The organism is Hyphomonas sp., from assembly GCF_041398465.1.
In the GTDB taxonomy this organism is placed as follows: Bacteria; Pseudomonadota; Alphaproteobacteria; order Caulobacterales; family Hyphomonadaceae; genus Hyphomonas.
Window position 1 is genome coordinate 283,362 of sequence record NZ_JAWKUS010000005.1, and the last position, 56,237, is coordinate 339,598.

Here is a 56,237-nt window from a genome sequence, read left to right on the forward strand (position 1 = left end):
CGTTGCCGAGGCCCATACGCCGCTGATCGAGGTTGCGCCGACCGACTTGCCGGACACGTTCAAACAGATAGCAGTCAATATCGCTGGCCTCGTGAACAATCGTGACACATTGCAATTTGGTATCGGAAATGTGCAACAAGCTGTGCTCGAACAACTTGGTAGTCATCGCAATCTGTCGATCCATGCGGGGATGATTTCCGATGCCATCCTGCCGCTTTTGGAAAACGACGTGATCAACCGCATCACCACCGGTGTCGCGATCGGAACCCGGCCGCTTTATCAGCAAGTTGCCCACGACGGTCGTATCGCTTTTCGCCCCGTTTCGCTCACGCACGCGATCTCGACCCTATGTGCTATACCCCAACTCAAGGCGATCAATTCAATTCTCGAAGTCGACCTGTTCGGGCAGGCAAATGCAGAGTTTATTGGCGCTAAACAGGTTTCCGGCACAGGGGGGCTCGTTGATTTCCTGCGCGGGGCCGCTATTGCCAAAGCCGGCATGGCGATCACCGCGCTGCCCTCGACCGCGCACAAAGGCAGCCTCAGCCGTATCGTCGCACGCCTTCCGGCCGATGCAACCAGCATAGCCCGCGCCGATATGGGCCTGGTTGTTACCGAACATGGGATTGCCGACCTACGCGGAAAATCACTCGATGCGCGCGCCGATGCGCTAATCGCCATTGCGGATCCCGCCTTTCGCGCTAGCTTGTCTGCTGAATGGGACAGGATGAGGAAATCGATGTGAGCAAGCCTGCTTTGCCGCGCTACCGGATACTTGCAAATGCGCTGCGTGCAGAAATCACGTCCGGCCGGTTGAAACCCGGTGATCAGTTAAAGACTGAGCTGGAATTGTGCGAAATACACAACATTTCGCGCCATACCGCACGCGAAGCCATGCGACTTCTCACCGATGACAAGCTGATCGAGCGAAAGCGCGGTTCCGGTACTGTCGTCGCGCAGATTTCAGCCCCTACCTTCGAACAGCCTATCGGAGACTTTGAAGCGATCCTGCAATATGCCCGTAACGCACATTTTGTACTGACCAGTTCGGCTCCCGCTGATCAGGAGGCGCTCGATCGCACCGGTCTAACAGGAAAATACCAACAATACATCGGCTTACGGACGGTCGACGGGAAGCCACCCATTGCGATCACTGCGATCTATATTCCCAAAAAGCTGGCGCCCACCGACGACATCATCCATGGACTCGAAACATCAGTGTCGGAATGGATCGAACAGACCCATGGCGTCGCGGTTGCCCGCGTGGTTCAACGCATGGAAGCTGTCGCACTTGATGCCAGTCAGGCAAAGCGACTTGGAGTCAATACCGGGTTCCCGGCCTTGCGCACGATCCGTCGCTACCGTGACGCAAGCGAACGCATCATTCTCTTGTCTGAAAGCCTTCACCCGGCCGGTAGGTTCGCTTACGAAATGCGGCTCGACCGATCACGTTAGCCAATCCGCGTCTCGTCGCAAAGCGTGCGCCGATATAACTTGCCGTCGCGAAACCAGTGCCAAGTCCGAGCGCGATGCTTGCCGCCGGCCCCCATTGCAATAATCTCGAAAAAGCTCGCGCCGGGCTCATCCTTGCGGTCAAGATTGAGTAAGAGTAAACCGTCTTTTGTTTCCCAGCTTTTGCCATGGAAGGTCGGCGTATCATACCAGAGCGCATCGCCTGATGGCACACCTTCGAACATATCTTCACGAACTCGACCATCTGCCCAGGTGAATGTGATTCCCTGACGATAATAGACTTCGCTACCATCATCAGGGAATGAGCAGATAACGCGGGAGGCATGCTGGTCTTCAATCTGCGCCAGCGCATCGAGATGCGTGTACGTGCCTTCCCACACGCCTTCATGCGCGCGCGTTGCTGGAAACAGATCTTTCGGATAATGGCTCAAATTGCGCCTTTCGCGATGAGCGTCGCAATCGCCTCGACATCAAGCCCTGCCTCAGCCGCAATCTCAGCGCTGTCCTCGCCATAAGTGGGCACGCGCGGCTCAGGCTCGGGAGGCTCATCTCGAAACCGAATTGGCGGGCCAACATGACGATTGCCGCTCGCATCCGTAAACACCATTCCGCGCTCGGCCGTGAACGGATCGTCAAATGTCTCCTTGAGACTACGCGCCCAGCTCCAGCAGCAATCGACCTGCGACAAAAAGCTTTGCCAATATGCCAGAGATTGACCGGCAAATGTCTCTTCGAAGAATGCGCGCAGCGGCGCTTGTTCCGGTCCCGGTGGAACTCTGGCATATTGCAGCAGGTCTGGTCGACCGAGCGCATTGAGGAGGTTGGCTGCAAATTTCGCTTCCGACCCACCAAGAATGAGATGTGCCGCATCTGATGTTTCGTAGAGATTATACATAGCGCTGCCGCCGAAACTGCGCATGTCCTTCGGCGTTGGCGCGCGGTCCTCCGCGAAAGTAGGACCGAGCACATTTGGAGTCCAGGCGATTGCGGCGTCGAACATCGCCAAATCAATATAATCTCCTTTACCCGTCTCGTGGCGGCGGTAAAGCGCCATCAGGATCGCCGACAATGCCATCATGGAGGCCGCAGCGTCCGCAAAAGGAATGCTTGGCAATGAAGGTTTGTTGTCAGTCAGACCACGGTTCAAGTCGACAAGTCCCGCCATCCCCTGCACGGTCAGGTCATGGGCTGGTTTGTGCGCCAAAGAACTCTCCTGCCCAAAGGCAGAGATCGAGCAGTAAACCACGCGTGGATTGATGGCGGAAATGGTTTCATAATCGACCCCAAGTCGCTTCACAACGCCGGGCCGGAACGCCTCAACCATGACGTCCGCGCTCTCCACCAGTCTCAGGAACAATGCTCTTCCATCTTGATCTTTCAAATCCAGTTTTAGGCTGCGCTTGCCACGCGAGACATTGCGCAACCAGACTGAGACGCCGTCAGATGTCTTCTCACCAATCTCGCGGACCGGCTCGCCCAATCCGTTCGCGGGCTCGATCATAATCACATCGGCGCCATGATCGGCCATCATCATCGTCATATGCGGACCCGGCAGGAACGCCGACAGATCTAAGACTTTCAGGCCCTGCAGTTTCATTTCACGAGGTCGCCGGTGTGTTCGCCGAGCTTCGGGGCGCGTGTCTGGGTGGGGCGTTCACCATCGAGACGGAAGGGAGAGGACAGGACGCGAACGCCTTGTTTTGCGTCCGGATGATCGACCCGCTGCGTCATTTCAACATGAGCGACATAGCTGGAGTCGAGCGCGGTCTTGATGTCCAGAACCGGCGCAAAGGGAACGTGGCCGCCAAGACGTTTCATCCAATTGTCCGTCGTGTCCTTAGACATCACCGCGTCAACCGCATCAGTGAGTGCCGCGAGGTGTTCGCGACGGGACGGAATATCCTCGAACCGCTTATCTTTTGCCAGGTGTTCGGCCCCGGCAATGTCACACCAAAGCGTCCAGAACTTTGGTGTCTGACACATCAGCAAACCCCACCCGTCCCTGGTCTTCACAAGCTGCGACGGTGTAATTGTCGGATGGCTGCCGCGGGGAAGTCGCCCAGTGACATGGCCCTGGTTGAGGTACCACGTCGCCGGATACGAAAGCTGATGCAGCGCAGTGTCAAACAGGCAGACATCCACGTCACACCCCTCCCCCGTGCGCTGCGCGCCGAGCACTGCGGCTACAAGACCGAGCGCCATCTGGCTTCCAGTGTGAAAATCGACCATCGACAGGCCAAATCGCACTGGTGGACCATCCGGCTCGCCTGTCATTGACATGAACCCGGCTTCAGCTTGCATCAGATAATCATAACCCGGCCAGTCGGCGCGCTCGGATTTGCGGCCATAAGCAGACAGGTGTGCGCAGACGATTTTCGGGTTGACAGCTTTCAGATCATCATAGGTGAGTTGCAGTTTACCTGGTTGGTCGCCGCGAAGATTGTTGGCAACCGCATCGGCGGATTTGACCAGTTTCTCGAACGCGGAGCGACCATCCACCGATTTCAGATCGAGCGCGACCGACTTCTTGCCAAGGCTGAAGGTTTGAAAAAACTCGCTATCAGCCTTGCCGAGCATGTACGGACCAACCGAACGCGAGATATCGCCGCCGCGCGCCGGGTCTTCGATCTTGATCACTTCTGCGCCGAGATGGGCCAGAAGCATCGTGCCGTAGGGTCCTGCTCCGTACTGTTCGATCGACAGTACGCGCAGACCCGCGAGCGGAAGATTAGGTTTGATTGCCAAGAAAGAAGTCCTCTTCCTGAGTGAAGCTTTGCAGTCGCCGATTTGTCGAGCGCGTCAGACCGGGTTGCGCTTGACCAATTGCTTGGCAATGATGATGCGTTGCATTTCATTGGTGCCTTCGCCGATGCACATCAGCGGCGCATCGCGGTACAGCCGTTCGATTACATACTCTTTTGAATAACCATATCCGCCATGAATACGCATCGCTTCAGTGGCCACTTCGAGCGCAGTTTCAGAGGCGAAATATTTCGCCATGCCAGCTTCCAGGTCGATGCGAGAACCCGTGTCATAGGCGCGAGCGGCGTCTTCCACGAGCAGTTCAGCTGCTCGGGTCTTCGCTGCCATCTCGCCAAGCTTGAGTTGGATGGCCTGATGTTCACAGATCGGCTTGCCCATCGTCTTGCGAGTTTGCGAATAAGCAACTGACTCTCTCAACGCACGGCGGGCGATACCAACCGAACGGGCAGCGATATTGATGCGACCGATCTCAAGACCGCCAGTGGCCATAAAGAAGCCCTCACCTTCCTTGCCCCCAATCAGGCAAAGCTCGGCGTCACACTCATACCCAGTGTAGACCAGCTCACCGCTGTCGATGCCCTTGTAGCCGAGTTTTTCCAGCTTATTGCCATTACTTACACCGGCAAAGTCTTCCCGCGTTTTCGGATTTTTTGTCTGTGTAATGAGGATTGACATACCCTTGTAGCGCGGGGTGACGCTCGTATCGGTCTTGCACAGCAGTGCGACGCAATGCCCTTCAATTGCGTTTGAAATCCAGGTTTTTGCGCCCTCGACCACATATTTGTCGCCCTTGCGGGTGGCTTTGGTAGTAAGTGCCTGAAGATCAGTGCCAGCGTTTGGTTCGGTCAGCGCGAGACCGCCGCGGATCTCCCCAGTCGCGAACTTCGGCAGCCAATATTCTTTTTGCTTTTGAGTCCCAAAGCGTTGGACAATCTGCGCCATCATCAGATGTGAGTTAAAGATACCGGTCAGGCTCATCCACTCTTCGGCGATGCGGATCACGATCTTAGCATACGTGCTGGCTGTCAGCCCAAGGCCGCCAAACTCTTCATCGATCAACGCGCCGAACAGACCCATTTCCTTCATATCCTCCACGAGGGCATGGGGATATTCATTGTCATGCTCCAATTGCATGGCGACCGGCCTGACCTTCTGCTCGATCCATTTGTCGATGGCATCAAGCATGATGACTTCTTGCTCAGCTGCTTCGGCCTTCATATGTGCTGTATCTGGCATTTTCAGTGCTCCTAGTAGAAATCAACCTTGTCTTCGACAGCGTGGCCTTTGGCCGGAATAAGCATGTTACGCTTGAAGGTGCAGATCATCTCGCCGTTTTGATTAAAACCACGCGTCACAATGGTGACGATGCCCTGACCGGGGCGCGATTTGCTCTCGCGTTTGGCGAGCACTTCGCTCTCGCCATAAATCGTGTCGCCGGCAAACACCGGCGCAGTAAACTTCACTTCATCCATACCGAGATTGGCAATCGCCTTCTGGCTCGTATCCGTGACGCTCATGCCGATAAGCAATGCCAGAGTGTAAGGCGACACGACCAAGTTCTTCTTGAATTCGCTCGCCTTGGCGAATTCTGCATCGAAGTGCATCGGATGGGTGTTCAGAGTCAGAAGCGTGAATAGATGATTGTCATATTCTGTGACGGTTTTGCCAGGGCGATGCTCATAGATATCGCCTTCGTGAAAATCCTCGAAATAGCGTCCGAACGTCTCGCGATAGCGGTTCGGACCAATTTCTTTCCAATTCTGAACCATGTCTATTTCTCCTGTTTGCCGGCCTTAGCCAGTGTTCTTTGCGCCGCCAGGATAACCGGGCGATCGACGAGTTTCCCCTTGTGAAGCACGGCGCCGCCACCAGAATCTGCCAGCGATTTGATGATCGCGCGCGCGTCTTCGAATTCGGCTTCGCTCGGCGAGAAGACACCGTTAACCGGATCCACTTGGGAGGGATGAATGCAGGCCCGACCGGAAAATCCCATCAGCTTTGCGCGTCCTGTTGAAACGATCAGACCGGCTTCGTCCTTGACGTCCAGAAACGGCACATCATAGGCAGGCACGCCGGCCGCAGCACAAGCCGCAGCGATGGTGCCGCGTGCCGTCAGCATTGCATCCCAATTCGCAAGGTCTGCGCCAAGGCTCGCCGAAAAATCAGCACCGCCAAACAACACACCGCCATCAGCCTTTCCTGCAACATCGTACGCATTGCCAAGCGCACGACCGCTTTCAATGACCGCCATCAATGGTAGCGACAAGCCAAGCGCTTCGCGGACGATTTCCATGTCAATGCTGGTTTCGGCTTTCGGAACCATGATGAAATCCGGCAACACGCCGCCTGCTGCGAGCGCAGCGATATCGGCGCAACCGTCGGCGGAGCGCGGTGAATTGATGCGCAGGCCCGCAATCGCTCCGGCTTTGCGCGCACCTAACCAGCTGAGGGCCGCAGCACGCGCGGTATCCTTTTGGTCCGGAAGAACAGCATCTTCAAGATCAATAATGATCGTGTCAGCATCGGTACCGACGGCTTTGTCAAACCGTTCCGGGCGTGCGCCCGGAACAAACAGAAGAGATCGAAATATCTGAATCATTGCGCACCCGAATTTGTCCGGACATTTAGCATGGGTCAGACAATGACGTCAACGCGCGGGTCAGGTCTGTCATGGCATTTTCTGCGAGAAAATGAGCGACCGACCATTTTCGATTTGAGATTATTTTCGCGGATCGGATAGGAGCTGATTGAGTTCAATCGTGTGGCCGTCATTGTCAGTCAGCATGGACACCCGCACCACGATATCTCCCTGGGGTGACGGATAGCGGCGCTCATGAGGCTGTTCGAATGCGGTGACGCCGGGCACGGCGGCAGCTCGGCTGAACGTTGAGTCAAGGTTCTTTGAATTAAACAAGAGGACGATTTGGCCAGGGGTAAAATCCGCTTTGTGCGGTGAGGCCTTGTCGGCTGCAGTCTGGTCGAGGAACTGCCAAAGCCCGAGCATACCAATAAAGTCATTGTTCGCTTTGAGCAGCACCAGTCGGGACCGATTCTGGCCGTCGTCGCCCGCACGATCTGACAACCCCGGCGAGGTCAGCTCTTGATCATAGGCGACTGTCATGCCGAGTGCATCGCGGTAAAGCGCCAATGATTTGTCAATATCACGCACCACCAAGGTCGTTCGGCGCAAATCGATCGGATTGGCGGCTGACAGTTGTACTTCAGGCGACCGAGCGGTCGGCGTGGCGCATGCTGATAGCGCCAGCACTGCCAGGGCTGAAAGAATGAAATGTTTCAATAAAAATCTCCTTCGTGTGCTATTGCCGCGCGCTTTCAAGCGGGTGGCTTCACGTGCTCGGCGAAATAGGCAGCGATGTCTTCGCGCGTTGCCACCCAGATATCCTTGTGTGAACCGAGCAAGTTCAGGAAATCGGAAAAGGCGGCGATTCGTCCCGGACGACCGATGATGCGCAGGTGCAGACCGAGCGACATCATGCGCGCACCCTCTGTCTGCGACTCCTCGAGTAGCCAAAGGAACGTACGGCGCGCGTAGTCGAACCACATGTCGGGCGTGAAAGCGGGGGCCAGCCAAAACTTCATGTCATTGGAATCGATGGCGTAAGGCATGATCACCATTGGCTTGGTGCTGCCGTCTCTCATGTCGACCTTGTCCCAATATGGAAAATCGTTCGAATAGTCGTCCATATGATAAGAATAGCCCTGCTCGACCAGCAGGCGACGGGTGCTGTCGGTGTGCAGGTAACGCGACAGCCAGCCGCTAGGGCGGCGCCCGCAGGTCGCCTCAATGCTGGCAGTGCCGCGCGCGATGAACTCTCGCTCCTGAGCCTCGTCCATGAAAGCAGAGAAAAGCCATTTATATCCATGATTGCAGGGTTCGTCGCCGCGCGCGACAATGGCCTTTGCCAGCCAAGGTGCCTTCTCTAGCGCTTGTCCGCAGACCGTCCAGGTGGCAGGCATGCCCGCCGCGTCCAAAAGCTTGAGGACGCGCGGAGCGCCGCGATTGATGCCGTACTGGTAATTGGTCTCGTTGCCATGCACACGGATTGGCTTGCCTGGAACAGCTCCGAGCTCGTCGACCGGTTCCGGTCTCTTATCTCCTTCGTCGATCCGGCGCTCGGCACCCTCCTCGACATTGACAACGATCGACACAGCAAGCTTTGCGCCGCCCGGCCAGGTGAAGTTCTTGGGTGCAGGTTCATTCAGGCTCAATGTGGCTCCTCCCCGCCCGAGACGTTCAGGCTCTCAGCTGTGATATAGGCGGCCTCGTCAGAGCACAGCCAGGCGACGGCGTTGGCGGTGTCTTCCGGAAGGCCCGGGCGGCCCATCGGAATGCGCGCCGCCATCGCTTTGAGATAAACCTCAACGGAATCGGCGCCGGTGACTTTCGCAAAATACTCGTTCTGCCAGGCACCGAGTCCGGTCGTGACATGGTTGGGGCATACATTGTTGACGGTAATGCCTTGGCTGCCAAGCTCTATGGCAGCCGACCGTGCCAGCCCCACCAGCCCGTGCTTGGACGAAGTATAAGCCTGCGCGTGCGGAAAGCCGGACTTGGCCGCCTGCGAAGCAATATTGATGATACGTCCGCCCTTGCCCTGCTTCACCATTGTCTCAGCCGCCGCCTTCACCCCGAAGAAGGAGCCCGTGAGATTGACATCGATAACAGCGCGCCAGTCATCTTCCGTCACCTCTAGCAGCGGCTTCATGATATAGCCGATCCCCGCATTGTTTACCCAGATATCGAGACTACCATGCGTATCGGTCGCATGCTTCGCCAGCGCCCGGACATCATCGAGACTGCGAACATCGCATACACAGGTCGATGATTTGACGTCGACCGAGCGCATATCCTGTGCAATCGTCTCCATTTCATCGGAACTGCCGATATGGTCAGCACCAGTCGCCTTGTCACGCGGCGCGCCGACATCAGAAATCACGATATTGGCACCGTCTGCAGCCAGCCGTTTCGCAATTGCCTCGCCAAGCCCGCCACGCCGCCCTGAACCAGTAATGACTGCCGTTTTGCCTTGAAACCGTTTCGTCATATCTTGCGCCTAGCCGATCTTGTCTGTCAGGATAAAAATAAGATCGGCCGCCATTGCTTGGAACTCGCCCGCGATGCGCTGCATGGTTTCCGAGCCAACTTCACCGCCGAAAACATCCATGTCGTTGACATCGATGATCTCGATGTAGGCGTAAGGCGGCTTACCATCTGATCCCAACAGGCCAGTGGATTTGTACACGGCAAACTCATCGACTGATTTCAGTCCATTGACCGTCGGAATATCCTTCGATTTCGCCCAGGCCTCATAGTCAGAAGCGCTGATACCGGGTTTAAGGTTGAACAGTGCGACAATCTTGGTGTTCATTTAAGTAGACTCCCCTATGGATGATCTCTGTAAATGGTATATCATTTGAAATCAATAGAAACCCCTCGCTTGGAAACCACATTGCAAGCGAGGTCGCCTGACCTGCAGACCGGAGGAAAATTCCATGCCCGATACACCTCATAATGCGCCTGACTTGCCGGCCTATGACGGCCCGCCCGATTACCGTGTTGTCGGCCGCCATGGCGTCTATCCTGAGACAAGCCATGACGAAATCGCGCGGTTTAATTTCCTCGCACAGATGAACCGCCATCTGTCGACCCAGGTCATGCCGGGTGTCGGTGAGGCCTTCGAGCAACGTGTGGCTCCCGCTTTTCAAAAATCGCACGACCGCACGTTCAAGGATCGGCATGAGATTCGCCAAGCACTGACCAAGGACCCGATGTGGCAATGGTGGTCGGCGATGCGCCGGTCAACGATGGAGTCGCGCCAACAAGCGGGTCGCTGGGTCACCCTCCGCCAGGCAGAGGCTTTGAACGCCAAGGTCGGCGAACTGACCAAGGGGGACAAGCGCCTCAAATTGAATCCAAATATGAAGCTGCCACGCGGCGTCGAGGCGATCGACCATCACTGCATGCCTGGTTCGTATCACACTGAACTGGTGCCTGGTGATGTCACAGGACCCGCCAATTATGATGCGGGAATCTTCGCCACAACCGGGGGTATGCTGGGGCGTTACAATGACGGCGGTGGGGTCGCGGTGGCCGAATGGGTCAAGCGCAATATGGGCCCCGACTTCAAACCAAAGCGAATTCTCGATATCGGCTGCGGCATGGGGCATAATGTCCTGCCGATTGCCGCAGCATTCCCAGATGCCGAAATTATCGCCGTGGATGTCGGTGCGCCGATGTTGCGATATGGCCTCGCGCGCGCCAAAACAATGGGCATCGAGAATGTTACGTTCGTTCAGGATGACGTATCCGATCTCAAACAATTTGAAGCCGAGAGTTTCGACTGGATCCAGTCGACCATGTTCCTGCATGAAACCAGCTACAAGACGATGCCAAAGATCTTCGCCGAAACTCAGCGTCTGTTAAAACCGGGCGGTATCGTCCTGCACGTTGAGCAGCCGCAATATGACGACAAGATGTCACTTTATGAGCAGGCCATGCGCGACTGGGATGCATTTTATAATAATGAACCCTTCTGGACCAAGATGCACGAGGTCGATGTTGACGCTTGGCTCGCCGACTCCGGATTTGGCGCCAATGCACTGATCCATGACGGGGTCACGGCCGTGATTGACAAGAATGTGTTCCCGGACGCTGCTGACGATGAAAGCGAAGATTTCGGCCGCAAGGCTGCTTGGCACGTCGTCGGCGCAAAGAAGGTGGCTTGATCATGACCAAACTTGACCCACTTCTGCTTGCCGGTGCCAAATCCAAGGGCAAACGTCCTTGGTTTCTGGAGAGCCCTGACACCGAACGCCTGCTCAACATTACGATGGCGCTGGCTCAGGAGGTTGGCGTGATGCGCGAACGGATGGACACAATCGAGCGCCTGCTTGCACGCGATGGCAAGGTTTCACCCGCCGCCATCGATGGGTTCGAGCCGACAAAGTCCGAAGCTGATGCGCGCGGTCTGTGGATGCAGGAGTTCATTTCCCGCATTCTCCGCGTTGTGCAGCAGGACCGCGAAGCAATTGCTGCCGGCGACGAATTGTCATCCGAAGACGTCGCCAATGAATTGGCAAGTTGAAGGCGACTGGAATGCTTGAACGACCGCATACAGAGTTCATCCAGGCCCAGCTTCTGCCCTGGCTGAGAATTGGCCCCGGCAATGCTAGGCCTGATGCCGAGTTTAAATTTCTTAGTCGGGATGCCACCACCGGAGGCTGCTCGACGATCGTGCGCTACCCGCCGGGCTGGCGGCGTGAAGCGATCGAACACCTTGATGTCGATGAAGAGTTCTACGTGCTTGATGGCGAGATTGAACTCAATGGTGAAACATTTGGCCATGACACGTATGGCTACGCACCAAAGGGCGCAAACCGCAAAACAATGTCGACCGGTGCAGGTGCCGTCGTACTGACCTTTTTTAGCGGCCAGCCAAACTTGCGCGGCGGCCCCGGCGATGGCGGCAAAATCGTCAAGGTCGACGCCCTGCACATGCCTTGGGACATGTCGCTGAACGACCCGAAGCTTGCCCACCTCGGCATCTCTCGCAAGGATTTGCGCAATGATCTCGAAACCGGAGAACGCACATTCTTGTCAATGATCCTGCCCCACTCCGAACCACCCGGCCTCAAAGGCCCGCAGGAGTCGCATCCGACTGTCGAAGAAGCCTATACCGTCAATGGATCACTGACTGGGCCGCATGGCACAATGGAACCAGGATCCTATTTCTGGCGCCCACCGGGCATTGCGCACGGGCCGTTTGGAACCCGCTGGGGCTGCGTCATGCTGATCCGCTTTCTCGGTGGAAAGCACGTGAACCAATGGTCTCCGACCGATGCACCGTTTTCCTTCAACGCGCCCTACAACCCGGTCCTTCCGGAATCGCTGGCTGCGTTCGCCTGCTCTCCCTGGACCCCTCCACCACGGTACTGAGAAAAGCCCTCTACTCAGCCAAGACGACGCTTCAGCAACACGAAAGCCGGTCTGGGCATCTCCTCGTCATGGCAGCCCCGTCGCTTCATGGCCATGAAACATCCCAAACAGAACTGCCGTTCTCGCCGCAAGCGGTTGGATAATAATCAGCCAACTCAAAAGCCGCCTAAGTAATTTAACCTAGTTGCATTCTAGTGAATATCAGCAAATGATATATCTTTACCAATAGGGACTTTTGAGGAAGGCAAACCAATGGAATTTCTGGCAAGCAACGAACTGGCGATCCTGCGCTGGCTACATATTGTGGCGATGGTTTACTGGCTCGGTGGTGAATGGGGCGTCTTCCAGACGAGCTACAAGGTGGTGAACCCGAAACTTCCGCTCGAAGAACGCATGCGGCACATGGATACGGCCTACCGGATAGACATCATGGCGCGCACCGGCATTATTTCTCTACTTCCTCTTGGCCTTCACATGGGCCATCTCTGGGGCGTTCAGCCGCTTGGAGGAGGCTGGCTTGTCGCAATGTGGATACTCTGGGCTACATGGATGGCTATCACTTGGGGCGCATTCGCCAATCGTGGTAAACCACTCTTCAAACTTCTGTCCGGTATCGAAGACTGGACACGCTATCTGCTGATCCCGACACTGCTTGTCATCTCCCTTTCATCACTGTCTGGCCACGGCCCCTTCCTCGCCGAGACCGGACAGAAATGGTATGCGGCGAAGATCCTGACCTATAGCCTGGCGCTGATCATCGGGGTCGTCCTGCGACTCGTCATGCACGAATGGCAAAAGCTATTTCCGGTGCTTGCGGCAGGACCAAACCCAGAGGTCGAGACACGGCTGGAAAAATCTATCAGCATCGGGCGCGGCATCGCGTATCTCTACTGGATATTGATCCTGACAACCGCCTTCTTCGGCGCGGTGAAGCCGTTCTGATGGATCCTCAAGGTGTCAATGCGGCGGGCGCTTCGGTTATTGTGAAAAGGGAGTCGTCGAACTTTTCACCGACTTGGAAATCGGTCCATATCGCTTCATTGGATTTCACCCCATCATAGAACAACCGCACCCGGCCAGGCTGCACCCAACTGATACCGGGCTTTGTAAAAAAGTTCGAATAGCGACGCTCGTGCCATCCACGCGGCGTGTCAAATCCAACATAAACCACAGCATCATCCGACTGGCGGATGCCAAACCGTGTCACCCCACCCGACGGATCTGTCAGCTCAACCATAAAGGCCGGTGCACCATCCACCAGATCATCCGGCAAGCGCACCTGCGACCAGCCCTCATCGAGTGCGTTACGAATAGCGCCATACCCAAAATTTTCGCCCCAGGTCGCGTTTGCCGACTGGTCCGTCATTACACCATCCTGATTGGACGTTTGCACGCCATCGAAAGCAAGCAGAAAGGCGAGCTTGCCCCCAGTCCAGGCTTCGATCCGGACCTTGCCCCCTGCGGCATGCGAATCGGTTTTCTCATCCGCGTAGATCCGCCACATGCTATAGGGATTCCACAATACGTCCCCGTCCTTGGCGCGGATAAGATTGTAGCCGGTCAATTTTAGACTATCGGGATGCACCCACACCTCGCCGCCCGCTGCAGCATGCGCCCTGCGGATAATATCGGCAGCGCTCTGCTCCGGGTACGCCTGCACGGCGGCAGGCATTTCGCTGCGACTCGCAACCGGCGGCGGCAAGGCGTCTCGAACGCCAGCACATCCCGCGACGAGTGTAAAACAAAGTAGCGCTGTCCTCATGCCGGATCCTCCACCATCATGACGTGGCAGTCAGCAAGCTGCTGCCGTACCGCCTTAAGAGGCGCATAGTCCTCGCTTTCCCAGAATTTGCGAACCGCGGCCTTGTCCGGCCATTTCGAAACTACTGCGCTGAGTCCGCTTCCGAAACTACCTTCAAGCGCTTCCACGCCAGGTGCACGCAGGACATATTCACCGCCGTATTTTCCGATCAGCGCAGCAGTCGGCTTTCCGTACTCCTGAAAGAAGCGGCCCCTGTCGTGGATGTTTGCAAAAACAATCATGTATGCGGCCATTTTGTTTGTCCTTCGGTCTGGCATGTCGTACTAAATGGTATATCATTTAATCTGCTCGCCCGGGTCAAGGGTCAACACGTAAGGAACCGATCACAATGCAACTTCTCCGCGCCGCAACACTGACAGTTGCCGACCTCAACCGCTCAGTTGGAAACTATAGCAGATATCTCGATTACACTGTTGTCGAGCGCGGTGACCTTCCAGCTGACCTGGCAGCGAGTTGGGGCGCGCCAAAAAGCGCAGGCAAGGCTTATGCAATCATGGCCCCTGCTTCGGGCGCTGAAATCTATCTGCGACTGGTCGAACAACCGGCCGTGAACGGTTTCAAGGCTTTGCGCAGCTACGGTTGGAACGCGATTGAAATCTGCGTCACCGATGTGATCGCCGCGAATTCACGCATGCTCGACTCACCGTTTGAGATCATCGGCCCGCCGCGCGAGATCGATGGCCTTCCTGCTATCCACCCGATGCAGGTAAAAGGTCCTGACGAGGAAATCGTCTACCTGACACAGATCAAGTCCGACCTGCCCGCTTTCGACCTGCCGCGGGCCAGCACGCCTATCGACAAACTGTTCATTCTCGTCCTCGGCTGTTCTGATATGAAAGCCTCACTCACCTGGATGGAAAAGCATGTCGGCTTACAGACCGGGCGAGACAATATGGAGATTGTCTACACAATGCTCGCAAAGGCCTATGATACCGACCCGGCCGAGCTGCACACGATCTCGACCATGATCCATGGTAAGGATGTGTTCCTCGAACTCGACCAGTATCCAGACGCCGCAATTGATCGGCCGCATCATGACAGCATGCTGGTGCCCGGCTGCGCCATCGGGACGTTCTGGCATCCGGATTTCGACAGCCTGACCGGCCCGTGGATCACCCCGCCGGTGCGCCGCGAAGGTCCCGTCTACAAGGGCAAGCGCGTCGCCACCATGAAGGATCTCGACGGCGCCCTGATCGAAATGGTGGAAGCGTAAGTTGAGAATGCAACAGGTCGTCCTGAAATCTGCCATCGCGCACAAGCCGCGTGCGGATGACTTTGTCCTTATCGACGCGGCTATTCCGGCCTGTCCAGTCGGCGGCGTCCTGGTGCGGATCGTTCATCTGTCACTCGACCCCTATATTGGCTCCCGCCTGCGTGGGCGCCATATGGGCGAAGAACCGCCACAGCCGGGCCAAGATGCGGTCCCCGGTGCGATCGTGGGCCAGGTGTTAGAAAGCCGTACACCGCAACTTGCGCCTGGCGACTGGGTGCAATCCATGGAGGGCGGTTGGCAGGAAATCCTTGCAATTGCTGGCGGCAGCGTGCGCAAGATCAACCCTAACTCGGCGCCACTCTCCGCCCATGCAGGTGTACTTGGCATGCCAGGTCTTACGGCCTGGGCGGGAATTACGCAACTCGCAAAGGTTGGACCCGGAGATACAGTTCTCGTCGATGCTGCCGCTGGCCCGGTCGGCGGAACGGTCGGGCAGATCGCCCGGATCAAGGGCGCGAAGCGGGTGGTCGGAATTGCAGGCGGACCGGACAAGTGTCGGCTGGCTACGGACGAATACGGCTTTGACGCCTGCATAGATTACAAGCAAGACTGCTGGCAGGAGGCACTCGGCGCGGCCCTGCCGGATGGTTTGTCAATCTTCTTCGAAAACGTCTCGGCGGACATGGCGATGATTGCGCTCGGCCATGCCAATATCTATGCGCGCGGCGTACTGTGCGGGTTAGTCGGCGCCTATCATACCGACTCGCCGAGCCAGCACGCCTTGAACGCCGGACTGATCATCGGCAAGAGGGCGCAGCTCTCGGGCCTTGTCGTGTATGATTTTTACCCCCGTTGGGATGAATACGTTACCGAAGCATCCTCATGGATCGCTGATGGCCGATTGAAATTCGCCGAGGACCGGGCGGTCGGACTTAAGAATGCGCCAGCTTTGTTCGAGCGACTAATGGACGGAATGAATCAAGGCAAGGCTGTTGTTTCAGTTGCACAGGAGATAATCTGATGACCCAAGTAAAACGCCTCTATGTCGACGGAATCTACGGGCAAATCCATGTCCGTGTGGCGGCACCGGATGCGCCAACTGCGCCGCCGCTCTACTGCTTACATCAAAGCCCGAAGCATGGGGGCGAGTTCGAATCCTTCATGCAAGCAGCCAGTCAGGCGCGCGTAGTCGTCGCGCCCGACTATCCCGGCTACGGCATGTCTGACGCCCCTCCCCAGGAAAGCGATGCCACGATTGACATGTATGCCCGGTCTTGCTGGCAGGTGGCTGATGCACTCGGCCACAAACGCATAGACCTGTTCGGCAACCATACCGGCGGCAAGGTCGCGACGGAGATGGCGACCCGACAGCCTGAGCGCGTCCACGCCATTGTGATGGTGTCTGCGGCTATTCTGACAGAAGAAGAGCGGTTGATGTTCAACGACTATTTCACGCCGACTCCACTCGATGAAGCCGGCACGCGCTTCACCACAATGTGGAAGCGCATTGTGGAGCGAAGGGGCAACCAATCGCTTGTAATGTTGGCAAAATCTCTGGGAATGAACCTGATGGGCGGCGAGGCCTATGAGTGGGGCCACGCGGCGGCTTTTTCCTATGGCGAGCCATTCGAACAGGCATTGCGCGCGCTTGACCAGCGCATCACCATCCTCAACCCGTCAGACGATTTGACAGATATGACGCGCCGCGCTGCGCCGATGATGCGCAATGGCGAAATCGTGGAGCTGCCTGACTGGGGCTACGGGTTCATGGACACGTTTAGCAATGAATCTGCCCAGCTTGTGCTCGGCAAGCTGGCATAGCGGCGGCCTTAAGCCTCCGTTGCTTCGGAAGCCTCCTCTGGGTTGACCAATGCGCCATCATGCTCATGCCCGAACCGGTACTTTCCAAGAAACAGGAGCGGAACGGTCGAGATGAAGAGGATGATCGCAGCCGATGCCAGGGTGAATTTCCAATCATGACCAACGAGCACGCCAAGATCCCATTCGATGATCTTCAGGCCCTTGCCGGTCGCCAGATTGACCATGATTCCGGGGCCCAGGCCGGCGCCGAGAGCGAAGAACGCATAGATTGCGCCATAAATGGCCGAGTATGATTTCATGCCGAAGTAACGTGACACCATATAGGCCATGAAATCATACTCGACGCCTGCACCAAAGCCGACGAGCAGGATGGCGAAGGTCGCCGTATTGGCATCGATGTCAGGCTGACCGAGCATCCAGAGCGCAATAGCCGGAGACGCTAGAAAGGCGAATGCTACACCCGGCGCCCATAGCCGGTCGATCAGGTAGCCGCCGATCACACGTCCACCGAGCACAGCCAGACCGGTAAGGGTCGCAAGACCAACTGCCGTGTCCTGATCGAAATTGCTGGCCCGCAGCACGTTCTCAATGTTTGGAATGATTGCACCGACTGCGTAGGAAATAGGGATGAATACGATTGCCAGGAGCCAGAAACGCCAGTCGGCGAGGGCCTGCGTCAGCGTCATGCCCGCCAAGGCGGCTCCTTGAGCGCTCCTAGACTTAATGGCTGGCGGCTCTGTGCCTATCTTGAAGAACACCATCAGACCGACCGGGACAAGAATTATCAGGCTGTAGATAAATGGCATGACATATTCGAGTCGAATGCCATTCTTTTCGATCAGGCCGGTGACTTCGCTAAGCACCAGGGCAATGAATGCCAGTGTCGCCGCAACGCTGACGCCGAGGATTGGCAGCTTCATGCGTGTTGCTTTTGCATCTCGGGCCGGGACGTCACCGACGTCGCGCAGCGCCAGGAAGCTCAGTGGAAGCGCAATCATCAACGGCAGAAGCCCGAGCGCAAAATAAGCCGTGCGCCAGTCGAAATGAGATGTAATATATTGCGCAAAAAACTTCGCCATTGCACCGAACACTCCGGTCGCAATTAGCGCGATACCGAGGGCGATGCCTCTATTCGTCTCGAACCAGTTGGCAACCGGCCGTGTGAACGTGATTGGCAATGTGCCCGCCCCCGAAAAGGCGAGCACCATCCACAAGAATATATACAGCGGTTTCGACCCCGTGTTCAGGCCGATCGCCATCATCGCAAGAGAGAAGGTGACAATCGAAATCAGGGCGATACGCCGGGCGCCGAATCGTTCCGCCAGGATGCCGACAATTGGGGCGGATGCACATGCACCAAATGTGTAGATTGCCAGCGCATTCATTATGAATCCACCGTCCCAACCCTTTGGTCCGAACTCGCCCAGCAGCGGCGGTATGAACACACCGATCGTATAGAAAGGCAGCGGTGACAGGCCGAGACCAACACCGACAGCCGCTGCGCTTAAGACCGGCCATCCCCGCCCGAATTCTCCCAATTTCGCCATACGAACATCTCCTCACGGTGTAGGCGGCTCGTCGGCCCCTACAAGTTTCTATCAGTTACTGAATATCGAAAGGTCGACAAATTCCTCGTCAGCCGCAAACGTGCAGCTTGCCTGTATCCAACGCAAATTTATTCCGATCCGTCCGGCGCCACCTTCCGCCCAGGCATAAGATGTTGCCCGGTCATTTTCGCCTTCATGAATATAGAGAGTCAGGGACGGACGGTTCGCGCCATAAGTCCAATCGACATCCCGCAGCTTGAACTCGATTTTTCGCGGCGGTGTTTCGTCGGTCATCAGTACGGCATTGCCGCCCTGATCCTGGATCAGAATATCGCGTTGGAAATACCAATCGTCTTCGCCTTCACCACTATCGCCATGATGCGCGCCACGCAGGACCGATGTCCAGCACGAGAACACGCGCGCTCGACGCATGCGGCTTTCCACGGTCGCGCCGCCGCGAGAGCTCGATGTCCAGAATGCATCTGGCGACAACGTCATCAATGCGCGGAGCGGCCCCTTCCCCACTGCTTTCGGAAACAGAGCGGCGCATCCCTCGCCAGACGCTATTCCGGAAAACCCTTCACCGCTCCGAGCCCACGATACATCGCACCCCGCTGAGCTTCCGTCAGCGTGCAGGATTGCCTGGTCAACGCGGTTGGCTGCAGGATTGACTCTGAACGTATAGAACAATTCGCGGTCCGGCAGGCCGGGCGCTTTACGTACCACGCGCAGCTGGCGGCCCTCGCTGCCGTCAACCGGTGAAATTATTTGGTGCTCGCGCGGAGCGACCGTCGCTGGGTCCATTCCAGCGTCAACTGCGAAAAAGACGTGCCCGTCATTGTCCCAACGTCCCCGCATTATCGCGATAAGTTCATGCATGTCTTTCTGGAGATAGCCGGGTACGGCGCCGGAATCCGCTCTTGCCGTTAGCCCCGACATGCAGACAAGAACCAGGCAGAAAGCTAGATTTCGCAAGATTGCCCTCCCCCAGAAAAATCTGTCGCCTTGATAAAGTCGCTGCGACAGCCCTCGACAGATGCGTCAAATGATATATCTTTTACTAGAACGGTTTTTCACCGGCTTTGGCAAGTGGTACTCGGCTCGGGGCTGGAAAAAATGCAGTTTTTCGAAACAATCCGGTATGACTGCCGGTAATCCTGAACAGAAGGCAAATGACATGACGACCAGTCTATCCGCAAACGAACTGAAGAAGATGCTGCCGACCTTGGCGCGTCATGAGGGTGTGTGGGAAGGACATTACCGTTACTATGATGCAAACGGCAAACAGACCGACGCACATGAATCGCGGCTGCTTTGCCGTTTTCCGGACTCTGGCCACCCCTATCACCAGACCAATCACTATCGCTGGGCTGATGGAAAGCGCGACGTGCGCGACTTCCCGGCTTCGGTCGAAAATGGCCGCCTGAGATGGGACAATGAGTTCATCAACGGTTGGGCCTGTGATGTGACACTGGATGATTTCGGGCGCACGACCATGCTGAATTGGACCCGTACAGGGGAGCCGGATCTCTATCTCTACGAAATGATTCAGCTGTCAGACGATAACCTGTCGCGCGCCCGGACCTGGCAATGGTTCAAAGCCGACCGCCTTTTCCAACGCACCCTGGTCGATGAGCACCGGGTCTCTACAGACTGGCGTGCATATGATGGCAAGGAATTCTGACGGCATCTCTAGGACGTCCGGAACAAACGGGTGTCTCATCCATGGGCATCCACTGCCGCAACCAGAATCAGGTTGGCAAAAAACACCCGATATCCTCATAAAAAAGCCGGGCATTTCTGCCCGGCTTTTTCATGCCCTGTGCGTAGGTCTAGTTCTTTTCCTGCGCGTTGCGGAAATCAGCATACCCTTGCCAGCTCGTCCTGTTATCACGCGGATCACCGGTTTGCGGCGGCGTCTTGTAGAGCGGTGCACGTGTGTTGATGTAGTCTTTCATCACGTCCGGAAGATCGTCCCAACTCTCCAACCTGGCACCAGCAGTGTGAACGTAGAAAATGCCTTCGCGGCCGTTCATCTTCATCCACGGCAACCAGTCAGAAATCCGCGACCAGCCAACTGACACTTTCGCGCTGGTCGTCTCGGGGTTCAGAAGATCATCAGTGCGACCAAAGAAGTTAAACAATTCGGTCGCGTGGTAGGTGCCGCCAACCTCGGTCTGATAGGCGCCTGCCAGCGGGCTGGGATACCAGAGCGGGAAAGTCGAACGGTACCACCATTGATCGCCTTGTATTTCGCCACTCCATATGGCCGGCTTGCCGTCACGGCCGACCGTATAGGATTCAAAATTCACGGGATCATTTTCGACTTGCTGGACTTTCACGGTTTCACCCGTCCATGGGTTTTCCCAAGTGTCGAGAACCTCTCCGGTATCCTTGTCGAGATAGAGCAGGATTTCGCGTGAGACGAGCGCAAAGCCGTCACCATTCTTGTCCTTGATGGCACTGCAACTGCGCGTATTCATGCCGATCACGTCAAAGAGGTGCACATCCTTCTCGCCCTGCCGACGCGCATAGGCAATGCCGTGCCACGAGAAGATCGCCTGCTCGCCGTCGACCGTCGAGCATTGCATCTTGCGTGCTAATTGCATGGCATCCTGCGGGTTATACGGATCCAGGGTTGCCGCTTTTGGCTGGGCGACTGCGCTTCCAACCGTGCTGCAAGCTGACAGCGCAACCAATGCTGCCGCCCCGCCGAAATGTTTGAACCAGTGACTCACGAACCTCTCCCTTAAAAGATATATCTTTTAAATGACACAGAACCAGGCTCGCGCCAAGAGCGAATTAAGAAGATCAGGAACGCGGTTGCATCCGGGTCGCGCCGAACACGACAATTAGACCGGCTAGCCACGGAATGATTGTCGGCCAGGCATTGCCGGGGCCAGCGCCCAACAGATTGAACTCATAGGCCAGTGACAGACCAAAGCCGGAGAAAATTGAGGCCAGAACAGCCGCGCCACCTGGCCTGAGTCGGCAGGCGCGAGCTACAACGATCGGGCCAAAGGCTGCCCCAAGCGAGACCCAGGCAAATAGGATGCGCCTGAATATACTGGCTTCAACAAACAGCGTGATCGCGACTGCAAAGGTGCAGATCGCCAGGATAGCGAGACGTGAAACGAGGACATCTCTTCCGCCAAACGCCTTGCCAAGTCCGAGATCGTGCGACACCGCAGCGCCGGCAACAAGCAGCTGGCTGTCGACCGTCGACATGATGGCCGACAAGGTTGCTGCGGCGATGATGCCTGCGAAAATACCCGGCAAGTACACGGCGGCTGATCTAAAGAAAACATCCTCTGCGGACATGTCGGCACCGAACACCGCGCGCGCCGAAAGACCCAGAACTGCCATGCCGGAATAGACAAGCACCCCCCAACCAATCGCCACGCCAGCGCCGGTGAGGCGGGCCTTGCGATCGCGTGCTGCCATAACCCACGCGACCAAGTGGGGCTGGCCAAGCGCACCAAAGCCGGTCGCCGTCAGTCCGGCGACGAAGCCTGCAGCGACCCAGCCAAGTTTGCCGCCAAACGAGGAACCGTAGGATTCCGGTGCAGCTGAGAGCATTATGCCAAGACCGCTGAATCCTCCGGCAGCCTGCAAGGTCACTACCGGTAAAATAACAGCAACGACAGCAATGAGCAGGCCTTGAATCGTGTCAGTCACCGATACGGCGAGGAAGCCGCCAAGAAAAACGTACGCCACAATGACAATGGCGCCGATGACAACACCGGGCGTGAAGCCGGTGGCAAACAATCCGTCGATTGCTGTGCCAGCACCCTGAAACTGACCGGCAACATAGAAGGAAAAGCAAAAGGCAATCAGCAAAGATGCTACAATACGGATGATCCGCGCTGCTTGCGGTCCAGCGAACTCTGTGAGGAAATCAGTCAGTGTAAGATGACCTTGCTGTCGCGAAGATTCCTGAAGGACCCTGCCCGCCCATAGCCAGACAGCAGCGTACCCAGCCAGGATTCCCGGCACCATCCAGAGCGCTGACAATCCCACACGATAGACAAACCCCGAAAAGCCGAGCAGCACCCAGGCCGATGAACTCGACGCCGCGTAGGCAAGGCCAGCAACCCAGGGCCCGAGATTGCGGTCGCCAAGCAGGAAGGCATCCTGCGAACGCGCGCGCCTTGATGCCCAAAGCCCGATCCCGACCAGCCCCGCCGAATACAGGACCAGTGTTACAAGTGCGACCGGATTGTTCATGTCAGCATCCGCCCTGGGAAAGCAGCTATTCGACGGCGACCGGGACCGGCGCGCCTTTGAAACCAAGCGGCAGTCCAGCGCGAGGGACAAAGCCATAGAGTTCTTCTTCAGGCATGGCGCCCGCCAGAATCTCGCGACAGGCTATCAGCGCGTCTAGATCAACACCAGTGTCAATACCCATGCTCTCAAACATGAAAACGAGATCTTCAGTGACGATATTGCCACTGGCGCCCGGCGCTGTCGGGCACCCGCCAAGCCCCCCGAGCGAACTGTCGAACGTGCTGATTCCCTCGTCATACGCCGCCAGCGCATTCGCAAGGCCAAGTCCGCGTGTATTGTGCAAATGCACCCCTGTTACCTTGTCATCTCCGATCACACCGCGCACCGCTCGGATGAGATGGCGAACAGAGTGAGGGTCCCCATATCCGGTTGTGTCCGATAATCCGATCTCATCGCAGCCTGCATCGAGCAGACGCTCTGCCAGCCTCAGGATCTGACGCTCAGGAATCGGGCCTTCAATCGTGCAACCAAAGGCCGTCGACAGTGAACCTTCAAAGTACGGTCGCTGCCCCACTGGCAGGTCTTTCAGCATCGCAACAATGGCAACCGCCTGCGCAATCACTTGATCATGGGTTTGACGAATGTTCCGCAAGGAATGGGTTTCACTGACAGACAGTGGAAGTGTGATCTTGGCCGCCCCTGCTTTGACCGCCAGTTCGGCACCCTTCAGGTTGGGCACCAGGACAGCGATTTCCAATCCGTCGATTTTGCGTGCCTCTACCACCACATCGGCAGTGTCAGCCATTTGCGGCAGCACTTTTGGCGACACAAAGGAGCCGACCTCAATCTCACGAAGCCCGGCACTCGCGAGCGCTCGAATCCACCGCATTTTTTCTTGGAATGGCATGACGGACCCGCAGTTCTGAAGGCCGTCACGCGGACCAACTTCACTGATCAGTACTTTTGAGACACCCATTCCGGCTTCCTTTCTTCTGTATCGCGCTGCGTCTGAATCGCTTCTTGCTTTAAATGGTATATCAATTCACACTGAGTAGGAAAGCAATTAGGGTTACTGCTATGAATGACCAGCCAAAACAACTTGCCGGCCTGAAAGTTGTCGAGTTCACTCATATGGTTATGGGTCCGGCAGCTGGTTTGATTCTGGCTGATCTGGGCGCTGACGTGGTCAAGGTCGAACCGATCGGCGGCGACAAGACACGGCGATTGCGAGGCTCCGGAGCCGGCTACTTTTCGATGTACAATCGCAACAAACGTTCTCTGGCAATCGACTTGAAGTCGCCGGACGGAGCCGAGATCGCCCTGAAGCTTATCGACACTGCTGATGTCTTCATCGAGAATTTTCGGCCTGGAGCCCTCGACACGCTGGGTTTTGGATACGACACATTGAGCAAACGCAATCCGCGTTTGATTTATTGTTCGGAAAAAGGATTTCTCAGCGGTCCATATGAAAACCGCACTGCCCTTGACGAAGTGGCACAGATGATGGGCGGCCTTGCCTATATGACCGGCCCTCCCGGACAACCGCTGCGCGCTGGTGCGTCTGTGATTGATGTCACGGGTGGGATGTTCGGTGCGATTGCCGTCCTTGCAGCCCTGCATGAACGCACGCGCACTGGCAAGGGTGCGCATGTCAGCGCCTCGCTGTTCGAGACGACAGCTTTCCTTGTTGGCCAGCATATGGCGCAATATGCCGTTACCGGCATCCCCGCCGCTCCTATGCCGACACGCGTTTCAGCTTGGGCTGTGTATGATGTGTTCGACGTAAAGGACGGGGAGAAAGTATTTGTCGGCGTTGTCTCCGATGGTCAGTGGGCGGCCTTCTGCAAGGCTTTCGACCTCGTCGACTGGGCAGGCGATAGGGAACTTGCCGTCAACAACAATCGCGTCTCCAAGCGCGACGTAATCGTTCCGCGTCTGCGTGAACTATTTGCCAGCTTCACCAAGCAGGACCTGATGGCCCGCCTTGAAACCACAGGTTTGCCGTTCGCACCAATCACGAAGCCAGAAGAGCTGTTCGACGATCCGCATCTGAAAGCCGAGGGCGGTCTGCTGGATATAGTCCTGCCAAATGGCGGAACGACTGCGCTGCCGGCGCTGCCAGTCAGCATCAATGGTGTGCGTCCTGGTCTCTGCTTGAACCCACCGCGCTCCGGCGAACATTCACGTGAAATTATCTCCGGTCTTGGCCTGTCGGATGAGGCCATTGACGCACTCGAAGCACGCGGCCTGATCGAGGAAGATGCAAGCACGCTTGAGACGTCAGTCGAGAAGGCCTGAATTGGGGCGCGTCGGACTAAGCTGGTTGGGAGTCAATTCTCTCAAAGATTTCTATCGCAGCGCGTTCGCCGGATTCCATCGCGCCCTCCATGCCGGTATGCAGGAAGGAGGTATGCTCGCCGGCAAAGTGGATGCGACCGCTCGGTAGCGCCATGGTCTTCGCCCAGGCTTTGATCTGGCCAGGGGCCCAGTGCATGTAGGCTCCTCCCGACAAAGGCTGGCTGGAATCCCAGCGCACGACCCGGGCACCCCTGACCTTGGCACCGCGCATCTGTTCCAGATCGGCAGCGGCCTTTGCGAACCATGCCGCGTCGTCCCAGTCTTTGTGAATGCCGAGACCATTCACCCAGCATGTCAGGCTGGTAACTTCGCCTGAATCATCAAGGTTACCGAATACGCGCTCAATGCTGCCATCGGTCCACATGTCCAATGGCAATCCATCCTGCTCCCAGAAGCGGTTCTCAGGCAGCAGGTGAATTTGCTGAATGGGCGTATAGGGCAGGCCCATGATCGCAGCATTGCGGGCCTCAAGGTGCGGATCGGAAATCGGACCCTTGATTTCAACCCTGTCCCGGATTGCCGCAAATGGTAGCGAGCAGATCACGAAAGGAGCATAAAGCGACCCATTGTCCGTGCGGACTTCGACGCGAGATCCGTCATCGATAATCGCCTTGACCTTCGTTTTCAGTCGCAAACTCCCATCCTCAAGGCTGGCGGCCATTGCTTCGGTCAGGCGTGATGAACCACCCTCGATTCTCTCCGGCGCACCGAGCGAGCGTTCAGTGCCGTATATGAACAGCGTCCGCCAGAGGTTCGCCATGGAATAGGTATCCAGGCTGATGCCATTAAGGCCGATGTCCATCAGGTGACGGGCTTCGGGACTGAAGCCCTCGGCCGTTAGCCAGGCCTCGCCTGATATGTCATCGCCTGGATCCACATTTCGCCAGCCCCCTTCATCCTTGAAAGGATTTGAGCGGGCCGCTGCCGCCATCATGGCCGTCGATGGTGCCAAACTGCGCAGGGGCCCAGGCAACGGGTTTTCCTTCGCAGTGGTCCAGTCCGCAGAACTCATTGTCCGGCCACCAACTGAATATGCCGTGTCTCGCGGCGCGGCCGGATAGGGAAGAATCGCCAGGCCGAGATCGATCGCTGTCTTGCGAATTCGCGCATAACCCTGACCGACCTGCTGGCCGCCCGCTTCTGGGCTACCCGGCACATCGTCAAGCGTTAGGATGCGACCGCCGGCACGCTCAGCGCCTTCAATCACCAATACGCGGACGCCGTCTTCTGCCAGCATCCGGGCCGCGTGCAGACCAGACAAGCCGGCACCGATGATGATGACATCTGCGTCATGTGATTTGTGCAACGCCGGCGTACACGCCGCCAGTGCTGCAGCGCTCGTGAATTGCAAGACGGCGCGTCTCGTGAATGTCATCGATGATACCCCTTCAACTTGTGTCTTAAAAGATATACCTTTTAAGGAATACCCACACAATACTTGTTTCCGCAAGACGCTAATTGACAGGGACTCTCACTTTTATTTCCGTCCCACCCCGGCTTAGTGGTGTGACAGAATTGCCACTATGTTATATCTTTTCCATGACGCCTTGATTGCTGCTTGAAAATAGCATCAATCAATTCTCGGATATAATGATATATCTTTTATGACTGCACCAAGAGGGCAGCATCTTTTTTAGGGGAGTACCAGCAATGTCCAAATCTGTTCTAATGATAGGCGCGGCGGCAATTGCCGTGACGGCATACGTTCTTCCGGCCAGTGCGCAGCAAACGTCGGACGAAAAGACAGAGCTTCGTCAAGACGTCGTAACAGTCACATCCCGTAAATCGGAAGAGAATATTCAGGATATTCCGATTTCCGTATCCGCATTTGATGGCGACGCGCTACGCGAGCAGAACATTTCCGGCATCTCGGACCTCTCAGACCTGACACCAGGCTTTCAGCAGCAGCAGTCTTTCGGTCGCGACGGGGACCGTCCAGTCATCCGTGGCACGTCAAATATCCTCGTTTCTGAAGGCAAGGTTGGTGTCTTCATGGATGGCGTCCCCTTCTTTGGGGATTCCAGCTCGCTCGACCTGTCGAACCTTGAGCGTGTCGAAATCACCAAAGGTCCGCAGAGCACGGTTTTCGGACGTGGAACGCTATCCGGCGCGATCAACTATGTCACTCGTCGTCCCGGCGACGAGCCATATGAGGGTCTGGTTTCTCTCGAACTCGGCTCGGACGGCCGCCAGCAATTGGCGGGCTATGCTAATTTCCGCGTCAATGACATGTTGGCATTCTCCATCAACGGAAAGACATATGACTTCGACGGAGCGTTTGACAACACACTCGGTGGAAAGCTCGGCGCGCAGTCGACCGACACCTATAGCGGTGCGGTGTTCCTTGACCCTACCAGCGACATCCAGATCTCTGCCCGCTATATTTATGCTGAGGATGATGACGGCTTGTTCCCCATCAACCTGACCCCGGCGTCGGCGAATAATTGCTTCCTGAATACACGCGGATACATCTGCGGCACTGCCCCCGTTCCGACGTCCTATTCCCTCAATACCAGCGACATTCTGCGACCGGGAATTTATCGTGAGGCCAAGCGGGGCATCCTGTCGGCAGACTGGGACATTGCATCGTCGGGCTATACATTGTCCTATCAGGGCGGGCTCACCGACGTCTACGAGATTAGCGGCGTCGACCAGACCTATAATGGCGACTCGGCCTTCTTCATCGGGCCGATCTGCGGTGCGTTCATCCCCAATGGTAATTGCAGTGTTTCAGCCTTCAATGATACAAACTCCAGCCAGCGAACTGCCTCAACCCATGAAGTGCGACTGTCTTCGCCGACCAGCCATGCCTTTCGCTGGCGTGTAGGCGCTTTCACCTCACACGAGCAGCGCAAACCGCTCGCAGAATTTCTCGAACTGACAGAATTTGGACCGGACACGCTCAGTGACATCGTCGAAATCGACAATGTCGCGTATTTCGGCGGTATCGAATACGACTTCACCGACAAGCTGACCGTCGGCCTCGAACTGCGCCATGCAACCGACGACATCAAGAACAAGAGCCAGCAATATGTCGCGTCGCAATATATCGACCCGGCTCTAATTCTCGCCCTGCCGCTGCCGTTTTATAATCCACCGAACCCGAATCAAGTCGTTGGCTCGACAGCTGCCCGCGATGCGAGCTTCAAATCGACCGCCCCGCGCCTGACTGTTGATTACAAGATGAGCGAAGATGTCCTGCTGTATGGTCAGTACGCCGAGGGCAACAGTCCTGGCGGCTTCAACCCTCTGGATGCGCCGAAAACGACGTTCGAGGAAGAAAAGCTGAAGGCCATCGAATTCGGCGCCAAGACGTCGTTGTTCGGCTTTGACCGCTTGAATCTCGCCCTGTTCCGCAACGAGTTCGACAATCAGGTCCTGAGCAACACCTATACGACCGGCGCCGGCGGCGTGAACTCGTTCTCTGCAAATATCGGTCAGACCGAAATCTATGGTCTCGAACTGGAATTCTCGAAATACCTGACAGACAACTGGATCGTGTACGGTTCCTACGGCTATCTCGATGCCGAGATCACCAAGGGCGTGGACCGGGACGAAGCGATCCTCAAGATTGGCGCAGTCTGCGTCGATCTGGCGGCGCCAGGCTGTGCGGCTGCGGGAGATCTTTCGGGCAAAGTGCCTCCACTTGTGTCAAAGCACCAGGGCGCGATCGGAACACGCTTCGACTTCAACCCGACACAGAATGACAAGTTAGACTTCTACGTCGGCGGTGATGTCACCTACCTGTCTTCATTCTATGCGCAAATTCACAACCTGCTGGAATCGGGAGACGCAACCAAACTCAACCTTCGGGCCGGCATGGAGTATGGCAATTTCAGTTTCCAGGTCTGGGGCCGAAACGTGCTGGATGACGATACACCGGCCGGTATACTGCGTTATGTCAATTTCACGGCGCCGCGTTCGCCAGCCGACCGCACTCGTGGCTTTGGCATCTCCCCCGCCGCGCCAACCATGTGGGGCGCAACAGCAACTGTTCGCTTCTAGCAATAATATATCGAATGGACTTCTGGGACATGGCGCGGACAACGGTCCGCTCCATGTCTCCTTCCCCCGGGGCAAGGGCCTCCCATGTCAAACCACTTGCTGCAATCGGCCTGTTTCGGATTGATTGGTCTAAGCGCCGCATGCGTATCAGCGCCGGTGAATGACAATTCGCTTGACGTACAACTCGATCAAATTGTTGATCTGATGCCGGGTGACTATTTTTCCAAGCCCGATTAGGGCGCTTATGAAGGGCGCCCGATCTATGAGCGGATTCGTTCAATTGCACCGCCTGCTGGCTATAGCACGGCGATACACGGCGGATTGAATCACGCACCCGCATATCCGAAGGTTCGATCGGCCACATGGAGCGCGGCTTCTCGGAAGATGGAAAATTCCTGTTCGGAAACGAAGATGGGAAATTCAGGTTCTGGCCGCGTGTAGAAGCGAAATAGCACCTGTTAGTCGATATAGAGCCATGGGCGCTGCTCGCAATCGGCTGCCTGGTATGCTGCAATCTGCGTAGCACTTTTTAGTGTCAGGGCAATTGGATCGAGCCCTTCAATAAGCAATCGTTTGGCAAACCCGTCCAACTCAAACCTAAACTGGTGGTCGGCGCATGAGACTGTCTGAGTCGGCAGGTCAATGCTCACGTCCCCGGGAAGCTGCGCGGCCAGCCAGGTGACGTCTTCCCCGGCCAGCACGATAGGCGCAATGCCGTTGCGCGGGCAGTTACCCTGAAAGATCGCACCGAAGGAAGGCGCGATGATCGCCCGGATTCCATACTCCGCGAGCGCCCAGACAGCATGTTCACGCGAAGATCCGCAGCCGAAGTTTTCACCCGCAACGAGGATGCTCGTTCCGGAATATTCTCGCTGATTGAGCACGAAGGCCGGGTCGGGCGTGCGGTCTGTCGTCGTTTTATAGCGCCAGCCTGCGAACAGACCATCGGCAAGTCCGGTACGGCCAACCGTTTTCATTTCCCGCGAGGGAATGATCTGATCCGTGTCTATATTATCTTGCATCATCGGTGCGGCTCGACCGCTATGTAGAACAAATGGCTGCTGCATCATGTGTTTCCCTGGCCTGCGCACGCGATCCGTCCAGCGATGGCGCTTGCCGCGACAGTTGCCGGGCTTGCCAGATGGGTACGCACGCCAGGGCCCTGACGCCCCTCGAAATTCCGGTTGGTTGACGAGATCACGCGCGCGCCTGGCGCGAACGTCTCACCGCCAGCATAAAAGCACATGGCACAGCCCGGCGCGCCCCATTCGAATCCGGCCGCCTTGAAGACCTCATCGATACCCTCAGCCTCAGCCGCGCGGCGCACAGCTTGCGAGCCTGGCACGCAGACGGCGCGAACACCGGGCGCCACCTTGCTCCCCCTGAGGATTGCAGCAGCGGCACGCAGATCGCTAAGACGTCCGTTCGTACACGAACCGATGAAGGCGCCCTGGATATAAAGTTCGGTCAGCCGATCGCCGGGAGCGAGTCCCATATAAGCAAGTGCGCGCGGGTCACCGTCCGCTGGGATGGGCTGGTCAATCGGACCGGAATGTTCCGGACTTGTGCCCCAACTAACTGTCGGGCGGACATTACTCGCATCAAGTTCGATCTCATGGTCAAACCGTGCGTCGACGTCTGTTTTGAGTTCTGACCATTTGTCGGTCGCCGCTGCCCAGTCGTTTTCTCCCGGCGCGAATGGCTTGCCGCGCAAGCCCGCTAGAAGTGTTTCGTCCGGCGCGATGATCGCCGTGAAAGCTGAAAATTCAACGGCCAGATTGCAGAGAGTCAAACGGGCTTCAATATCCATCGCCTCTACTACTTCACCGCTGAATTCGATGGCAGAACGTTGGCCGCCTGCTGCCCCGTATCTCGCGATCAGGTGCAGAACGAGATCCTTCGCGGTCACGCCTGACTGTAGCGCACCGCTTACCCTGATGCGCATCTGCGGTGGACGTTTCATTCGCAATGTGCCGGTGACCATGGCGTGTTCGGCCTCGCTCGAACCAATTCCCCAGGCAAGCGCACCGAGCGCGCCGAGACTGCACGTATGACTGTCCGGGCAGACAATCGAAAGGCCGGGCAAAGCGATACCAAGTTCGGGCGCCACAACATGCACGATACCTTGTCTTGCGTCGTCAGTATCGATCAACCGGATACCGGCGCCGTTTGCCATCGCCCGTGTCTGGGTGATGAACACATCGCCGCCCGGCGCGCGCGAGTCGTCGCGCCCCCGGTCTGTCTTGAAGGAGACGACATGATCCATGATCGCAAATACGCGGGCCGGCGATTGGACAGTATAGCCTGCTTCGTTCAGCGATTTGAGTGCCACGCCGCCGGTACGTTCATGCAGCATGATCCGGTCAATGGCGATCAGATCGCCGTCCTTGTCGCTTGCCACGACGTGTTGCGCCCAGAGTTTGTCGAAAAGTGTTTGTGCAGTCGGCATGTGCAAGAGGTAAGACTCTGAAAGAAAAAAGAAAGCCGGCTGGAAGCAACATGCCACCAGCCGGGAAAGGTTATACCTGCAACCGAACCGGGTTAAGCAGGGTCGGAGGGACTAAAATTTATAACCGAGATCGATTCCGTAGGTGATCGGATCGGATGGGTAGGTGGCAAAACTGCCCGCTGTAGCAACGCGATAATATTTCTGATCTGTGAGGTTCTTGCCCCACAGCGCAACCGACCATCCGGCATCGGATTCATATTTTATCCGCGCATCGATCAGAGGGTCAATTTGTGCGAGAATGTGCGGCGGAGCAGCCGCGACCAGCGTCCACATATCGTCCTGGAAGCCGACATCCGCATTCACAATCAATTCGCCTTCGGTCAGACGACGGGTATAGCTCACGCCCACCGAACCCTTGTATGAAGGTGCGTTCTTGATCTCTAGATTCTTCGCACATTTGACAATGTCAGCGTCAATCGTGGGGTCAATCGTCGGGCAACTCGATCCATTGTTCGTCAGACCGCGTGCCTGGTCAGGGGTGACATCGGTAAACTCACCCCCGAGCAAGCCAAGATTGGCATTGAACTGGAACGCATCATTGACCTGCCAGACCAGTTCGGCTTCGCCGCCCCATGTCTGGGTCTCGTTGACGTTAAAGCGTGTAAAGCCGACATTCGGTATCGTGGCACTGATCTGAATGTCATCATACTTGTTGCGGAAGGCCGAAAGATTGAGACGGACCGAGTCGGAAATATCCGTCTTGGCCCCGACTTCGAATGAACCGAGCGTTTCTTCAGCGACCGGCTTGAAGACTGCCGTCGCACTAAACGCATCTGCCGACCAACCACCTGATTTGAAGCCGGTGGAGTATTTCGCGTAAAGCAGGGCAGCATCATTTAGCCGATAATCAGCGTTGACTGTATAGCTGACATTTTCATAATCAGCGTCATCAGTCCGATTGAATCCGAATGCTTGGTTGATGCCGTAGAAGTTCTTGCTCTCCTGCGTGTAGCGAAGGCCACCGGTCAGTGACAGCTTGTCATTTACGTCATACGTACCCTGCCCAAAAATCGCATAGGACTCGCTATCTGTATTGATCGAGAATGGGTAGATGAATACGGTGTCGAGCGTGACCTCTTCCTTGAAATAATATACCCCACCAACATAATTGAATGGACCATCATAGTTGGATGCGAGTGCGAATTCCTGACTAAACTGGTTCTGGTGGGTTTCCTGGAAGAAGGGAAATCCGACCCGTGTCTTCAAATCATCGTCCAACTTCCGATACGCCGTGATCGACGTGAAATCGAACGTGCCGAACCTGCCGTTGACATTCGCAGAGACACCGCGCGAGTTTGACCGGCTGTTGTAGTTGGTAAAGCACCCATCCGGACGAAAGGTCTCGGGCAAAGGCGCACAGACCGTGCCGGGCAACGGCTCGATGGTAAAATAGTCATTGTCCGCGTCATTCCCGGCTTTTATCGAATCCGGAATCGGATCGGACCGATCAAGCGTGCTGTCGATAGCTACATCAAGACTCCAGTCCGGATTGAACTCATGCCGCAAACTGGCACGGAATGCCTTGATGTCCTTTCGGCCAACGTCTTTTCCTTCGCCAGCATACGCACCGTTCGGCGTGAGGGTGAAGAAGCCGTCGCGCTCGCGCATGAGGCCTGTCACACGCACAGCCGTCGATGGGCCAAGCTGAAGATTACCCGTTGCGCGCAAATCAAGACGGCCATTATTGCCAATCGTCGTGCGTACCTCACCAGAGTTTTCGAACTGCGGCTTCACCGACGTTAGTTTAACCGCGCCGCCCACTGTATTCCGGCCATATAGCGTGCCTTGTGGTCCGCGCAGGACTTCGATCTGCGCGAGATCTACAACCTCAAATAATGAACCTACCGACCGGCCAATATATACGCCATCCACATACACGCCGACCGCCTGCTCAACGGCGCCTCGGCTCTCGGTCTCCCCGACACCGCGAAGCGTGATACTCGCCGCGTTGGCGGTGCCTGAGTTCGTACCAATTGTTATGTTTGGAACCTGGAACTGCAGGTCGATCACATTCCCGACCTGCTTGTCTTCAAGCTGCTCGGTCGACAGGGCAGTAACAGCAATCGGCACGTCCTGCAGGTTCTCTTCCGTGCGCTGGGCAGTAACCGTTACCTTCCCGAGCCGACGCGACGAGTCAGAATCGTCAGATTGCTGCGCCTGAGCAGCAGGAACTGCGAGTGCAAGTGCCAATGCGCCAGTTGCGGCATTCAGGGCAAGTTTATTTGTAAGTTTCATCGTCGCTCCTCCAAAGCATGCGATACCCTTTCACAAAAGATATACCTTTTGAAGGCACGATATTGGCTTGGCGCCTAATGTCCGGTCATTATCTGCGGAAAGTGTTGCAAGAATGTCTCATATCTGCGGGATCGGCTCCCCGCCTTCAGTCAGACATGCGTCGAACCGGCCCGGTTATCCTGAACGGTGCAGCGTTGTGAGACTCAGATTCCGGGGTGTTCCAGAACGCTTGGCCAACTTCCACATAGTCCCACTCAGCCCGGACATAGGTAGAGAAGTTCGTCTGATCTTTATGAACTGCAGGGCTGACGCCAATCACGTTCCGGAGAAGCTGGAGGATGTATCGTTGCGTGACGTACACGCCAAAGCTCACGCAGGTCTGTAAGATCAATCCTGCCAATATCATTCTACGCATGTCATTTTCAGGTCTTCTTACGCTTCCGGCCGACGGCGTACATCTTTTTACACGGCGTATCCCAGAAGCGGACGTTTGCGAAAGGCACGCACTTTCATCCGACGAGGCGTCTACATTTCTAATGACACATCATTCAAATGAGGAGCGCTGGATTGCGTTCTATCAGGCTGGCGAGGTTGGAAGGTTGAAGGTCAGTCCGGTTGGGCGGACGCTGCATTATATCGGCTAATCGATTCCATCATCGATTTCATGTCTTGTCCTGTTTCGGGCAGCATCTCGCGCGGCATGTCGAGATGGTTGAGCGGGAACTCCTGTACATACTGATCAAGGACCGGCTTGGTCATTTCATACGCATAGTTCGGGAGTTTTCTGTTCGCGCGAAAGGCAGCAATCGGGATGGTCGCCTCTATAATTCCATCTTGATCAACGCTTGGGTCTTTGGCGAGGATTTCACCTTTTGGACCGACGATTATCGACTCTCCGGCTCGGTAGCCGCTAGCTTCAGGAAAGGCGATGTTGGTCATGGTCGAATAGAAATTATTGATCCGCGCCATCGCAGTCACGTCATCTTGGGAGAAGAGAGTGGCCGTGCGGACCATTATCTCTGTTCCCCGCATCGCGAAGGCTGCGAATATGAATGGGTCGGCCTGAACCGTACTGACCGCGATATTTCCATACTCAGTTTGCAGAACGGGAAACTCCTCCTCCACACCGTACTTGGCACGGTACTTGTCGCGAACAGCCTCAATGGTTGTGGTTGTAATTTCCCTGTCGGGATAAATCCGCTTGATATTGCGCGACTTCCAAAACACTTTCGCAATGTCACCGTTGCGATCAATCACGGTGTTCAGGCTGAGGATATGTCCTGGCCAGTCAGGGTCTGTCGCATAAGCGCCAAAAATGAGGTATGTATCGCAGGCCTTTGCGATCTCGCCTAATCGCGCTGTTTCCGGACCCGGAATCTGCACGGTATAATTTAGCTGCTCGGTTCGACCGCCGCCAGAATAACCTGTGAGCGGAAACTCGTGATAGAGCAGAAAATCAGGCTTGCTTCCCGTGCTGCAAGCCTGCCGCGCCAAATCTTCCATGTGACCGAGATTGTGGTCCAACCCTTCTTCAACGGTCGGAAACTCCGACAGGGAATTGGTCGTACTCTGAATGACTTTTACGACAATTTCATCCTTGGCGAGCGGCACTACGGGGTAAGAACCGTCACTCCGAACCAGGGTCGCTTCGGCAGTTGAGCTCGCGATCGGCCCAGATGGCGCAGCTTCACTCCTTGAAGTCGTACTATTTTGGCTGCACGCGCAGACTGCAGCAGCTAACGCTGCGACGGCAAGAATGGACTTCATTGGATCAGCTTTCATGAATGTGCACCAATATCGCGGTGGCTTCGGAATAACTTGGTCAGATGCCGCTTGTGAGATGTGTTCTGACTGTCTTGGCAGTCATCATTCATCCTAGTCCAAGGACGCCGGGATTGACCCTGCAATCAGGGTCCAACGCTGCCTTTATGGTTTCGACAAGGCGCAGACTGTCAGGGTCGCGTCCTTCTACGTAGGGATAGGTGCGGCCAATTTGGAAGTGCGCTGCACCGAATTGCGAGAAAGTGTCCAGAACGAACTGACGCGCCGTTTCGACCATGGCTGTTGCGTCAGGATTTTGCTTATAACGGGGATACTTGGACAGAACGCTACCCTCGACGGCTGCCTCATGGATCTCGAACAATTCTTCAGGCCAAATGAAAACAGGTTCGATCAGATAGCCATTTGTACTCATTGTAGTGACCAAAGCACCGGTGAGAATATTGTACTTATCAAATTGATCTGCCATTCTTTCAAATCCGTCTTCAAGCGCCTTCCAGCAAGCAGGCCCTTTGCTGATCGGAACGATCCCGTGAATGGGAACCCAGCGCTCGCCCTGTGGTCCAAGCATGTTGTTCAAAGGGGTAAACGGGTTGGCGCGAATGATTTTTGGAATTGAATTCTCGATCGCCTTGCCACCATGTTTTTCCGCAAGCGCCTTCAGTACCGAAATCTCTTCCTTCAAACCGGCTTCTGATCGCCCTTCGACGGTGAAATGCAATGTATAAGAGGCATCCGCCATGAACCCGCGGCCGGCCATCGCGACCTTGGCCCCTTCGCGCAAAGCTTTGAGCAATCCACCTTGAGCCTTCATCACATTGGTTAGTGTTTTTGCGTCAGACAGGATGGAAGCACGGGCCATACGCACCTTCGTCAAATTGGGATCAAACCCGAACAACTCGCAAGCCAGGTTTTGTTTCGCAATTTCAGTCATGGCCTTCGCGCAGCCGTCCCGTGTCTCAAACTCGTAGCTGGCCCAGGTTTCATGCTTAGGGCTTGGGATCAGACGTAATGTGATCTCGGCTTTGAATCCCATCGCACCACTGTCGCCAATGAACAGTCCGGTTAGATCTGGTCCATAGTGGCGCCAGAAGGGTGCGCCGTTACGCGTGCCTGCAGAGCCGGTCCGCACCAGTGTTCCGTCTGCAAGAACGACCGACATCGCCACAACACTATCTCCAGTTGGACCGTATGTTCCAGTTCCAAAGAATGCATTATTCTGTGCAACGCCGCCGCCAATCGTGGACAATATGCCCGACAAGGGTCCCCAAAACGGCGTGCGCAAGCCTTTGGGCTTGAGCGCTTCATGTAGCTGAGCCCACGTGCAACCGGCCTCAACCGTGACGTACATGTCATCCGCATTGATTTCGACAATGCGGTTGAGTTTGCGCGTATCAACGATGCCGACTCCAGCCCGATCAGGCGCGGAGGATTTGGTATAGGACATGCCCCCGCCCCGCGGCGAAAGCGCGATGCCTCCTTCATGTGCGGCCTTGATGCAGGCAATCATCTGCTCGGTGGTTTCTGGCACCAGAACGAAGTCTGCCAGTTCGCCGCGCGCCCAGATATCATGACTGACAAAACGACGCTCTGCTTCGCCGACAAGTACGATGTCGTCACCCAGCCGTTCGATCATGAAAGTTGCGTTTTTCGTTTTACCGATAACAGCTGCTTGGTCCATGTTACGCTCCAGTGGTTTGGGGAATGGCGACCGGCGCAGGGCGCGGGTCGTCGAATATCGTTTCTCGTCGTCCCAGGAATGGAAGGGCGATGGCGCCAATGACAAGTGAGCCTGCCCACACATACAATGCAGCCTTGTAGCTGCCCGTTTGAACAAACATCCGCGCACCAATCACGGGTCCCGCAGCAGCGCCGATTGCGAAGAAAGCGTATAGACAACCATAGATCGAGCTGTAATTGCGCATTCCGAAATATTTGGCGCTCATGAACGCGAGGAAGTCGTATTCGACCCCGAGAGCGGCGCCCATCAACACGACCGCCCCTGCGCATAGCATGAAGCTTGGCGTATCGATCTGTGCCAAAGCGAGAAGCCCAAGGATCGGTGACGTGAGCATGAGGATGGCCACACCCGGCGGCCAGAACCGGTCGATCAGCCAACCGCCGGAGAGGCGGCCGATAATGACAGCGTAGCCAGCGAAACTGGCGAGCAACACCGAATTGGAAACTTCAAACCCCTTTTCCCTGAAGATGGCTTCGAGATTGGGAACCGGTCCGGACAGGCCAATGGACATGACCAGGAAGGCATAAGCAAGTAACCAGAATCGCGATGTGACAAGGGCCTGCTTAAGCGAGAATCCGGGCTCTGAAACTGAAGATTTGCCAGATATCGCACCAGATATCGCAGGCGCCTTGGCGGGCGCATCGCGAAACAGGAGCAGGCCGATCGGCACCGTAATCAACAAGGGTGCTAGCCCAACGCAGACATATGTCATACGCCAGCCGATCTCTCCGATGAGGTGGTCTGACAAGACCTTCGCCAATGCGCCACACGGACCGGTAAGAACGAGTGCCAAGCCGAGCGCCATGCCGCGATTCTTCTCAAAGAAACTCGTCACGCCGCGCGTCCAGGTAACGGGCAGCGTCCCAGCGCCCAAGGACGCCATCAATCCCCAGGTCGCATAGAACTGAAGCAGACTGTCTGTCATGAGTGAAAAGCTCATGAACACCAACGAGAACATCACAGTCGAAATGAGCGCGACCCGTTTGGCGCCGAACCGATCAGACAAATAGCCTGCAACGGGCGCAAACAGGAATGCCCCAAGGGTCATCACGGTCAGAGCGACCATGATCTGATCATATCGCCAGCCGAACTCCTCTGAAAGCACGGGCATGAAAACGCCGATTGTATAGAAAGGAAGAGGCGACAGCCCAAGACCAATCCCAAGCGCGGCGGCGACGATCACGCCCGAGCCGCGTCGGAATTCCCCTGTTATTTCTGAAGTCGCCATTATGCGGCATCCTCTTTGGGTTTGCCGCCGCCAAAAACGGACTTCAGGAAGAGGATGATGATGTCGGGGCGCAGCATGCGGCCAAACAGGCGCACCATTTCTGGGCCGCCTATTTCGACCGTGCACGGCATGACATTGGCAACACCTGAGAGTACGACGCGGTTATTCTCGACGGCCACGTCCCGGACTTCTACGCCAAGTTTGATTGCGGGGGTCTTGACCAGCATGCGTCTATTCCGCGGCCATGACGGCAGGCGCCATGGCTAGCGCGGCGCGTGCGGCGCCCCGGCCGGTGATCATTGCCTCGGTCAGGTAAGATCCGTTCTGGTACAGATCCGAAAAGATCGATCCGAGTTCGCCGGCTTCGAACAGGCGCGGAATCTGGCCGCCCTTGTGGTCAAACACGCGGCCGTCCATATCGCGTCGCGCGCCGCCACCGGTACAGACAATAGCTGGTGTCAGTTGAACCGCATAGAATGGCCCATTCACGATTGGAAGAAGTGTCTCAGGATTGCGGCCATGGGCCTTGTCTTCACCCGCAGCACAGGCGGCATTGTAAGCAGAAACCTCAGCCGCCAGAACTTTGGGATCCAGAGCAATTTGTGACGCCAGCTCTTCAATCGAGGTCGCTTTTTTTATCAGGCCTGACGCAATCTCTGCGCTGTTGTCCTCGCTCCATGTGTCTGTCCGAACGACGCCGCTCCAAGCCATAATTTCGAGGACCAGTTTGCCGGCCATCCGCGTGCTTTCATCAAAGATCATGTGAACCGGGTGGGCTGTGTTCAACGGAACGTCGACCCAGCGCCCATGTTTCTTGTGCTTGTAATGGGTCAACTGCAGCTCGTTGGTCTCACCGTAGAAACGACGCCCCGTGCTATCAACGTCCATCCACGAAAACGCAGGCAAGAGGAAATTACGCAAATAGGAGGTGTCATGTTCAGGCAGCTTGATGCCCGGCCAGATGCCACCCGACTGGCCTTGGTTTCGCAGATGCCACATCTCTGCGCCTGCTTTCTGCATGATGCGCACACCGTCTCCGGTATTGTAGGGCGTGCCGAGCGGGCAAACATCGGACAGGCCATAATAGTCCTTCTGCATCTGAAGGTCTGCTTCATACCCGCCAACGGCCATAACCACACCGCGCGTTGCGCGCACGGCCTTGCGAACACCGTCCTGCTCGACCCATGCGCCAAAGACTTCCAGCGTGTCAGGGTCCTGGATCAGATCGACCAGCGCCGTGTCATACCAGACCGGAACATTTCGCTTTTCAACATTGGCCTTCAGGGCGAGCCAGACACCCGATGGGATCGGCAGAATTGTAGACGTATACGCCACAGCTTCCCGTGCGCCCAGTTCCGGGAACTCGAGCACAGCATCGCGCTCGGTAAATCCGGTTCCACGCAGAAATTCCGCGCCAGCATCTTTCGCGACGTTTTGAATCCAGGGCTCCAGATTGACCATCCGTTCCGCCCACTCGTCGAGCAGCTCTTCCGAAATTGGATTGGCTGTGCTCATCGAACGCTGGTAGTCTTTGAGGGCTTGTTTGTTCTTCGAGATCAGCAAGGACTGGCCAGACACGCGGCAATTCCCGCCGGCGAACTTTTGTGGCGCTTTCTCAATCAACAACAGCCGGGCGGACGGGTCAGCATCATGCGCCTCAATCGCAGCCGACGCGCCCGCGCACCCAAATCCACAAATGAGGACGTCTACTTCCTCTTCCCAGGATCTCACACTGTTCAGACTGGCCATAGCATTTCTCCTTTGAGGCCATCAGCCACAAACATGCGATGATTTCCAACAAACAGTTGTCCAAATACACAATCTATGTTTGTTTATCATCATGGAACTCAGGCAACTCGAACATGTTCTTGCTGTTGTGGAAGCAGGCAGTTTGACCGGCGCAGCCTCGCGCGTCGGACTAACCCAGCAGGCTTTGTCAAAATCGCTGTCCCGTCTCGAGGATTCGATTGGCGGAAAGCTGTTTGAACGTGAAACACGTGGTATGGCGCTTACCCGTCTTGGCGAGACCGTTGTGGAACATGCTCGCGATGTGGTGGCGAGTGCCGGCCGCCTGAAATCAGCGGCAACTGCGGAACTCGGCTTTGAACGCGGAAAGATGGTGATCGGGCTCAGCCCGATTGCGGCAACCACAGAGATCGGTCGCAGTGTAGTGCGCTTTGCCGAAGCACATCCCAATCTTAGAATTGATGTCGAGGCTGGAATTGATCGGGAATTCGTTGCAGCGCTTCATCGCGGGCAAATCGATATGGCGCTGTCAACACAGACCGTTGATCATCAGGACAGTGTATTGGTGCAACAACTGGCCAGCGAACCATGGGGCATTGCCGGGTGCGCGGGTCATCGACAACTCAGCAAAGCAAAGTCTCTCACAGATCTACGCGGAGCCCAATGGGTGCTAGGGCGCAACACTGACCATCTCGACGAAGCCATCGCAGATGCATTCGCCACTTTGGGAGAACCTCGCCCTCAACCCGGAATGATGACCACGTCTGTCTTGTTCGCTCTGACCGCGCTGACCCACTCTGAAACTCTGGCCATCCTGCCCCGCTCTCTTTGCGATAACCTTTCAACCTTGATGTGGAAAGATCTTTGCGACGGCGCTTGGGCTAGCCCGATCTTTTTGATGCGCCGCAAGCGCGCACATCTCGGCCTGGGCGCGCGCAAACTGATTGAAGCTCTTCAGGCGGAGAATATCTGACTACCAAGGCTTTCCCCCGATCCATTCTCCCGCAGACATGCCAAGCTTGTCGATCTGAACACTCTCCCAGATCTCCGCTTTGAAGTAGGGGTCGGCCTCAATGAATGCGCGGGCGTCTGCTATACTGGTTGCTGTAATCACTAGCAACGCTCCGGTAAAAGCCTCGTCTGCATCATCGCGCAGGGGTGCAGCAATTTTGATGCGATCAAAGACGGTATCGATATGAGTAAGATGGTCGTTCAATAGCGCCATCCGCGTGGGTTTGGACCCCGACTTGTCACGGCACACAATCGTGTAAAGGCCACTCATGATATTCAATCCTTAGTGTTGGGTGAAGGGAATTCTAATACGCCGGGATTCATGAGGCCGCGTGGATCAAGATGGCGCTTTACTGCGAGCAACAAACTCGCAGGTTCTGGCGCCAGCGCGGAAAAGTATGGATAGACGCGGCCGATCTGGTTGGAGGCGGCGCCAAAATCGCGGAATAGGTTAACGGTTTCCCGGCGCAATTGATCGACAAGCGCCCGTCCCTCGGGGTTCGGTGGCGGCTCGTTATACTGGCGCAAATGAGCGGGATCTGCGACCGCGCGGTGAATCGGCAGCCAGCTATCCTGCCAATGAAATACAGGTTCGAAACTGAAACAATGGTTCGAGAGTGCGGACGCCAGGCGCGTAAAGCTAACGCCGTGATCGGTCATGGTGCCCCGATGCGGCGCGATCATCTCATCAAAAGCCGCGATCAGGCGCTCCCCATCCGAATGGGCGACCTTGGCATTTAACGCCGCCCAACGGCCACCTTTTGGGCCAATCACACCGTTGAGATTTGCGAACAGATCTGCTCTGGCAACGCGCGGAATCGTCCCCGCAACTTCGACGCCGCCCGATTTAGCCACCAGAATTCGTGCCCGGTTCAAGTCTGCAAGTACTGCGGCTTCGCTTCGTCCCGCAGCCGTGACATGCAGTGAATAATGACCTTCGGGAATGAACCGCGTTCCCGCTGTGGCCATCGATGTGAGTGACTTTAAGGCTTGCAAAAGGTTCTTGGCCCGGCGAGCGACCGCCGATGCTGACCGCACCATGTCAGCCGTGCTGAGATCGATTTGATCCGTAGAAGCTGGATCGAGAATATAGACATCGTCGGCAAGATCTTCCCGCGCAATCGCCGACAGGGCCGCGCTCGCATCTTCAATTCTTGGAAATGAAAAGCTGGCGAAGTCTTCGTGTGCGGGCGCGTTAATCAAGCGCAGCGTGGCTCGCGCCTTTACCCCCAATGTGCCGCCATCATGCACGAACAACCCGGTCAGGTCCGGCCCGAAACTTCGGATGAAGGGCTTGCTATTGGCCATCAACGCGCCCTGCCCGGTCCGAAGGACAAGACCATCGGCGCACACCACATCCAGCCCCAACACCATTTCAGCAGCGGAGCCATACCGCGCCGAACCAAAGAACAATGCGCCATGACTCAGGCCGCCACCAACCGTCGCCCCCTTGCCTGAGAATGTGCCGAAGAACGGCAGACGCCGGCCAAGCGGACGCAAGGCATCTTGTATCTGCTTCCACGTCACACCCGCTTCGACCGTGATGGTCATATCTGCTTCCGAAATAGCGACAATGCGATTGAGACCTGAAAGATCGACGGAAATGGTGCGCGGTCCGGCGGGTATGTAGCCCGCAGTATAGCTAAGCCCACCGCCGCGCGGCGCGATCGCATAGCCGTGCGAAGTGGCGGCTCCGACACAGGCCGCAAGCGTATCAACAGATTGAGGACGCACGACGGCAAGCGGCAACGCGCCGGTCTCGTGCACATCACTCGCGGCAAGCGCAAGCGCATCGTCATCGAGCAGGACATGCATATCACCGGCCAGATGCCTGAGTGCAGCAATCAGGCCCGGGTCAGTCACAGAGGTTTCTCCACGCTCAGCCACACCACAAGTGCAATGAAAATCCAAAGCAAGATCAGCACGCTCGTCGCACGGATATATGTGGTACGAATGGCCGCGTTTCGCTCAGATGTGACACCGGAAGACACCATCTTCGACCACGTCCTGAAATGCGCAATCAGCGCAATCCTGATTCCAACGCCACAGGCCATCACGCCCGCAAAAGCCGCCAGCTTCCACCGAAGCCACCCTGGAATGGGCCATGCGCCGACGATGAGGCCCGCCGCGACCGCGACGAAGAGTGCCATCAGAACATAGCGAGAGCCACGGTCAATTGTGCCAAGCGTGCGCCCGATGGGGCGTGCGCGGTAGCGATGCACAGCCTCCACAAATCCAAGCCAAATCACGCCGATAGCGCCCGCTGCCAACACGACCTGCTGTCCGCCCGGGACAAACCCCGCATTTGCGGCCAGCATCACGCCCAGCGAAGCCTGCAAGACGAGGGCATAGCGGACATGCTGGTCGACATGCATCACGTGATCCATCAAGCGCGCGCGCTCTGCCATGGGCATCGCGTCAGCATAGCAAACATAACGATAGGTGGAGTTGATTACGAGTTCCGAGCCCAACCAGTAACCAAGCACGGCGATGTGGGCGACGAGCAGCCAGGCGGTCATGCTGGCCCATGTTTGACATGGTCCAGCCGTGTCAGTTCGTAACGGGTCTGCATGTACCCGCCGACTTCCGCTTTCAGAAAAACATAGTGCCCATCGGTTGTACACCAAATGTCATAATTGGGGTGCTCGACCAACATGCCCGGAACATCGGTGAAGGAGAACTTATGAGCCTCGAACTGGCCTGCCTTTACTTCCAGCGTCTCCTTTCCATGATACAGAATGGCAAGATCGACCGGAAAAAGCATCGGCCCCGTCGCACCACGATGATCTGGGGAAGATAGCAGCATACTTTTGACAAGTTGCGTACCCGGGCCCTTGGAAAGATCAAACTGAGAGAGCAAGGCGCCATCATTGATAATTGCGTGATTACCAAACGCCGGGACGCCGCACTCGACGGCCATACGTTGAGATACGCGACCTTCGATAGTGGTGTTTGCTTCGCATTCAGCCTGCGTCGCACTAAAATTGAACCAGGCCGAACCGCGGAAACTACCGCCAACGGCAATGCGAACAAAGCTGTCGGCGGGACGCCCCTGCGGATCTAGCCGCAGGGAAACATCCCGAACCACAGGTGGAGGATCATCAATCTCGCAATGCGCCGTGATAACTTTACTGCCGTCGTGATGCAAATCTATACGAAAGCTCTCGCGACCGCGCGTCTCGCCGAGACGTTCTGGCGCGCAGCTCGTATAACCAAGCTCACCGATAAAACTCTGTGTGACTCCGCTCATACCTCTAAGCTAGGATTGGCGCCCGCAAATGATCCAACAAGTTTTTGTCTAAACGCACAAGCAAACTTTGTGATGGTTCCACACTGCGAGACACTCCTTGAAAATGATATATTGTTTAGACAACACTCCCATCATGCGGAATTCGTCAGGCAATTTCTGTGACCATTCTATATTCTGAAAACTTCAGCGGAGCACACCATGCCCTATCTATTGCGACCCGACTTTGAACGCCTCGGCCCGCCCGCGAACTCAACGCTACTTGTGATCGGTGGCTGCGGCGGAATTGGCCACGCCTTTGGGAGCATCGCAGCGCGCCTTGGCTGCAAGGTCATTATCATGGATCTTCCGGACGCCATCTCACGGCGAGGTGAGACGCCCGGTTCGCGATCAATTCCGGTCGATCTGCGCGATGAGGGAAGCATCATTGAAGCCTTCAAACTACTGGCTGAAACGGACGTGACACTGAACAGCATTGCCGTTTGTTCCGGCTATACCAAGGGCCATGATCACATCGCCACGCTCGATACTGATCGGTTCGACGATATTATATCAGGAAACCTGCGTGGCCCTGTCCTCGCCATACGCGAGGCGAGGCCATTGCTTGCCGATCATGCCTCCATTGTTTTCCTGTCAACCGCGATCGGTCAAATTGGAGCGCCTGGCTATGCCGGATACGGAGCCGCAAAGGCAGGTCTCAATGCGGTTACTCGGATTCTCGCTGCCGAGCTTGCCCCGGGCGTTCGCGTGAATGGTGTTGCTCCAGGAGCTGTGGATACTGCATTTATTCGTGGTGGATATGGTGACGGTGCCGAAGAGACTGGAGCCCCGGCTCGCTTTGACAAGGAGGCTTACAATGCACGTATCCCGCTGGGACGCATGGCCGTCAGTGACGACATTGTCGGGCCTATTCTCTTCCTGCTATCAGATGCAGCGCGCTACATTTCCGGACAGGTCCTCCACGTAAACGGCGGAGGATTCATGCGGGATTAGTTTGATCAAGAGGATCTGAGGACACTCTATGGAGCGCGAGCTATTCGGATTGCCAGGTCAATGCGTACGCCGTCTCGGCAGACAATTTGGCAACGCGCTCGCCAGGAGGAACCCCATTCGCCAGCCGGCTTGAACATCACTAGCTTTGTCGAGCTCGCGCCCGCCTCGCAAGCGCAAGATTATTGAATGACCGCAATTCTGGAAAAGTCTCCTCACCCAACAGGCCCCAGCCGTTCTCGGTCCCGATCTAACGGCGCATCTGGTTCACCAGCGTTGCGTCTCAATTTGGCGGCCTGGTCAAGGCTGTGGGCGCGGCCTGGATGAAGGTCGAGATGCATGGGTCGAAGACCCAGATTGCCCTGGTGCAAGCATCTGTCACGCTTACAATCATGATCCTCGCACTCTTGCCCGGCGCAATCGCAGACAACGTGCCGCGCCGAACAGTCATGCGGGTTGTGCAGATCTACATGTATGCGGTCGCCGTGCTGTTATGCCTGTTCGCTTGGTTCGGCCTTCTGTCACCATGACCACTACTGATGTTCACCTTCCTGACTGGGTGCGGCACCGCGATCAATGCACCTTCATGGAAGGCAATGGCGGGCGATAATGTACTGCGGGCAACAATTCCTGCAGCTGTGTCGATGAACAGCATGGGCTTCAATATTGCCCGCACGGCCGATCCAGCTCTCAGCGGCATGATCGTCACCGCGTTGGGTGCCGCCGCCGCATTCACGCTAAATGTGTTCAGCTCTATCGGGCTGATCTGCGTCCTTCTGAATTGGCGGTCGGAAGAACACGAGCGCCCCTCGCTTCGGGAAGGTTTGCAAACCGCGATGGTGGCGGGCGCGCGATAGGTGTCGCTGTCGCCACTATAGTTGGCATCGCCGCAAGCGCTGTTCCCTCACTCTTGCCACTCGTTGCGGACTATTTGATCGGCGGTGATGCTGTCACGTTCGGACTTCTTTCTGGTGCGTTTGCGGCCAGCGCGGTGATTGACGCGCTGGCGAGTCGCAGGATTCGCGATCATTTCTCCAAAGAGATGACGATCTGCATCACCGTGATCACCATGAACATCGGTGCCTTCATTGTTGCCGGAAGTTCTTGGCTCGCGCTGAACATGACTGATCCGATCGTCTTCGGGGCGGCCTGGCTTGTGACCATGGCGATGGTGAACGCGGCCGTCCAGATGTCCGCGCCGCGCTGAGTGCGGGCACGGGCCTTGTCACTTTACCAAATGTCGGTCTTGGGGACGATAGCGGCGGGAAGCTGGATCTGCGGTAGCCTGTCGGAACAATTTGGCGTCGCTGAGGCGTCCTGATCATGACCGCTGTTCAGTCTATCGGCCTAATTGTTGGCCTATTCGCGCCCCTGCCTGACACGGAAGATCTCAATCTCGGACTTGTCGGTCGCTGGCGCGCGCCTGACATAAAGTTCCCAATCAAACCACGCGCCGGACCGGTACATTTGACGGTCCAGTACCCGTATACCTGAACGCAACATTCCGAGCTTCCTTGTCGTCATGAACCACCATCGCCGCGCCAGGCGCCGCGATGGACTGGACACTGCTACGCGATCTGAGCGACCCCGAAGTGTGGAACGAGAAGTACCGCTTCCTACGATGGCTTGATTACGTCCCGCAAAGCGAGCGCCGCGCAATCAATGATGATGCCGATATGGATACGCTCCACGCACTGCATCAGGGCAGTTGGCCCCCACCAGTGCCGTCTATGTTGTAACGTCATGTGAACGCAGTGTCGTTCAACCAAAACCTGGCGGCTGATACAACCAATGATCCGACGCAGACGACTTAATCGCGGAAACTACGAATCAGGAGGTGCTCCCGATCATTCCGACCTTTCCGCCGCATTTGTCTGCTTTGGTAGTCCCTCAACCAAAAACACATCGAAACTCCCCCATCCACCATTTATGCGTGCCGCCCATGCCGAGATAGTGTCCGTCATATTTCTCGTAGACCGGCGGCAGCTTTGACGCGTATCTGGCGATGAACGCGCCCTTATCGGTTACCGCTCCCATCAAGATCATGCAGGCTGTCTTGGTGACGGGTATGGCCTTGGCAGCGTCAGCGGGCGCCGCTCCGTGATGCGCACATGCCCCAAGTCCAGCCAGAAGCAAAGTTGCAAATAGCCTTTGAAACCTGTCGCCATTGTTCCATCCATTATAAAAACTTCTCTCCGCACTGGACGTGCCTCAAAAGTTATATCATTTGATAGATCATCTGATTGTAAGCAGGAACCGCGATGACACACGATCTTTCCAAACCCACTATGGTCAATTCTGACAAGACCGCCCGTCAGATTTTCGAAGAAGTTCGTGCCAATCCAGCGCGCGCGAGGTTTGGCTTTGGTGAGAAGATTGCGATTGTAAACGTCGATCCTCAAAAGGCCTATACGCGTCCGGACCTCTACAAGACCGCCTACATCACGGACCCGCGCCAGATCGAACACATTGATGCGATCTCAAGCGCGGCGCGCGCCAAGGGATTGCCCGTGATCTGGACGCATGTCGCCTATATGCAAAATGCTGCCGATGCCGGCGTGTGGGGGACACGCACTGATACACCGGACAGTCTGCAAAACATCAAATACGGGTCAGACCGGACGCAGTTCGATGACCGTCTGAACATCGATTCCGCTGTGGACGCCGTCTACACCAAGCGTATGCCAAGCGCGTTCTTCGAAACCCCGCTCCAGAGCTTCCTGACCTGGCACAAGGTCGACACCGTGATTGTCACGGGCGGCTCGACCAGTGGATGCGTGCGCGCCACCGCTGTCGATGCCCTCTCTTATGGTTACCGCGCGATCGTTCCCATTGAATGTGTTGCTGACAAGCATGAGAGCTACCACTTTGCCAATCTCACAGACCTCCTGATCAAATACGCTGACGTGGTGGACGTCGCTGAAGTATATGACTGGATTGAAGGATACAAAGCCTGATGCACGCTGATCCGAACCTTTATGACTATTGGCCTTATGCTGGACGCCCCAAGATCACGTGGCCGGGCGGCAAGAAACTTGCCTTCTGGATTGCTCCCAATATCGAGTACTACGAGTTCAGCCCGCCTCTAAATGGGAAGCGCCAGCCCTGGCCGCGCGGCAATCCTGATATTGTCGGTTATTCCCAGCGCACCTGGGGCAACACGGTCGGACATTGGCGGATGATGGATCTTTTCGACAAGTATCACTTGCGCGGATCGATCTCACTCTCGGTCGGCTTGGTCGATCATCACCCGGAAATCATCGAAGCATGCGCTGCGCGAAATTGGGAATTCTTCTCCCACGGCATCTACAATACGCGCTTCTCCTACGGGATGAGCCCCGAGCAGGAGATCGCCGTCCTCAAAGATAGTATTCAATCAGTTGAGCGCGCGACCGGTCAACGGATTCGCGGCTATCTCGCCCCTGCCCTCACCCATACCGAACACACACTCGATCTGATCGCAGAGCATGATTTCTGGTACACCTGTGACCTATTTCAGGACGATCAACCCCAACCCATCAAGACAAAAAAAGGCAAGCTGGTATCGATGCCTTATTCGCTCGAGGTCAATGACGTCATAACCTATTCAGTTATGGGCTATTCGCCTGCGCGTTACACACGCATGCTCATCGACCATTTTGACCAATTGCTGGAAGAAGGCGAATCCAGCGGTACCGTCATGTGCATTCCGCTGCACGCCTATCTGGTGGGTCAACCGCACAGGCTTGCGCCCTTTGAGGCGGCATTGCAGCATATTTGTTCCCACAGGGATGATGTGTGGTTTGCAACAGGCACTGAGATCGCCGCGTATTTCCGCGAACATTGTTGGGATACATCTCTGAAAGACATTGCAGCCCGCGGCGTCGCGACAGGAGGAACCGGTTTTGCCCCTGCCTGATGAATACCTCACATATGACGCCCGCAAGCATGGCATGGACAACGACCGCTACGGCTGGGACCCCGCTGACCGGCGTTCGCCCATGGCGTTGGCATCCGGCGCCAAAGCTGCTGCCCTCTTGATTGTTCCGGCTGAATTTTTCCCACTCAACCCGCCAGCAGAACCGTTCAAGCATCCAGGTGCAATGAAAACGCCCTATCCGGACCTGCGACATTTCACGGTACGTGATTATGGCAACCGGGTCGGGATCTTCCGCATCCTTAAGGAACTGGCTGCTGAAGGCTTGCATGCAACTTTTGTTGTCAACGCTGAGGTCGCGCGGCGCTATTCACCGCTCATGGACGCCATTCGCGAAGGCGGTCACGAGATTGCCGCGCACGGCGTCTCCACAGCGCACATCCACCATGATGGCCTCAGCGAAGCCGACGAGCGTGCGCTGATTGCTGATACTCGCGCAACGTTCCCTGACGCCACAACCTGGATGAGCCCTGCGCGCAATGAAAGTTACCGCACGCCAGACCTACTCACAGAAGCTGGCTTCAAAACATGTCTCGATTGGGAGGCCGACAACCGCCCCCTGCCGCTGGCGACAGCGCATGGCGCGCTCGTCGCCTTGCCCAATTATAACGAACTATCTGATTTCAAACTGATGGCAGACCGCCAGCAAAGCCCCGATGAATGGGCAGATCAGGTGCTGGAAGCGGCGCGCTATTGTGTTGCTGATTACGAGCGCAGCGGCGCGCAGGCGCTCGGTTTTACCTTGACACCCTACATCGCCGGCCAACCTTTCCGCATCCGCGCGCTACGGCGCATTTTGGCCGGTCTTGCCGCAATGGACGGACTCGATATTCTAACCGCGCGCGAGATGGCTGATGCCTTTAAGAAGGCAGCCAAATGACCGGTCCCTCGCCTCCGCCCCACGTGCCCAAGCTGACCCAGACTTGTTACCTCATCATCTGCCGCGACCGCCCTGCCAGCGCAGGTTCGCGTAAGGCTCATCTTGCGGGACATCTAAAGCACGTTGAGGATCACTGGCACCGTTATGTCACCGCTGGCCCTATCCGCGAACCGGGCGGGGAAGCCCTCATTGGTTCTGTCTTTCTTGTATTGGCGGACAGTCTGGAAGAAGCTCAGGCCCTGATGAACGGTGACCCTTATCTCACCTGCGGTATGTATCAGCATGTCGAGTACACCGAGTTCACCAACTCCATTGGCCAGTACATCGGCGGCAAGATTTGGGAAAGCGCTGAAGCGATCGCCCATAGAGCGGCTGGTGGCCCACCAAAAGATCAAAGCAAGGGGCTGTAGATAGATGACCTACGATATCAAACACACGACGGTGCTGGTGCGCGACGGAAACACCGCTGGCAAAAAAGACGACCGCACGCGCCTGATCATGACGTGATCTAGTGAAAGTGGTCCAGAAAGTGTGTTAGTTTACCAGCGGATTTCCTGAAATGAGGAAGTTCGACATGACGAAGAAGCGCTTTTCCACAGAATAGATCGTATCGACTCTCAAGCGGGCTGAGATGGGGGACGTCTGTGACAGACTTGATCCGCCAGATGGGGATCACCGAGCAGACCTATTACAGGTCGAAGAAGACGTATGGTCGCCTGGAGCCTGAACAGGTCCGCGAGATGAAGCAGGTTCTCGATGAGACCCCCCAGTTGAAGAAGCTTGTCGCAGGGTTCAACCTCGACAAGGCGGTCCTTCAGGATGTGCCTTCAAATTGGTCTGCCATCGTCATCATCGAACTCGTGTGCCATGCAGGGGGATGAAGCGTAAGACCTCGGCCTCGCCTCCAATTCACTGTCGAATTGCTGGAACAAGATATCGTTCTCGATCCTGATATGCTCTTCGATATCGGCAAGGAATTCATCAAGACCTTCGTAAAGCCGCCGCCAGGTTCCGCATGCATGCTCCGGCAAGGTCATATCATTCGTCAGAGAACGGATTTTCATGATTGCGCGGAGGTGATCATCATGATCGGCGCGCATGGCGGCGATGGGATGCCCCATATACGCGCCATGACCCTGGCGGATTGCCGGAAACAGCACCAGCTCTTCCTTCTTCATGTGCACTTCGAGTTCGCCAATCATGTCCGAGAGAAGATCCGCAAGACCAGCCGGCACATGCGGGCTCTCTGCATGCACTGCCTCCACCTTCGCTGAAAGGCTTTTGAGCTCCGGCAATTGCTCCCTGTGGCGCGCATGAAAGCGGCCTTCGATATACGTGGTCAGCTCTGCGGCCGTTTCTGGCAAAACCATCCTCAAGTGCTCCTACTCGCCTTATGCGGAATACCTGCATGCACAGAGACCCCAAGATGAATTGACCGAGCAATACGCTCGGCGCGCTCAATCACATAATCGGCACCTGCCGGCGTACAGACCTGACGGGCCACCTTCCGGAACAGGGCCAGCCATTGTTCGAAGTGAGATTCGTCCACCAGTAGTCCTGTGTGCACCTGCATGGGCGTTCCGTGATAGCGCCCCGTCATCAGCGCGACCGACGACCAGAAATCCACCATCCGGCTCAGATGCGCCGGCCAGTTCTCTATCCGCGCTTCAAAAATAGGACCGAGCCCCGGATCAGAACGGACATGTTCATAGAAGACTGAAACCAGCCGGGCCAGAATCGTTTCGTCGAGCCCGGTTTGTTCGACAAGTGCGGCCGTCTCCTGAGGGCGCACCGAATACCCGACAATCCGCGGTAGATCTTTTTCGGCCACGTGACGCTCCCGAAGACATTCAACAGAATTATGGCTATTCGGCTTAATTGGTATTGTAAATGCCAATTTTGTATGACAAGGGGAGACAATGCGTCTCACCTCTTTCACAGACTATGGGCTGCGCATGCTTATGCGTATGGCAGCAGCGCCTGACTGCTCGCTTTCGACCGCACAATTGTCTGAGGAATTCGGGCTCTCCAGAAACCATCTGGCCAAGATCATGCAGCGACTGGTCGAAGCTGGCGTGGTCACCACAAGGCGCGGCGCCGGCGGAGGAGCCAGACTGGTCACAGCCCCGCAGAACCTGAAACTCGGCGATCTGGTCGAAATTCTCGAAGATGGCCAAGCGCTCGTGGAATGCTTCGCCAACGGCGGCGGAAGCTGTTCGATTATTCGTCATTGCCGCCTCCGGACCCGCCTGCAGTCTGCCGGTGATGCCTTCCTCGCCGACCTTAACCAAAGCACATTGGCGGACATTTCGCTGGCGAGCACAAAAATATAAACGACCACTTATCAGTCTAGAAAGTCACCTTCCCCATCCGATTGCTGATATCCTGTACTGGATACTGTAAGCAAACAGACACTGATGCCGCACGATACATTTTCAAACCTGGTCGCTCGGGCGATCGTTCGTTCACGATAGAGCCAATGTGAGTCTCATCCCGGATCAATTATAATCTCGATAGGGCCGGCCAAACTGCGGTTGACGGATTGGCAGGCAGCCCAAAGCTGCATCAGGCCCACCGGAAGACCGTCAACTTTCGAACCTGACCAGATCCTCTGGTGTGTTCATATTCACGAACACGTCCGGATCTCCTTCCGGCCACGTCACATCGACAGCGCCGCAGGCTTCAAGAGCTCCAACCAGGCTGCGCCGGCCCGCTTCGGCGTAAGTCTCAACACGGCCAAATGACTCTGCCGGCCATACCGCGCACACCGGATGCCGACGCCCGTTCGAAACAGCAACGGCCGGTCGCATTCTGGCTTCTGAAGCGCCGTAGAGCTTTTCAAGGGCATCAGCGGGCAGGAAAGGTGTATCGCAAGGCAGCGTAAGAAATCGGTCCAGGCTTTCACCACGCGCCCATTCGAAGGCGGCGAGCAATCCGGCCAGAGGGCCGTCAATGTCCGGGCGATCAAATATCCACCCGAACGGCTCTTGCTTCACCTGTGCTGGCTCCCGCACGCACATGACGGCAGGCACATGCCAGGCGTTGACAAGATCAATCACGGGATCGATCAGCCTGCGCCCGCGGAACAATCGCTCCGACTTACCACCGCCCATGCGGGTTCCAAACCCGCCGGCCAGGATGACAACCCCAACCCTATCCATTAGGAAACCACGCTCTCGACGCGAGGCGGTCCACATCCTTCGGGCGCTCGACAGTCAGGTCCAGGTCGCGCAGCAGACCGTCCCGGATTGAATAGATCCAGCCGTGTATCGCGAGTTTCTGGTTGCGCCGCCAGGCGTCCGTCACGAAAGGATTATGGCCGAGATACTCGACTTGTGCCCGGACATTGTGCTCGCACGCAACGTTCACGCGAGTGTCGAAATCAGCAATCTTCTTGAGATGGTCGACATGTCTGTGCGCGAGATCGGCGACAGGCTGCAGCCAGTGATCGATCAGCCCGCGCCTCTGTGTGTCCAGCGCAGCGCGTACACCGCCGCAACCGTAATGTCCGCAGACAATGACATGACGCACTTTCAGCACTTCGATCGAAAACTGCAGCACCGCCAGAAAGTTCATGTCACGCGGGGGCGCAAGGTTTGCGATATTACGGTGCACGAACAATTCACCGGGGTCGAGGCCTACGATCTCATTGGCTGGCACCCGGCTGTCGCTACAGCCGATCCAGAGATAATCGGGTGCTTGCTGAGCTGACAATCGACGAAAGAAGTCGGGCTCAGCACGGACACGCGCACTGGCCCAATGCATATTGTTTTCAAGTAATGTCCGGATCATGGGGCGCTCTTGAACGGATCACCGAGCCCGCGGCGCGCCGCGAGCCGCTGCCCGAGGCTGATCAGGTCCGCTTCGTTCAGGCGATGCCTTGCGATAGGAAGGACCACCGCATTTTCCATGGCGATGTGGCGCTTCTGCTGCTGGCAGAAAGGCTCGATGGTTGAACGGGCCTCCGCAAAGGACGCAAGCCCGCTCTGTTCTGCAAGCGCTCTCGCCACGAGAGCCTTGACCGCCGTCGCATCCATCATGTCATTGGCATGTTCGGCTGAAAGCATTCCAAGCACTTTCTCGATCTGGTCGTCGGGCTCACAGCGCCGGCGGAGCAATGGAAAGAGGTCATCCTCTTCGTCGATCACGTGCAATGGCAGGTCCCGGTCCAGGAAAACGTAAACGTCACGAAGGGCCACGTCATCGAAGACGATTGATCGCGACAGGTCGCTGAGCCGCGCACAAACGTCACGATGACGATAATGCTCGGCGAAAAACCATATCAGCGGTTCCCGGAGCAGGTCGTGCGGGATTGGCTCGATCGGATTGAACTCCCCGGCATTGTCCATGGCCTGTTCCTTTCCCTAGGGGGGCGTTCGCGGCCCGTGTCGTGTTGTGATCAGCGTGTGTGTCTTGTGCAGAGGTGGAAGCTGGTGGTTTACAATCAGTTCAAGGCAATCCGTGAGCGGCGTGTCGCTGTCGCGTAAACGCGAGATCAGCTGTGTCCAGGTTTCATCATCGGCTTTGGCCAGAAACGTGCGGATCATCCGGGAGAGTAGCGCCGTTGCACGCTCCCCATCGCTGGAAGCAGCATGATCGAGCCTCTCCCGGACAGCCGAGCCGAGCGCCTCATATGCGCGTCCGACATCCTTGAGGGCTTGCCCCAGCAGTCCGTCAGCCTTCTCGATATTCCCGGTTCCATCAGAAAGCTCCCCTGTTTCTGTCAGGCAAAGGCCCGGGTGCTCAGAAGACTCCGCGAGCTGGCGATCGACATATACCGCAGCCGCTCTTGTCCAGGCCCGGGCTTCCAGCTGCATCGCGATATGCGGCCGGACATAATCAAACGGCAGGCGTTCGCCATCAGACCGGTGATCGAGCCGCAAGATGTGCCAGCCATGTTCGCTGAGCACAGGTTCGGGGTAAATTGTACCCGCATCCATGTCTTGGAGCACGGACCAGATGGCGGGCAGCACATCTCCCGGGCGGAGCTGGCCAAGACCGCCGCCTTCCGCCGCCGACGGACATGCCGACTTGCTTGCCGCCAGTCTCGCAAACCCCGGTGGGTCTGCCTGAAGGTCCGAAATCAGCTTCCGTGCCTCTTGCTGCGCGGTTTGCACGGCCGCAGGACTGGCCTCTGCGGGCGCGATCAGGATATGAGATGCCTCAAGGAGCGGCGGCGAGCGAAATCCCTCGGGATTTCCCTCGTACACCGCGCGAACAGCTTCGTCGGTGGCTGGCTCAGCATCGACTTCCTCACTGAGGACGGTCCGTATCAATGCCTCATCGCGCGTTTCTTCCTGCCCATCGGAATTTTTTTCCGGTGCGGCGTCCAGACCAAGCGCCCGGCCTCTCGCAAGCAGCACAGCCTTGGCGGCAAGCGCTCGCCCCGCCAGAACCCTTGCCTCAGCCAGAGTTGGCGCCTGATGATTCTGAAGCTCGGACGCCATAAGGCTTTCAGGAACTTCCACACCGTGAAAAACCGCTACAGCCATACTCATGGCACCCTCCGCGCCGCAATGTCTGCCGCCCGGGCCTTATCCGCCTTGATATCGCGGCGTGTACGAACTAATTGCCATCCGCGCCGCCCCAGATACCAGACCGGGGCAGAAAGCATGTGAACCAGACGCGTAAACGGGAACACCAGAAAGATGGTCAGACCAATAATCAAATGTGCTTTGAAGACCCAATGTACATCCGAGATATAGTCGGCTGAACCTGGCTGGAAAGTGAATATACCTTGCGCCCAGCTCATGAACTTGACCATTTCCG

58 protein-coding genes and 3 pseudogenes (2 of these 61 cut by a window edge) are annotated in these 56,237 nt (G+C 56.5%); 23 read left to right on the forward strand and 38 right to left on the reverse strand.

Annotated features, from left to right (window positions below):
* Both R3C98_RS16295 and R3C98_RS16300 read left to right on the forward strand, forming a co-directional pair.
* Window positions 1-745, forward strand: partial view of an acetyl-CoA hydrolase/transferase family protein gene (locus R3C98_RS16295; protein WP_371315123.1) — the 3' portion only. 545 nt of this gene lie to the left of the window's left edge; only the last 745 of its 1,290 coding nucleotides appear in the window; its start codon lies beyond the left edge, outside the window; the stop codon is at window positions 743-745.
* The gene (locus R3C98_RS16300) at window positions 742-1,455 is read left to right on the forward strand and encodes a GntR family transcriptional regulator (protein WP_371315124.1); all 714 of its coding nucleotides are present in this window, start codon (window positions 742-744) and stop codon (window positions 1,453-1,455) included. Before R3C98_RS16295 ends, R3C98_RS16300 begins: the two co-directional genes overlap by 4 nt.
* On the opposite strand, the gene R3C98_RS16305 is transcribed toward R3C98_RS16300, so the two are convergent.
* The 10 genes from R3C98_RS16305 to R3C98_RS16350 form a co-directional block, all read right to left on the reverse strand.
* Window positions 1,452-1,904 carry a hypothetical protein gene (locus R3C98_RS16305; protein ID WP_371315125.1) on the reverse strand — a complete coding sequence of 151 codons (453 nt, stop codon included), beginning with the start codon at window positions 1,902-1,904 and terminating at the stop codon, window positions 1,452-1,454. The genes R3C98_RS16300 and R3C98_RS16305 overlap by 4 nt on opposite strands.
* Window positions 1,901-3,070, reverse strand: coding sequence for a CaiB/BaiF CoA transferase family protein (locus tag R3C98_RS16310; RefSeq protein ID WP_371315126.1), 1,170 nt, complete (start codon window positions 3,068-3,070; stop codon window positions 1,901-1,903). The genes R3C98_RS16305 and R3C98_RS16310 overlap by 4 nt, the downstream gene beginning before the upstream one ends.
* On the reverse strand, window positions 3,067-4,218 hold the full coding sequence (locus R3C98_RS16315; protein WP_371315127.1) for a CaiB/BaiF CoA transferase family protein: 1,152 nt from the start codon (window positions 4,216-4,218) through the stop codon (window positions 3,067-3,069). The genes R3C98_RS16310 and R3C98_RS16315 overlap by 4 nt, the downstream gene beginning before the upstream one ends.
* Before the next feature lie 54 nt (window positions 4,219-4,272).
* The gene (locus tag R3C98_RS16320) at window positions 4,273-5,472 is read right to left on the reverse strand and encodes an acyl-CoA dehydrogenase family protein (RefSeq protein ID WP_371315128.1); all 1,200 of its coding nucleotides are present in this window, start codon (window positions 5,470-5,472) and stop codon (window positions 4,273-4,275) included.
* 11 nt (window positions 5,473-5,483) lie between these two features.
* A complete protein-coding gene (locus R3C98_RS16325) occupies window positions 5,484-6,005 on the reverse strand; it encodes a MaoC family dehydratase (protein WP_371315129.1) in 522 nt (173 codons plus the stop codon).
* A 2-nt stretch (window positions 6,006-6,007) separates the two neighbouring features.
* Window positions 6,008-6,835 (reverse strand): CoA ester lyase, encoded by an 828-nt coding sequence (locus tag R3C98_RS16330; RefSeq protein WP_371315130.1) that lies wholly within the window; start codon window positions 6,833-6,835, stop codon window positions 6,008-6,010.
* A 120-nt stretch (window positions 6,836-6,955) separates the two neighbouring features.
* Entirely contained in the window at window positions 6,956-7,534 is a 579-nt protein-coding gene (locus R3C98_RS16335) for a VOC family protein (RefSeq protein ID WP_371315131.1), read from the reverse strand.
* A gap of 35 nt (window positions 7,535-7,569) precedes the next feature.
* On the reverse strand, window positions 7,570-8,466 hold the full coding sequence (locus tag R3C98_RS16340) for a polysaccharide deacetylase family protein (protein ID WP_371315132.1): 897 nt from the start codon (window positions 8,464-8,466) through the stop codon (window positions 7,570-7,572).
* On the reverse strand, window positions 8,463-9,302 hold the full coding sequence (locus R3C98_RS16345; protein ID WP_371315133.1) for an SDR family NAD(P)-dependent oxidoreductase: 840 nt from the start codon (window positions 9,300-9,302) through the stop codon (window positions 8,463-8,465). Before R3C98_RS16345 ends, R3C98_RS16340 begins: the two co-directional genes overlap by 4 nt.
* A gap of 9 nt (window positions 9,303-9,311) precedes the next feature.
* Window positions 9,312-9,626, reverse strand: coding sequence for an REDY-like protein HapK (locus tag R3C98_RS16350; protein ID WP_371315134.1), 315 nt, complete (start codon window positions 9,624-9,626; stop codon window positions 9,312-9,314).
* A 124-nt stretch (window positions 9,627-9,750) separates the two neighbouring features.
* Between R3C98_RS16350 and R3C98_RS16355 the strand changes: the two genes are divergently transcribed.
* The 4 genes from R3C98_RS16355 (at window position 9,751) to R3C98_RS16370 (ending at window position 13,135) form a co-directional block, all read left to right on the forward strand.
* Window positions 9,751-10,983 (forward strand): methyltransferase domain-containing protein, encoded by a 1,233-nt coding sequence (locus R3C98_RS16355; protein WP_371315135.1) that lies wholly within the window; start codon window positions 9,751-9,753, stop codon window positions 10,981-10,983.
* Window positions 10,984-10,985: 2 nt separating this feature from the next.
* Window positions 10,986-11,342, forward strand: a complete 357-nt coding sequence (locus R3C98_RS16360; protein WP_371315136.1) for a hypothetical protein — start codon at window positions 10,986-10,988, stop codon at window positions 11,340-11,342.
* Window positions 11,343-11,353: 11 nt separating this feature from the next.
* Entirely contained in the window at window positions 11,354-12,193 is an 840-nt protein-coding gene (locus R3C98_RS16365; protein WP_371315137.1) for a cupin domain-containing protein, read from the forward strand.
* A 252-nt stretch (window positions 12,194-12,445) separates the two neighbouring features.
* Window positions 12,446-13,135: a hypothetical protein gene (locus tag R3C98_RS16370; protein WP_371315138.1), complete on the forward strand. Its 690-nt coding sequence runs from the start codon at window positions 12,446-12,448 to the stop codon at window positions 13,133-13,135.
* A gap of 7 nt (window positions 13,136-13,142) precedes the next feature.
* Here the strand turns inward: R3C98_RS16370 and R3C98_RS16375 are convergent, their stop codons facing one another.
* Window positions 13,143-13,955 (reverse strand): hypothetical protein, encoded by an 813-nt coding sequence (locus R3C98_RS16375; RefSeq protein ID WP_371315139.1) that lies wholly within the window; start codon window positions 13,953-13,955, stop codon window positions 13,143-13,145.
* Window positions 13,952-14,248, reverse strand: coding sequence for a DUF1330 domain-containing protein (locus R3C98_RS16380; RefSeq protein WP_371315140.1), 297 nt, complete (start codon window positions 14,246-14,248; stop codon window positions 13,952-13,954). The genes R3C98_RS16375 and R3C98_RS16380 overlap by 4 nt, the downstream gene beginning before the upstream one ends.
* A 95-nt stretch (window positions 14,249-14,343) precedes the next feature.
* Here R3C98_RS16380 and R3C98_RS16385 point away from each other — a divergent pair, with 95 nt between their 5' ends.
* Genes R3C98_RS16385 through R3C98_RS16395 form a run of 3 tightly spaced genes read left to right on the forward strand, consistent with a single transcriptional unit; the run spans window position 14,344 to window position 17,049 of the window.
* Window positions 14,344-15,228, forward strand: coding sequence for a hypothetical protein (locus tag R3C98_RS16385; protein ID WP_371315141.1), 885 nt, complete (start codon window positions 14,344-14,346; stop codon window positions 15,226-15,228).
* Between the two features lie 7 nt (window positions 15,229-15,235).
* The gene (locus R3C98_RS16390) at window positions 15,236-16,249 is read left to right on the forward strand and encodes a zinc-binding dehydrogenase (RefSeq protein ID WP_371315142.1); all 1,014 of its coding nucleotides are present in this window, start codon (window positions 15,236-15,238) and stop codon (window positions 16,247-16,249) included.
* Window positions 16,249-17,049, forward strand: coding sequence for an alpha/beta fold hydrolase (locus R3C98_RS16395; protein ID WP_371315143.1), 801 nt, complete (start codon window positions 16,249-16,251; stop codon window positions 17,047-17,049). The genes R3C98_RS16390 and R3C98_RS16395 overlap by 1 nt, the downstream gene beginning before the upstream one ends.
* Before the next feature lie 8 nt (window positions 17,050-17,057).
* Here R3C98_RS16395 and R3C98_RS16400 read toward each other — a convergent pair whose 3' ends face one another.
* Complete coding sequence (locus tag R3C98_RS16400; RefSeq protein ID WP_371315144.1) at window positions 17,058-18,596, reverse strand: MFS transporter; 1,539 nt, start codon at window positions 18,594-18,596, stop codon at window positions 17,058-17,060.
* 51 nt (window positions 18,597-18,647) lie between these two features.
* Entirely contained in the window at window positions 18,648-19,028 is a 381-nt protein-coding gene (locus R3C98_RS16405; protein WP_371315145.1) for a hypothetical protein, read from the reverse strand.
* Window positions 19,029-19,773: 745 nt separating this feature from the next.
* Between R3C98_RS16405 and R3C98_RS16410 the strand changes: the two genes are divergently transcribed.
* On the forward strand, window positions 19,774-20,280 hold the full coding sequence (locus R3C98_RS16410; protein WP_371315146.1) for a DUF3598 domain-containing protein: 507 nt from the start codon (window positions 19,774-19,776) through the stop codon (window positions 20,278-20,280).
* 148 nt (window positions 20,281-20,428) lie between these two features.
* Here the strand turns inward: R3C98_RS16410 and R3C98_RS16415 are convergent, their stop codons facing one another.
* The 3 genes from R3C98_RS16415 to R3C98_RS16425 form a co-directional block, all read right to left on the reverse strand.
* Window positions 20,429-21,334 carry a DUF1838 family protein gene (locus R3C98_RS16415; RefSeq protein WP_371315147.1) on the reverse strand — a complete coding sequence of 302 codons (906 nt, stop codon included), beginning with the start codon at window positions 21,332-21,334 and terminating at the stop codon, window positions 20,429-20,431.
* 73 nt (window positions 21,335-21,407) lie between these two features.
* On the reverse strand, window positions 21,408-22,823 hold the full coding sequence (locus R3C98_RS16420) for a sodium/proline symporter (RefSeq protein ID WP_371315148.1): 1,416 nt from the start codon (window positions 22,821-22,823) through the stop codon (window positions 21,408-21,410).
* A gap of 25 nt (window positions 22,824-22,848) precedes the next feature.
* Window positions 22,849-23,799, reverse strand: coding sequence for a hydroxymethylglutaryl-CoA lyase (locus R3C98_RS16425; RefSeq protein ID WP_371315149.1), 951 nt, complete (start codon window positions 23,797-23,799; stop codon window positions 22,849-22,851).
* 101 nt (window positions 23,800-23,900) lie between these two features.
* Between R3C98_RS16425 and R3C98_RS16430 the strand changes: the two genes are divergently transcribed.
* Complete coding sequence (locus R3C98_RS16430) at window positions 23,901-25,121, forward strand: CaiB/BaiF CoA transferase family protein (protein WP_371315150.1); 1,221 nt, start codon at window positions 23,901-23,903, stop codon at window positions 25,119-25,121.
* Window positions 25,122-25,137: 16 nt separating this feature from the next.
* Here the strand turns inward: R3C98_RS16430 and R3C98_RS16435 are convergent, their stop codons facing one another.
* Window positions 25,138-26,556, reverse strand: coding sequence for a flavin monoamine oxidase family protein (locus R3C98_RS16435; RefSeq protein WP_371315151.1), 1,419 nt, complete (start codon window positions 26,554-26,556; stop codon window positions 25,138-25,140).
* A gap of 275 nt (window positions 26,557-26,831) precedes the next feature.
* On the opposite strand from R3C98_RS16435, the gene R3C98_RS16440 reads away from it, so the two are divergent.
* Window positions 26,832-29,186 carry a TonB-dependent receptor gene (locus R3C98_RS16440; protein ID WP_371315152.1) on the forward strand — a complete coding sequence of 785 codons (2,355 nt, stop codon included), beginning with the start codon at window positions 26,832-26,834 and terminating at the stop codon, window positions 29,184-29,186.
* Window positions 29,187-29,644: 458 nt separating this feature from the next.
* Here R3C98_RS16440 and leuD read toward each other — a convergent pair whose 3' ends face one another.
* From leuD to R3C98_RS16480, 8 genes are all read right to left on the reverse strand, one after another.
* Complete coding sequence (leuD, locus tag R3C98_RS16445; protein WP_371315193.1) at window positions 29,645-30,253, reverse strand: 3-isopropylmalate dehydratase small subunit; 609 nt, start codon at window positions 30,251-30,253, stop codon at window positions 29,645-29,647.
* The gene (locus R3C98_RS16450) at window positions 30,253-31,635 is read right to left on the reverse strand and encodes a 3-isopropylmalate dehydratase large subunit (protein WP_371315153.1); all 1,383 of its coding nucleotides are present in this window, start codon (window positions 31,633-31,635) and stop codon (window positions 30,253-30,255) included. The genes leuD and R3C98_RS16450 overlap by 1 nt, the downstream gene beginning before the upstream one ends.
* Window positions 31,636-31,746: 111 nt before the next feature.
* Window positions 31,747-33,930 carry a TonB-dependent receptor gene (locus R3C98_RS16455; protein WP_371315154.1) on the reverse strand — a complete coding sequence of 728 codons (2,184 nt, stop codon included), beginning with the start codon at window positions 33,928-33,930 and terminating at the stop codon, window positions 31,747-31,749.
* A gap of 606 nt (window positions 33,931-34,536) precedes the next feature.
* Window positions 34,537-35,712 (reverse strand): nitrilase-related carbon-nitrogen hydrolase, encoded by a 1,176-nt coding sequence (locus R3C98_RS16460; RefSeq protein WP_371315155.1) that lies wholly within the window; start codon window positions 35,710-35,712, stop codon window positions 34,537-34,539.
* 88 nt (window positions 35,713-35,800) lie between these two features.
* Window positions 35,801-37,390, reverse strand: a complete 1,590-nt coding sequence (locus R3C98_RS16465; RefSeq protein WP_371315156.1) for an FAD-binding oxidoreductase — start codon at window positions 37,388-37,390, stop codon at window positions 35,801-35,803.
* Window position 37,391: 1 nt separating this feature from the next.
* Window positions 37,392-38,678, reverse strand: a complete 1,287-nt coding sequence (locus tag R3C98_RS16470) for an MFS transporter (protein ID WP_371315157.1) — start codon at window positions 38,676-38,678, stop codon at window positions 37,392-37,394.
* On the reverse strand, window positions 38,678-38,905 hold the full coding sequence (locus R3C98_RS16475) for a hypothetical protein (RefSeq protein WP_371315158.1): 228 nt from the start codon (window positions 38,903-38,905) through the stop codon (window positions 38,678-38,680). Before R3C98_RS16475 ends, R3C98_RS16470 begins: the two co-directional genes overlap by 1 nt.
* 4 nt (window positions 38,906-38,909) lie before the next feature.
* On the reverse strand, window positions 38,910-40,427 hold the full coding sequence (locus tag R3C98_RS16480; RefSeq protein WP_371315159.1) for an FAD-binding protein: 1,518 nt from the start codon (window positions 40,425-40,427) through the stop codon (window positions 38,910-38,912).
* A 91-nt stretch (window positions 40,428-40,518) separates the two neighbouring features.
* On the opposite strand from R3C98_RS16480, the gene R3C98_RS16485 reads away from it, so the two are divergent.
* Entirely contained in the window at window positions 40,519-41,397 is an 879-nt protein-coding gene (locus R3C98_RS16485) for a LysR family transcriptional regulator (protein ID WP_371315160.1), read from the forward strand.
* On the opposite strand, the gene R3C98_RS16490 is transcribed toward R3C98_RS16485, so the two are convergent.
* Genes R3C98_RS16490 through R3C98_RS16505 form a run of 4 tightly spaced genes read right to left on the reverse strand, consistent with a single transcriptional unit; the run spans window position 41,398 to window position 44,685 of the window.
* Window positions 41,398-41,706: a YciI family protein gene (locus R3C98_RS16490; protein ID WP_371315161.1), complete on the reverse strand. Its 309-nt coding sequence runs from the start codon at window positions 41,704-41,706 to the stop codon at window positions 41,398-41,400.
* A 5-nt stretch (window positions 41,707-41,711) separates the two neighbouring features.
* Window positions 41,712-43,298: an FAD-binding oxidoreductase gene (locus tag R3C98_RS16495; protein WP_371315162.1), complete on the reverse strand. Its 1,587-nt coding sequence runs from the start codon at window positions 43,296-43,298 to the stop codon at window positions 41,712-41,714.
* Window positions 43,295-43,954, reverse strand: coding sequence for a hypothetical protein (locus R3C98_RS16500; protein ID WP_371315163.1), 660 nt, complete (start codon window positions 43,952-43,954; stop codon window positions 43,295-43,297). The genes R3C98_RS16495 and R3C98_RS16500 overlap by 4 nt, the downstream gene beginning before the upstream one ends.
* Window positions 43,951-44,685, reverse strand: coding sequence for a hypothetical protein (locus tag R3C98_RS16505; RefSeq protein WP_371315164.1), 735 nt, complete (start codon window positions 44,683-44,685; stop codon window positions 43,951-43,953). Before R3C98_RS16505 ends, R3C98_RS16500 begins: the two co-directional genes overlap by 4 nt.
* Before the next feature lie 198 nt (window positions 44,686-44,883).
* Between R3C98_RS16505 and R3C98_RS16510 the strand changes: the two genes are divergently transcribed.
* The 4 genes and pseudogenes from R3C98_RS16510 to R3C98_RS16525 all read left to right on the forward strand — a co-directional run bounded on the left by R3C98_RS16510 (window position 44,884) and on the right by R3C98_RS16525 (window position 47,411).
* The gene (locus R3C98_RS16510; protein ID WP_371315165.1) at window positions 44,884-45,675 is read left to right on the forward strand and encodes an SDR family oxidoreductase; all 792 of its coding nucleotides are present in this window, start codon (window positions 44,884-44,886) and stop codon (window positions 45,673-45,675) included.
* 257 nt (window positions 45,676-45,932) lie between these two features.
* Window positions 45,933-46,529: pseudogene (locus R3C98_RS16515) on the forward strand (MFS transporter).
* 53 nt (window positions 46,530-46,582) lie between these two features.
* Window positions 46,583-46,993: pseudogene (locus R3C98_RS16520) on the forward strand (MFS transporter).
* 232 nt (window positions 46,994-47,225) lie between these two features.
* Window positions 47,226-47,411: an MFS transporter gene (locus R3C98_RS16525; RefSeq protein WP_371315166.1), complete on the forward strand. Its 186-nt coding sequence runs from the start codon at window positions 47,226-47,228 to the stop codon at window positions 47,409-47,411.
* Window positions 47,412-47,562: 151 nt separating this feature from the next.
* On the opposite strand, the gene R3C98_RS16530 is transcribed toward R3C98_RS16525, so the two are convergent.
* Window positions 47,563-47,718, reverse strand: coding sequence for a hypothetical protein (locus tag R3C98_RS16530; RefSeq protein ID WP_371315167.1), 156 nt, complete (start codon window positions 47,716-47,718; stop codon window positions 47,563-47,565).
* A gap of 242 nt (window positions 47,719-47,960) precedes the next feature.
* Here R3C98_RS16530 and R3C98_RS16535 point away from each other — a divergent pair, with 242 nt between their 5' ends.
* From R3C98_RS16535 to R3C98_RS16555, 5 genes and pseudogenes are all read left to right on the forward strand, one after another.
* Window positions 47,961-48,629, forward strand: a complete 669-nt coding sequence (locus R3C98_RS16535) for an isochorismatase family protein (protein ID WP_371315194.1) — start codon at window positions 47,961-47,963, stop codon at window positions 48,627-48,629.
* On the forward strand, window positions 48,629-49,570 hold the full coding sequence (locus tag R3C98_RS16540) for a polysaccharide deacetylase family protein (protein WP_371315168.1): 942 nt from the start codon (window positions 48,629-48,631) through the stop codon (window positions 49,568-49,570). Before R3C98_RS16535 ends, R3C98_RS16540 begins: the two co-directional genes overlap by 1 nt.
* On the forward strand, window positions 49,557-50,468 hold the full coding sequence (locus tag R3C98_RS16545; RefSeq protein WP_371315169.1) for a polysaccharide deacetylase family protein: 912 nt from the start codon (window positions 49,557-49,559) through the stop codon (window positions 50,466-50,468). The genes R3C98_RS16540 and R3C98_RS16545 overlap by 14 nt, the downstream gene beginning before the upstream one ends.
* On the forward strand, window positions 50,465-50,878 hold the full coding sequence (locus R3C98_RS16550) for a YciI family protein (RefSeq protein WP_371315170.1): 414 nt from the start codon (window positions 50,465-50,467) through the stop codon (window positions 50,876-50,878). The genes R3C98_RS16545 and R3C98_RS16550 overlap by 4 nt, the downstream gene beginning before the upstream one ends.
* A 221-nt stretch (window positions 50,879-51,099) precedes the next feature.
* Window positions 51,100-51,292, forward strand: a pseudogene (locus R3C98_RS16555) (transposase); the annotation flags it as partial.
* A gap of 3 nt (window positions 51,293-51,295) precedes the next feature.
* Here R3C98_RS16555 and R3C98_RS16560 read toward each other — a convergent pair.
* The gene (locus tag R3C98_RS16560) at window positions 51,296-51,838 is read right to left on the reverse strand and encodes a hemerythrin domain-containing protein (RefSeq protein ID WP_371315171.1); all 543 of its coding nucleotides are present in this window, start codon (window positions 51,836-51,838) and stop codon (window positions 51,296-51,298) included.
* 2 nt (window positions 51,839-51,840) lie between these two features.
* Entirely contained in the window at window positions 51,841-52,299 is a 459-nt protein-coding gene (locus R3C98_RS16565; protein ID WP_371315172.1) for a group III truncated hemoglobin, read from the reverse strand.
* An 88-nt stretch (window positions 52,300-52,387) separates the two neighbouring features.
* Between R3C98_RS16565 and R3C98_RS16570 the strand changes: the two genes are divergently transcribed.
* The gene (locus R3C98_RS16570; RefSeq protein ID WP_371315173.1) at window positions 52,388-52,801 is read left to right on the forward strand and encodes an Rrf2 family transcriptional regulator; all 414 of its coding nucleotides are present in this window, start codon (window positions 52,388-52,390) and stop codon (window positions 52,799-52,801) included.
* Window positions 52,802-53,053: 252 nt separating this feature from the next.
* On the opposite strand, the gene R3C98_RS16575 is transcribed toward R3C98_RS16570, so the two are convergent.
* The 5 genes in view from R3C98_RS16575 to narI are tightly spaced (at most 15 nt apart) and all read right to left on the reverse strand, a layout consistent with a single transcriptional unit that may run on beyond the window.
* Window positions 53,054-53,665: a molybdenum cofactor guanylyltransferase gene (locus R3C98_RS16575; protein ID WP_371315174.1), complete on the reverse strand. Its 612-nt coding sequence runs from the start codon at window positions 53,663-53,665 to the stop codon at window positions 53,054-53,056.
* Complete coding sequence (locus R3C98_RS16580; protein WP_371315175.1) at window positions 53,622-54,260, reverse strand: carbonic anhydrase; 639 nt, start codon at window positions 54,258-54,260, stop codon at window positions 53,622-53,624. The genes R3C98_RS16575 and R3C98_RS16580 overlap by 44 nt, the downstream gene beginning before the upstream one ends.
* Window positions 54,257-54,817 (reverse strand): hemerythrin domain-containing protein, encoded by a 561-nt coding sequence (locus R3C98_RS16585; protein WP_371315176.1) that lies wholly within the window; start codon window positions 54,815-54,817, stop codon window positions 54,257-54,259. The genes R3C98_RS16580 and R3C98_RS16585 overlap by 4 nt, the downstream gene beginning before the upstream one ends.
* A 15-nt stretch (window positions 54,818-54,832) precedes the next feature.
* The gene (locus R3C98_RS16590) at window positions 54,833-55,966 is read right to left on the reverse strand and encodes a peptidylprolyl isomerase (RefSeq protein ID WP_371315177.1); all 1,134 of its coding nucleotides are present in this window, start codon (window positions 55,964-55,966) and stop codon (window positions 54,833-54,835) included.
* Window positions 55,963-56,237, reverse strand: partial view of a respiratory nitrate reductase subunit gamma gene (gene narI / locus R3C98_RS16595; RefSeq protein WP_371315178.1) — the 3' portion only. The gene runs 496 nt beyond the window's last position; only the last 275 of its 771 coding nucleotides appear in the window; its start codon lies off the right edge, out of view — the gene reads right to left on this strand; its stop codon occupies window positions 55,963-55,965. The genes R3C98_RS16590 and narI overlap by 4 nt, the downstream gene beginning before the upstream one ends.

Excerpts from the sequence above, each read along its gene's own strand:
- R3C98_RS16310 (WP_371315126.1), bottom strand. The coding sequence starts at position 3,070 with ATGAAACTGCAGGGCCTGAAAGTCTTAGATCTGTCGGCGTTCCTGCCG.
- R3C98_RS16320 (WP_371315128.1), bottom strand. The coding sequence starts at position 5,472 with ATGCCAGATACAGCACATATGAAGGCCGAAGCAGCTGAGCAAGAAGTC.
- R3C98_RS16325 (WP_371315129.1), bottom strand. The coding sequence starts at position 6,005 with ATGGTTCAGAATTGGAAAGAAATTGGTCCGAACCGCTATCGCGAGACG.
- R3C98_RS16330 (WP_371315130.1), bottom strand. The coding sequence starts at position 6,835 with ATGATTCAGATATTTCGATCTCTTCTGTTTGTTCCGGGCGCACGCCCG.
- R3C98_RS16345 (WP_371315133.1), bottom strand. The coding sequence starts at position 9,302 with ATGACGAAACGGTTTCAAGGCAAAACGGCAGTCATTACTGGTTCAGGG.
- R3C98_RS16350 (WP_371315134.1), bottom strand. The coding sequence starts at position 9,626 with ATGAACACCAAGATTGTCGCACTGTTCAACCTTAAACCCGGTATCAGC.
- R3C98_RS16355 (WP_371315135.1), top strand. The coding sequence starts at position 9,751 with ATGCCCGATACACCTCATAATGCGCCTGACTTGCCGGCCTATGACGGC.
- R3C98_RS16360 (WP_371315136.1), top strand. The coding sequence starts at position 10,986 with ATGACCAAACTTGACCCACTTCTGCTTGCCGGTGCCAAATCCAAGGGC.
- R3C98_RS16365 (WP_371315137.1), top strand. The coding sequence starts at position 11,354 with ATGCTTGAACGACCGCATACAGAGTTCATCCAGGCCCAGCTTCTGCCC.
- R3C98_RS16370 (WP_371315138.1), top strand. The coding sequence starts at position 12,446 with ATGGAATTTCTGGCAAGCAACGAACTGGCGATCCTGCGCTGGCTACAT.
- R3C98_RS16375 (WP_371315139.1), bottom strand. The coding sequence starts at position 13,955 with ATGAGGACAGCGCTACTTTGTTTTACACTCGTCGCGGGATGTGCTGGC.
- R3C98_RS16380 (WP_371315140.1), bottom strand. The coding sequence starts at position 14,248 with ATGGCCGCATACATGATTGTTTTTGCAAACATCCACGACAGGGGCCGC.
- R3C98_RS16385 (WP_371315141.1), top strand. The coding sequence starts at position 14,344 with ATGCAACTTCTCCGCGCCGCAACACTGACAGTTGCCGACCTCAACCGC.
- R3C98_RS16390 (WP_371315142.1), top strand. The coding sequence starts at position 15,236 with ATGCAACAGGTCGTCCTGAAATCTGCCATCGCGCACAAGCCGCGTGCG.
- R3C98_RS16395 (WP_371315143.1), top strand. The coding sequence starts at position 16,249 with ATGACCCAAGTAAAACGCCTCTATGTCGACGGAATCTACGGGCAAATC.
- R3C98_RS16400 (WP_371315144.1), bottom strand. The coding sequence starts at position 18,596 with ATGGCGAAATTGGGAGAATTCGGGCGGGGATGGCCGGTCTTAAGCGCA.
- R3C98_RS16405 (WP_371315145.1), bottom strand. The coding sequence starts at position 19,028 with ATGCGTCGAGCGCGCGTGTTCTCGTGCTGGACATCGGTCCTGCGTGGC.
- R3C98_RS16410 (WP_371315146.1), top strand. The coding sequence starts at position 19,774 with ATGACGACCAGTCTATCCGCAAACGAACTGAAGAAGATGCTGCCGACC.
- R3C98_RS16420 (WP_371315148.1), bottom strand. The coding sequence starts at position 22,823 with ATGAACAATCCGGTCGCACTTGTAACACTGGTCCTGTATTCGGCGGGG.
- R3C98_RS16425 (WP_371315149.1), bottom strand. The coding sequence starts at position 23,799 with ATGGGTGTCTCAAAAGTACTGATCAGTGAAGTTGGTCCGCGTGACGGC.
- R3C98_RS16430 (WP_371315150.1), top strand. The coding sequence starts at position 23,901 with ATGAATGACCAGCCAAAACAACTTGCCGGCCTGAAAGTTGTCGAGTTC.
- R3C98_RS16435 (WP_371315151.1), bottom strand. The coding sequence starts at position 26,556 with ATGACATTCACGAGACGCGCCGTCTTGCAATTCACGAGCGCTGCAGCA.
- R3C98_RS16440 (WP_371315152.1), top strand. The coding sequence starts at position 26,832 with ATGTCCAAATCTGTTCTAATGATAGGCGCGGCGGCAATTGCCGTGACG.
- leuD (WP_371315193.1), bottom strand. The coding sequence starts at position 30,253 with ATGCAGCAGCCATTTGTTCTACATAGCGGTCGAGCCGCACCGATGATG.
- R3C98_RS16450 (WP_371315153.1), bottom strand. The coding sequence starts at position 31,635 with ATGCCGACTGCACAAACACTTTTCGACAAACTCTGGGCGCAACACGTC.
- R3C98_RS16455 (WP_371315154.1), bottom strand. The coding sequence starts at position 33,930 with ATGAAACTTACAAATAAACTTGCCCTGAATGCCGCAACTGGCGCATTG.
- R3C98_RS16460 (WP_371315155.1), bottom strand. The coding sequence starts at position 35,712 with ATGAAAGCTGATCCAATGAAGTCCATTCTTGCCGTCGCAGCGTTAGCT.
- R3C98_RS16465 (WP_371315156.1), bottom strand. The coding sequence starts at position 37,390 with ATGGACCAAGCAGCTGTTATCGGTAAAACGAAAAACGCAACTTTCATG.
- R3C98_RS16470 (WP_371315157.1), bottom strand. The coding sequence starts at position 38,678 with ATGGCGACTTCAGAAATAACAGGGGAATTCCGACGCGGCTCGGGCGTG.
- R3C98_RS16475 (WP_371315158.1), bottom strand. The coding sequence starts at position 38,905 with ATGCTGGTCAAGACCCCCGCAATCAAACTTGGCGTAGAAGTCCGGGAC.
- R3C98_RS16480 (WP_371315159.1), bottom strand. The coding sequence starts at position 40,427 with ATGGCCAGTCTGAACAGTGTGAGATCCTGGGAAGAGGAAGTAGACGTC.
- R3C98_RS16485 (WP_371315160.1), top strand. The coding sequence starts at position 40,519 with ATGGAACTCAGGCAACTCGAACATGTTCTTGCTGTTGTGGAAGCAGGC.
- R3C98_RS16490 (WP_371315161.1), bottom strand. The coding sequence starts at position 41,706 with ATGAGTGGCCTTTACACGATTGTGTGCCGTGACAAGTCGGGGTCCAAA.
- R3C98_RS16500 (WP_371315163.1), bottom strand. The coding sequence starts at position 43,954 with ATGACCGCCTGGCTGCTCGTCGCCCACATCGCCGTGCTTGGTTACTGG.
- R3C98_RS16505 (WP_371315164.1), bottom strand. The coding sequence starts at position 44,685 with ATGAGCGGAGTCACACAGAGTTTTATCGGTGAGCTTGGTTATACGAGC.
- R3C98_RS16510 (WP_371315165.1), top strand. The coding sequence starts at position 44,884 with ATGCCCTATCTATTGCGACCCGACTTTGAACGCCTCGGCCCGCCCGCG.
- R3C98_RS16525 (WP_371315166.1), top strand. The coding sequence starts at position 47,226 with ATGGACTGGACACTGCTACGCGATCTGAGCGACCCCGAAGTGTGGAAC.
- R3C98_RS16530 (WP_371315167.1), bottom strand. The coding sequence starts at position 47,718 with ATGATCTTGATGGGAGCGGTAACCGATAAGGGCGCGTTCATCGCCAGA.
- R3C98_RS16535 (WP_371315194.1), top strand. The coding sequence starts at position 47,961 with ATGGTCAATTCTGACAAGACCGCCCGTCAGATTTTCGAAGAAGTTCGT.
- R3C98_RS16540 (WP_371315168.1), top strand. The coding sequence starts at position 48,629 with ATGCACGCTGATCCGAACCTTTATGACTATTGGCCTTATGCTGGACGC.
- R3C98_RS16550 (WP_371315170.1), top strand. The coding sequence starts at position 50,465 with ATGACCGGTCCCTCGCCTCCGCCCCACGTGCCCAAGCTGACCCAGACT.
- R3C98_RS16560 (WP_371315171.1), bottom strand. The coding sequence starts at position 51,838 with ATGGTTTTGCCAGAAACGGCCGCAGAGCTGACCACGTATATCGAAGGC.
- R3C98_RS16570 (WP_371315173.1), top strand. The coding sequence starts at position 52,388 with ATGCGTCTCACCTCTTTCACAGACTATGGGCTGCGCATGCTTATGCGT.
- R3C98_RS16575 (WP_371315174.1), bottom strand. The coding sequence starts at position 53,665 with ATGTGGACCGCCTCGCGTCGAGAGCGTGGTTTCCTAATGGATAGGGTT.
- R3C98_RS16580 (WP_371315175.1), bottom strand. The coding sequence starts at position 54,260 with ATGATCCGGACATTACTTGAAAACAATATGCATTGGGCCAGTGCGCGT.
- R3C98_RS16585 (WP_371315176.1), bottom strand. The coding sequence starts at position 54,817 with ATGGACAATGCCGGGGAGTTCAATCCGATCGAGCCAATCCCGCACGAC.
- R3C98_RS16590 (WP_371315177.1), bottom strand. The coding sequence starts at position 55,966 with ATGAGTATGGCTGTAGCGGTTTTTCACGGTGTGGAAGTTCCTGAAAGC.